General features: G+C 66.4%; 54 protein-coding genes (1 of these 54 only partly in view). 19 read left to right on the forward strand and 35 right to left on the reverse strand.

Features of this window, described 5'->3' with window-relative positions; all coding sequences use genetic code 11:
• Together DOM67_RS17845 and pgm are read right to left on the reverse strand one after the other, a co-directional pair.
• Window positions 1–1099 (reverse strand): cache domain-containing protein (locus DOM67_RS17845; RefSeq protein WP_198651859.1); only part of this gene is annotated, 1099 nt, incomplete at its 3' end.
• 188 nt (window positions 1100–1287) lie between these two features.
• Window positions 1288–2952: a phosphoglucomutase (alpha-D-glucose-1,6-bisphosphate-dependent) gene (gene pgm, locus DOM67_RS17850; protein WP_110678429.1), complete on the reverse strand. Its 1665-nt coding sequence runs from the start codon at window positions 2950–2952 to the stop codon at window positions 1288–1290.
• 271 nt (window positions 2953–3223) lie between these two features.
• On the opposite strand from pgm, the gene DOM67_RS17855 reads away from it, so the two are divergent.
• The gene (locus DOM67_RS17855; protein WP_198651860.1) at window positions 3224–4564 is read left to right on the forward strand and encodes a diguanylate cyclase; all 1341 of its coding nucleotides are present in this window, start codon (window positions 3224–3226) and stop codon (window positions 4562–4564) included.
• A gap of 173 nt (window positions 4565–4737) precedes the next feature.
• Window positions 4738–5589 (forward strand): hypothetical protein, encoded by an 852-nt coding sequence (locus DOM67_RS17860; protein ID WP_110678433.1) that lies wholly within the window; start codon window positions 4738–4740, stop codon window positions 5587–5589.
• Window positions 5590–5872: 283 nt separating this feature from the next.
• Here DOM67_RS17860 and DOM67_RS17865 read toward each other — a convergent pair whose 3' ends face one another.
• The 4 genes from DOM67_RS17865 to DOM67_RS17880 form a co-directional block, all read right to left on the reverse strand.
• Window positions 5873–7102, reverse strand: coding sequence for an MFS transporter (locus tag DOM67_RS17865; protein ID WP_110678435.1), 1230 nt, complete (start codon window positions 7100–7102; stop codon window positions 5873–5875).
• Between the two features lie 227 nt (window positions 7103–7329).
• The gene (locus DOM67_RS17870; protein WP_110678437.1) at window positions 7330–7647 is read right to left on the reverse strand and encodes an antibiotic biosynthesis monooxygenase; all 318 of its coding nucleotides are present in this window, start codon (window positions 7645–7647) and stop codon (window positions 7330–7332) included.
• Window positions 7648–7706: 59 nt separating this feature from the next.
• The gene (locus DOM67_RS17875) at window positions 7707–8717 is read right to left on the reverse strand and encodes a helix-turn-helix domain-containing protein (RefSeq protein WP_232825318.1); all 1011 of its coding nucleotides are present in this window, start codon (window positions 8715–8717) and stop codon (window positions 7707–7709) included.
• Between the two features lie 5 nt (window positions 8718–8722).
• The gene (locus DOM67_RS17880; protein ID WP_110678439.1) at window positions 8723–9289 is read right to left on the reverse strand and encodes an isochorismatase family protein; all 567 of its coding nucleotides are present in this window, start codon (window positions 9287–9289) and stop codon (window positions 8723–8725) included.
• Window positions 9290–9576: 287 nt separating this feature from the next.
• Here DOM67_RS17880 and DOM67_RS17885 point away from each other — a divergent pair, with 287 nt between their 5' ends.
• The 3 genes from DOM67_RS17885 to DOM67_RS17895 all read left to right on the forward strand — a co-directional run bounded on the left by DOM67_RS17885 (window position 9577) and on the right by DOM67_RS17895 (window position 12116).
• Window positions 9577–9852 carry a hypothetical protein gene (locus DOM67_RS17885; protein ID WP_110678442.1) on the forward strand — a complete coding sequence of 92 codons (276 nt, stop codon included), beginning with the start codon at window positions 9577–9579 and terminating at the stop codon, window positions 9850–9852.
• Window positions 9853–10003: 151 nt separating this feature from the next.
• The gene (locus DOM67_RS17890; RefSeq protein ID WP_110678444.1) at window positions 10004–10465 is read left to right on the forward strand and encodes a YkvA family protein; all 462 of its coding nucleotides are present in this window, start codon (window positions 10004–10006) and stop codon (window positions 10463–10465) included.
• Between the two features lie 307 nt (window positions 10466–10772).
• Window positions 10773–12116 (forward strand): nucleobase:cation symporter-2 family protein, encoded by a 1344-nt coding sequence (locus tag DOM67_RS17895; RefSeq protein WP_110678446.1) that lies wholly within the window; start codon window positions 10773–10775, stop codon window positions 12114–12116.
• A 21-nt stretch (window positions 12117–12137) separates the two neighbouring features.
• Here the strand turns inward: DOM67_RS17895 and DOM67_RS17900 are convergent, their stop codons facing one another.
• Window positions 12138–13007: a sulfite exporter TauE/SafE family protein gene (locus DOM67_RS17900; protein ID WP_110678448.1), complete on the reverse strand. Its 870-nt coding sequence runs from the start codon at window positions 13005–13007 to the stop codon at window positions 12138–12140.
• Between the two features lie 200 nt (window positions 13008–13207).
• On the opposite strand from DOM67_RS17900, the gene DOM67_RS17905 reads away from it, so the two are divergent.
• Window positions 13208–13789 carry a gamma-glutamylcyclotransferase gene (locus DOM67_RS17905; protein WP_110678450.1) on the forward strand — a complete coding sequence of 194 codons (582 nt, stop codon included), beginning with the start codon at window positions 13208–13210 and terminating at the stop codon, window positions 13787–13789.
• A gap of 72 nt (window positions 13790–13861) precedes the next feature.
• On the opposite strand, the gene DOM67_RS17910 is transcribed toward DOM67_RS17905, so the two are convergent.
• The 3 genes from DOM67_RS17910 to DOM67_RS19860 form a co-directional block, all read right to left on the reverse strand.
• Window positions 13862–14185 carry a thioredoxin family protein gene (locus tag DOM67_RS17910; RefSeq protein WP_110678452.1) on the reverse strand — a complete coding sequence of 108 codons (324 nt, stop codon included), beginning with the start codon at window positions 14183–14185 and terminating at the stop codon, window positions 13862–13864.
• A gap of 4 nt (window positions 14186–14189) precedes the next feature.
• A complete protein-coding gene (locus DOM67_RS17915; protein WP_110678454.1) occupies window positions 14190–14726 on the reverse strand; it encodes a gamma carbonic anhydrase family protein in 537 nt (178 codons plus the stop codon).
• A gap of 116 nt (window positions 14727–14842) precedes the next feature.
• Window positions 14843–15016: a hypothetical protein gene (locus DOM67_RS19860; RefSeq protein ID WP_157958897.1), complete on the reverse strand. Its 174-nt coding sequence runs from the start codon at window positions 15014–15016 to the stop codon at window positions 14843–14845.
• 614 nt (window positions 15017–15630) lie between these two features.
• Here DOM67_RS19860 and mqo (DOM67_RS17920) point away from each other — a divergent pair.
• Window positions 15631–17307, forward strand: coding sequence for a malate dehydrogenase (quinone) (mqo, locus tag DOM67_RS17920; RefSeq protein ID WP_110678456.1), 1677 nt, complete (start codon window positions 15631–15633; stop codon window positions 17305–17307).
• Window positions 17308–17555: 248 nt separating this feature from the next.
• Window positions 17556–19154: a malate dehydrogenase (quinone) gene (gene mqo / locus DOM67_RS17925; protein WP_110678458.1), complete on the forward strand. Its 1599-nt coding sequence runs from the start codon at window positions 17556–17558 to the stop codon at window positions 19152–19154.
• A 108-nt stretch (window positions 19155–19262) separates the two neighbouring features.
• Here mqo (DOM67_RS17925) and ampC read toward each other — a convergent pair whose 3' ends face one another.
• Window positions 19263–20444, reverse strand: coding sequence for a class C beta-lactamase (gene ampC, locus DOM67_RS17930; protein ID WP_110678460.1), 1182 nt, complete (start codon window positions 20442–20444; stop codon window positions 19263–19265).
• Window positions 20445–20742: 298 nt separating this feature from the next.
• Between ampC and DOM67_RS17935 the strand changes: the two genes are divergently transcribed.
• Window positions 20743–21327, forward strand: a complete 585-nt coding sequence (locus DOM67_RS17935) for a hypothetical protein (protein ID WP_110678462.1) — start codon at window positions 20743–20745, stop codon at window positions 21325–21327.
• Window positions 21328–21383: 56 nt separating this feature from the next.
• Here the strand turns inward: DOM67_RS17935 and DOM67_RS17940 are convergent, their stop codons facing one another.
• The gene (locus DOM67_RS17940) at window positions 21384–21980 is read right to left on the reverse strand and encodes an NAD(P)H-dependent oxidoreductase (protein WP_110678464.1); all 597 of its coding nucleotides are present in this window, start codon (window positions 21978–21980) and stop codon (window positions 21384–21386) included.
• Window positions 21977–22429, reverse strand: a complete 453-nt coding sequence (locus tag DOM67_RS17945; RefSeq protein WP_110678466.1) for a GNAT family N-acetyltransferase — start codon at window positions 22427–22429, stop codon at window positions 21977–21979. Before DOM67_RS17945 ends, DOM67_RS17940 begins: the two co-directional genes overlap by 4 nt.
• 91 nt (window positions 22430–22520) lie before the next feature.
• Between DOM67_RS17945 and DOM67_RS17950 the strand changes: the two genes are divergently transcribed.
• Window positions 22521–23927 (forward strand): PLP-dependent aminotransferase family protein, encoded by a 1407-nt coding sequence (locus DOM67_RS17950; protein ID WP_110678468.1) that lies wholly within the window; start codon window positions 22521–22523, stop codon window positions 23925–23927.
• 137 nt (window positions 23928–24064) lie between these two features.
• Entirely contained in the window at window positions 24065–24541 is a 477-nt protein-coding gene (locus DOM67_RS17955) for a carboxymuconolactone decarboxylase family protein (RefSeq protein ID WP_110678470.1), read from the forward strand.
• A 30-nt stretch (window positions 24542–24571) separates the two neighbouring features.
• Here the strand turns inward: DOM67_RS17955 and DOM67_RS17960 are convergent, their stop codons facing one another.
• Window positions 24572–25144 (reverse strand): XRE family transcriptional regulator, encoded by a 573-nt coding sequence (locus DOM67_RS17960; protein WP_110678472.1) that lies wholly within the window; start codon window positions 25142–25144, stop codon window positions 24572–24574.
• A 97-nt stretch (window positions 25145–25241) separates the two neighbouring features.
• Here DOM67_RS17960 and rhtA point away from each other — a divergent pair, with 97 nt between their 5' ends.
• From rhtA to DOM67_RS17975, 3 genes are all read left to right on the forward strand, one after another.
• Entirely contained in the window at window positions 25242–26135 is an 894-nt protein-coding gene (gene rhtA, locus DOM67_RS17965; RefSeq protein ID WP_110678474.1) for a threonine/homoserine exporter RhtA, read from the forward strand.
• Window positions 26136–26235: 100 nt separating this feature from the next.
• A complete protein-coding gene (locus tag DOM67_RS17970) occupies window positions 26236–27054 on the forward strand; it encodes an AraC family transcriptional regulator (protein WP_110678476.1) in 819 nt (272 codons plus the stop codon).
• 183 nt (window positions 27055–27237) lie between these two features.
• On the forward strand, window positions 27238–27843 hold the full coding sequence (locus DOM67_RS17975; RefSeq protein WP_110678478.1) for a LysE family translocator: 606 nt from the start codon (window positions 27238–27240) through the stop codon (window positions 27841–27843).
• Window positions 27844–27921: 78 nt separating this feature from the next.
• Here DOM67_RS17975 and arfA read toward each other — a convergent pair whose 3' ends face one another.
• From arfA to DOM67_RS17990, 3 genes are all read right to left on the reverse strand, one after another.
• Window positions 27922–28074, reverse strand: coding sequence for an alternative ribosome rescue factor ArfA (gene arfA / locus DOM67_RS17980; protein ID WP_110678480.1), 153 nt, complete (start codon window positions 28072–28074; stop codon window positions 27922–27924).
• Between the two features lie 202 nt (window positions 28075–28276).
• Window positions 28277–28855, reverse strand: a complete 579-nt coding sequence (gene mntP, locus DOM67_RS17985) for a manganese efflux pump MntP (RefSeq protein WP_110678636.1) — start codon at window positions 28853–28855, stop codon at window positions 28277–28279.
• Window positions 28856–29359: 504 nt separating this feature from the next.
• Entirely contained in the window at window positions 29360–30007 is a 648-nt protein-coding gene (locus tag DOM67_RS17990) for a tellurite resistance TerB family protein (RefSeq protein ID WP_110678482.1), read from the reverse strand.
• A gap of 225 nt (window positions 30008–30232) precedes the next feature.
• On the opposite strand from DOM67_RS17990, the gene DOM67_RS17995 reads away from it, so the two are divergent.
• Window positions 30233–31459 (forward strand): methyl-accepting chemotaxis protein, encoded by a 1227-nt coding sequence (locus DOM67_RS17995; RefSeq protein WP_110678484.1) that lies wholly within the window; start codon window positions 30233–30235, stop codon window positions 31457–31459.
• A 21-nt stretch (window positions 31460–31480) separates the two neighbouring features.
• Here DOM67_RS17995 and DOM67_RS18000 read toward each other — a convergent pair whose 3' ends face one another.
• The 10 genes from DOM67_RS18000 to DOM67_RS18050 all read right to left on the reverse strand — a co-directional run bounded on the left by DOM67_RS18000 (window position 31481) and on the right by DOM67_RS18050 (window position 41151).
• The gene (locus tag DOM67_RS18000; RefSeq protein WP_110678486.1) at window positions 31481–32101 is read right to left on the reverse strand and encodes an NUDIX hydrolase; all 621 of its coding nucleotides are present in this window, start codon (window positions 32099–32101) and stop codon (window positions 31481–31483) included.
• A gap of 97 nt (window positions 32102–32198) precedes the next feature.
• On the reverse strand, window positions 32199–32993 hold the full coding sequence (locus DOM67_RS19865) for a hypothetical protein (protein ID WP_157958898.1): 795 nt from the start codon (window positions 32991–32993) through the stop codon (window positions 32199–32201).
• 160 nt (window positions 32994–33153) lie between these two features.
• On the reverse strand, window positions 33154–34134 hold the full coding sequence (gene nrdF, locus DOM67_RS18015) for a class 1b ribonucleoside-diphosphate reductase subunit beta (protein ID WP_110678638.1): 981 nt from the start codon (window positions 34132–34134) through the stop codon (window positions 33154–33156).
• Window positions 34135–34209: 75 nt separating this feature from the next.
• On the reverse strand, window positions 34210–36381 hold the full coding sequence (nrdE, locus tag DOM67_RS18020) for a class 1b ribonucleoside-diphosphate reductase subunit alpha (protein ID WP_232825312.1): 2172 nt from the start codon (window positions 36379–36381) through the stop codon (window positions 34210–34212).
• On the reverse strand, window positions 36363–36767 hold the full coding sequence (nrdI, locus tag DOM67_RS18025) for a class Ib ribonucleoside-diphosphate reductase assembly flavoprotein NrdI (protein WP_110678494.1): 405 nt from the start codon (window positions 36765–36767) through the stop codon (window positions 36363–36365). Before nrdI ends, nrdE begins: the two co-directional genes overlap by 19 nt.
• Before the next feature lie 178 nt (window positions 36768–36945).
• Window positions 36946–37170 carry a glutaredoxin-like protein NrdH gene (gene nrdH, locus DOM67_RS18030; RefSeq protein ID WP_035475161.1) on the reverse strand — a complete coding sequence of 75 codons (225 nt, stop codon included), beginning with the start codon at window positions 37168–37170 and terminating at the stop codon, window positions 36946–36948.
• 461 nt (window positions 37171–37631) lie between these two features.
• Entirely contained in the window at window positions 37632–38537 is a 906-nt protein-coding gene (gnd, locus tag DOM67_RS18035) for a phosphogluconate dehydrogenase (NAD(+)-dependent, decarboxylating) (RefSeq protein WP_110678496.1), read from the reverse strand.
• A gap of 126 nt (window positions 38538–38663) precedes the next feature.
• Window positions 38664–39878, reverse strand: a complete 1215-nt coding sequence (gene ubiM, locus DOM67_RS18040; RefSeq protein ID WP_110678498.1) for a 5-demethoxyubiquinol-8 5-hydroxylase UbiM — start codon at window positions 39876–39878, stop codon at window positions 38664–38666.
• 122 nt (window positions 39879–40000) lie between these two features.
• Window positions 40001–40189: a hypothetical protein gene (locus DOM67_RS18045; protein WP_110678500.1), complete on the reverse strand. Its 189-nt coding sequence runs from the start codon at window positions 40187–40189 to the stop codon at window positions 40001–40003.
• Between the two features lie 56 nt (window positions 40190–40245).
• A complete protein-coding gene (locus DOM67_RS18050) occupies window positions 40246–41151 on the reverse strand; it encodes a LysR substrate-binding domain-containing protein (RefSeq protein WP_110678502.1) in 906 nt (301 codons plus the stop codon).
• A 182-nt stretch (window positions 41152–41333) separates the two neighbouring features.
• On the opposite strand from DOM67_RS18050, the gene DOM67_RS18055 reads away from it, so the two are divergent.
• From DOM67_RS18055 to DOM67_RS18070, 4 genes are all read left to right on the forward strand, one after another.
• Entirely contained in the window at window positions 41334–42317 is a 984-nt protein-coding gene (locus DOM67_RS18055) for a TDT family transporter (protein ID WP_232825313.1), read from the forward strand.
• Window positions 42318–42429: 112 nt separating this feature from the next.
• The gene (locus DOM67_RS18060; RefSeq protein WP_110678504.1) at window positions 42430–44076 is read left to right on the forward strand and encodes a gamma-glutamyltransferase; all 1647 of its coding nucleotides are present in this window, start codon (window positions 42430–42432) and stop codon (window positions 44074–44076) included.
• A complete protein-coding gene (locus DOM67_RS18065; protein ID WP_110678506.1) occupies window positions 44073–45026 on the forward strand; it encodes a glyoxylate/hydroxypyruvate reductase A in 954 nt (317 codons plus the stop codon). The genes DOM67_RS18060 and DOM67_RS18065 overlap by 4 nt, the downstream gene beginning before the upstream one ends.
• A gap of 79 nt (window positions 45027–45105) precedes the next feature.
• Entirely contained in the window at window positions 45106–45963 is an 858-nt protein-coding gene (locus DOM67_RS18070) for an HAD-IIA family hydrolase (RefSeq protein ID WP_110678508.1), read from the forward strand.
• Between the two features lie 35 nt (window positions 45964–45998).
• Here the strand turns inward: DOM67_RS18070 and hemG are convergent, their stop codons facing one another.
• The 8 genes from hemG to DOM67_RS18110 form a co-directional block, all read right to left on the reverse strand.
• The gene (gene hemG / locus DOM67_RS18075) at window positions 45999–47423 is read right to left on the reverse strand and encodes a protoporphyrinogen oxidase (RefSeq protein ID WP_110678510.1); all 1425 of its coding nucleotides are present in this window, start codon (window positions 47421–47423) and stop codon (window positions 45999–46001) included.
• 157 nt (window positions 47424–47580) lie between these two features.
• The gene (locus DOM67_RS18080; RefSeq protein ID WP_198651861.1) at window positions 47581–48918 is read right to left on the reverse strand and encodes an aryl-sulfate sulfotransferase; all 1338 of its coding nucleotides are present in this window, start codon (window positions 48916–48918) and stop codon (window positions 47581–47583) included.
• Between the two features lie 184 nt (window positions 48919–49102).
• Window positions 49103–49735 carry an isochorismatase family cysteine hydrolase gene (locus DOM67_RS18085; RefSeq protein ID WP_110678515.1) on the reverse strand — a complete coding sequence of 211 codons (633 nt, stop codon included), beginning with the start codon at window positions 49733–49735 and terminating at the stop codon, window positions 49103–49105.
• Window positions 49736–49810: 75 nt separating this feature from the next.
• Complete coding sequence (locus tag DOM67_RS18090) at window positions 49811–51400, reverse strand: ABC-F family ATPase (RefSeq protein ID WP_110678517.1); 1590 nt, start codon at window positions 51398–51400, stop codon at window positions 49811–49813.
• A gap of 164 nt (window positions 51401–51564) precedes the next feature.
• Complete coding sequence (gene betC / locus DOM67_RS18095) at window positions 51565–53079, reverse strand: choline-sulfatase (RefSeq protein ID WP_110678519.1); 1515 nt, start codon at window positions 53077–53079, stop codon at window positions 51565–51567.
• A 154-nt stretch (window positions 53080–53233) separates the two neighbouring features.
• Window positions 53234–53707: a nuclear transport factor 2 family protein gene (locus tag DOM67_RS18100; RefSeq protein ID WP_110678521.1), complete on the reverse strand. Its 474-nt coding sequence runs from the start codon at window positions 53705–53707 to the stop codon at window positions 53234–53236.
• Between the two features lie 289 nt (window positions 53708–53996).
• Window positions 53997–55574, reverse strand: a complete 1578-nt coding sequence (locus tag DOM67_RS18105; RefSeq protein ID WP_110678522.1) for an aldehyde dehydrogenase (NADP(+)) — start codon at window positions 55572–55574, stop codon at window positions 53997–53999.
• A gap of 240 nt (window positions 55575–55814) precedes the next feature.
• Window positions 55815–55989 carry the 3' end of an enolase C-terminal domain-like protein gene (locus DOM67_RS18110; RefSeq protein WP_110678524.1) on the reverse strand. Its footprint extends 1193 nt past the window's final position, so the window shows 175 of its 1368 coding nt (coding positions 1194–1368); its start codon lies off the right edge, out of view; it ends in the stop codon at window positions 55815–55817.

Consider the following 55989-nt stretch of genomic DNA (forward strand, 5'->3'; position numbering starts at 1 on the left):
GACCGGCGCCCACCGTGAGCATCGCCAGGGTGTCCTGATGGCGCTGGCCGGCGAGCTGCTGCTGCAGGTCGTTGATGCCGGCCATGGCCACGCTCTGGGGCAGGCGGATCAACACGATCCAGGGCTTGCCATCGGCCGCGCCGACATGGAACGGCCACGCCATCTCGATCTGGCCGCCTTCCTGACGCAGCTCAGGCTGGCCCTGGCGCGCCTGTTCGAGCAGCGCATTGACGTCGGCATCGAACACCTCGCTGGCTTTCTTGCCCACGGCCTTGGGGTCGTCGGTGTAGGCGGTGATCCCGCCACGCGGGGCGATCAGCGTCCAGTCGCCGGCACCGTCGTAAAGCGCACGGCTGGCGTCGTTGAGCAGCCCCTGGATGAAGTCGACCGAGAGATCGACCCCGGCGCTGCCGCGGAACTCACCATCGACCAGGATCGGCACGTTGAACGAGGTCACCATCAGCGTCTTGCCGTTATAGTCGTAAGGCGCGGGGTCGATGATGCAGGGTTTGCGGGTCTCCTTGGGGCAGAGATAGTACTCGCCCTCGCGTACCCCGCTCGGCATCACCTTGGTGCTGTCCAGGGTATCGCCCAGTGGCAGCACCGCGATCTTGCCGTCGGCGGTGCGATACCACCACGGCATGAAACGCCCATCCTTGCCATAGCCGGCATCTTCGCGCCCCTGATAGTAGGCGTCACTGCCGAAGGCGTTGGGCTCCCAGCCGATGAAGGCGTCGAGCAGGTCGGGATTGTCGACCACCGTCTGGCGCACCAGGTTGGAGAGTTCGTCGCGGCCCAGCGAGAGCCGCCGCCGGCCCTGATCGTCGACCGCGCCCATCAGCGCATTGGTGTTGGCGAGGGAGTGCGCCAGGGTCAGGGCGTGATCGAGACGCGCCTGGATACGCTCGGCCTCGCGTCCGGCCACCGCGTTCAGGCGCTCGCGAATGCTGGCGGTCAGCAACTCGTCGGTACGCGCGTCCACCAGCGCCTGCGAACGCGTGTTGGCGTAGACGGTGTAACCCACCAACGCCGCGACCACAAAGACAATGCACGCCCCCACCAGCAGCGTGACCAGCGTACGTATGGATTTGAAGTGCATGGTAGATCCCTGTCAGCGGATGGCGCTGCCGGAGGTGCGGCAACGAAGCGGAACAGGGGAGATATCGCCCGGGAAAGGGGCAACTTTAGTCTCAGTGAAACGACTGTCGCCGAGGTGTCGCCCGGCGTCGCCAGTCAGTGATCGGCAGGTATGACAGGGCGGTGGCGACGCCACCGCCCCATGCGAGCTCAGCCCGCCAGCACGGCGTCGACCAGCGCCTTGGCCTCTTGCTGGATACGCTGGAGATGCGCTTCGCCTTCGAAGCTCTCGGCGTAGATCTTGTAGACGTCCTCGGTGCCCGAGGGGCGTGCGGCGAACCAGCCCGCCTCGGTGACCACCTTGAGCCCGCCGATGGCCGCCCCGTTGCCCGGCGCCTCGGTCAGCTTGCGGATGATCGGATGACCGGCCAGCGTATCGGCGGTGACCTGCTCCGGCGACAGCTTGCCCAGCTTGGCCTTCTGCTCGCGGTTGGCCGGGGCATCGACGCGTTCATAGACCGGCGCGCCGTAACGCTCGGTCAGGGCCCGGTAGCGCTCGCCCGGGTCCTTGCCGGTGACGGCGGTGATCTCGGCGGCGAGCAGGCCCAGGATGATGCCATCCTTGTCGGTCGACCACGGCTGACCGTCCAGGGTCAGGAAAGAGGCCCCCGCGGACTCCTCGCCGCCAAACCCGAGACTGCCCTCGATCAGGCCATCGACGAACCACTTGAAGCCCACCGGCACCTCGGTGACCTCTCGCCCCAGCCCCTCGGCCACGCGATCGATCATCGACGACGATACCAGCGTCTTGCCGATGGCGGCCTTGTCGCCCCAGTGCGGACGATGGGTGAACAGGTACTCGATGGCCACGGCAAGATAGTGATTGGGGTTCAAAAGCCCAGTGGAGCGGGCCACGATGCCGTGGCGGTCGTGATCGGTATCACAGGCGAAGGAGACGTCGAAGCGATCCTTGTTCTCGATCAGCCCGGCCATGGCATGGGGCGAAGAGCAGTCCATGCGGATCTTGCCGTCCCAATCCATGCGCATGAAGCGGAAGGTGGGATCGACCGTGGTCGACAGCACCTCCAGCGGCAGGTCGTACTTCTCGGCGATACGCGGCCAGTAGTGCACCCCGGCGCCGCCCAGCGGATCGACCCCGAAGGTGAGCCCGGAGTCACGAATCGCGGCCATGTCGATGACCTTGTCGAGACCGCCGACATAGCTCTCGATATAGTCGAAGCGCTGGGTGGTCGGCGCCGCCAGCGCCTCGGCGTAGCTCACCCGCTGGACCTGGCGCAGGCCGTCGGCGAGGTGCTCGTTGGCCCGCTCCTGAATCCACTTGGTGACCCCGGTATCGGCCGGGCCGCCGTTGGTGGGGTTGTACTTGAAGCCGCCATCCACCGGCGGATTGTGCGACGGGGTGATGACGATGCCGTCGGCCAGGCCGTGGTGGCGCCCCTGGTTGTAGTTCAGGATGGCGTTGGAGATCGCCGGTGTCGGCGTGTAGCCGGGCTCGAAGCCGGTCGCCTCGCAGCCGGCGTCGATACGCACTGCCACCCGGTTGGCGGCGAGCACCTCGAGCGCCGACACCAGCGCCGGCTCGGAGAGTGCGTGGGTGTCCATGCCGATGAACAGCGGCCCATCGATGCCCTGGGACTCGCGGTACTCGCAGATCGCCTGGGTCGTGGCCAGGATGTGCCACTCGTTGAAGCTCCGCTTGAGCGACGAGCCGCGGTGGCCGGAGGTGCCGAACGCGACCTGCTGGGCCGGGTCATGGGCATCGGGACGCTCGCTGTAGTAGCGCGAGACCAGCCGCGGCAGATTGGCGAGGCTGTGCGGGTCCGGCAGGCGTCCTGCCCGGGGGTCGATACTCATCGTCGGTTCCTTTCGATGGCCTGGAATAGGGTCTGACACGCACACGCCGGCCAGATTCCCTATAGCAGACCACTGTCACCAGTCGACAAGCAAGACTCCCCGCGGCTCAGACAACTCCTCTACACTGCTTACCTACCCTGACGAGGGGAGAGTACGCTTCCGTTCGGCTCGCGCGCATCGCGTGTGGGTCGTCACCGGGGGCGGGGGTCACGTCGCTGGCTGGCCCGATGCCGCTCGGACCATGGGCGTGCCGGCTTTTGCGAGGGGTTGCATGGTTTATGCCGATTTGCTGCTGGACGCGATTTGCGTCGTCAGCGCTGAGGGGCGCTTCGTGTCGGTGAGCGCGGCGTGTGAGCGAATCTTTGGCTATACGCCGGAGGAGCTGGTCGGCATGCGTATGCTCGATCTGGTGCACGAGGAGGATCGCGAGCGGACCCGCGCCGCCGCCGAGCGAGTGATGCGCGGCGGCATCGAAACCCATTTCGAGAACCGCTACCGCCGCAAGGACGGCGGGATCGCGCATATCATGTGGACGGCGCGCTGGTCGGCAGCCGATGGGGTACGCATCGGCGTGGCCCGGGACGTGACGGCGCTCAAGCAGGCCGAGCAGCGCCAGGCGGCGGTCTATGCGATCTCGGAAGCGGCGCACCTGTCGGCCGATCTGACGGATCTGGCGGCACGTATCCACGCCATCATCAACACGCTCATGCCGGCGGAGAATTTCACGGTCGCGCTGCATGACGTCGAGCGCGACGAGCTGAGCTATCTCTACCATGTCGATGAGCGCGCCGCCCCGGGGGCATCGCCCCCCATGAGCGCCGATACCCTGTGTGGCCAGGTCATCCGCCATGGTCGTGAGCTGTTGCTGCCGGCCCAGACCGAGGCGCTGACGGCAGGCGCAGCGCGTGAGCTGCTGAACAGGGACGCCGCGCACTCCTGGCTGGGCGTACCGCTCAAGAGCGCCGACCGCACCATCGGCGCGCTGGTGGTGAAAAGCTATGACAACAGACAGTCCTACGACGAAGACGATCGCGAACTGCTGCAGTTCGTTTCCATCCAGGTGGCCCAGGCGATCGTGCGCAAGCGCCTGTTCCAGCGCCTGGAGTACATGGCCCGCTACGACGGGCTCACCGGCCTGGCCAACCGCGAAGCCTTCCACGAACGGCTGCGTGCAGCGCTGGTGTCGCCCGGCCCCACCCCGAACCGCCTGGCGTTGCTCTATCTCGACCTGGACGGTTTCAAGCGCATCAACGATACACACGGCCACGCGCTGGGCGATACGTTGCTCGAACTCGCTGCCCGGCGCCTGTGCCACGCTGTCCGCGAATCCAGCCTCGTGGCCCGCCTGGGAGGGGACGAGTTCGCCGTACTTCTCCAGAATCTGCATGCGCCAGCAGAGGCCGACAGCGTGGCGGCGAATCTGCGCCACGCGCTGCGCCAGCCATTCGACGTCTCGGGCCAGCGTCTACAGGTGGGCGTGAGCATCGGTGTCGCGGTCTATCCGCGGGATGGCACCAGCGCCGAGGCGTTGCTGCGCCGGGCCGATCAGGCCATGTATGCCGAAAAGCGAGCGTCACGCACGGCGCCGGACACCGACATCGACGCCAGTTGATCGGCCCGCGCTCGGGCGCTATATGCCAGAGCCGTGCGCGCAGCGCTGACACAAGAACGTCTCCACCGACAGCATGTCTGCCGCAGGGACGATATAATTCGCTGCACCGCGATACCGGCCCCTAACACACTCAGCCCGCCAACCCATGACACATATGATTAGAAGGATTCCCTATGGACGGTGGTGTCAACGTTCAGAGCGAACGAGAGATCACGGCTAATGAGCTGACTTATACGAAGCAGGTATTGGTGCTCAAACGCATCGAGCTTCACGCCTATGTCCTGATCGGCGCCGTTTTCCTCGCCATGGCCGGGATGCTGATACCGGTGCTGTTGTTCGGAGTATCGCGCGCGAGCATCTTAACGGTGCTGCTATTAGGCGTACCGCTCGTGGGTCTTTGTTTTTACGTCGGCCGGGGGATCGGTAGGCAGGGGCATAAGAAAAAGGCCGTACTCGACGACAAGGTGTGTTCGCTCAAAGGTCCCGTTACTTACGTCACCCATCACGTGGGCAACGCCAAAGGGGAAGAGTTCTTCATCGGAGATATCACGCTTCGACTGCCACCCGCAACATCACTGGTCATCTTCGTCGCCAATGAGCAAAACGGATATCGGGAAACCGAGTTGGACGTCGTTTTTATCGAAACGAGCTCGAAGCAGACACCGGACAGTGAAAGCAGCGTTACAAAAAAAGAAGCGATCGTGCTGTATCTCGAGGACTACATCGATATTGATACCGCACTCACCCGGCATGGGCAGCACTACTTCATTCGGGAGTGCCTGAGCATATTCGGGGTGACCGTTTTTTGTCTAGCCATCGGATTTTTGGGCTTTTTATATGCCTTTCCCAAAGAACGATTGCTGGAAACGAACCCGCTGCTCCTGCTACTGGCAGCGCTCACCGACATCGCGATCGTCGCGCTTGGCTGTTACCTCATAAAAAAGCTCTACGTAACCGTACGTCAGTGCATAAACCCATACTACAAGCCAAGCACATATTGCGAACGGCTTAGCGGTAAGCGCTAGGGGTTGGAGGCGACGGTGCTGCGGCCGCTATTGCTTGAGCGCTTGGCCCGGCATCAAGAAAACGTGCCGCACTTTGATGAACGTTGCCAAGCTTAGGTGCCAACGGATGCTCCCTCCCGCACCGGCATTCGCGAGCTTGCCACACTTGGTTGGGTGACCCAGGAACAGTAGACAGACTGTATGACACGGGTGAAAAGCCTTGAACCCAGCGCTTCACCGAACCCGGAAGTGCCGGGACATCTCGAACTGTTCCCGGCTATACCGAGATACCGCAGCGCCAGGCTCAGTCACAGGCCGAGCCCTGCGCACTGCACTCTGCGGTGGCGGACACCGGCCGCGTCTTCACCCCGGCCACCACCAGCGCCGCGCCGGCCAGCAGCAGGGTGCCGGCGGTGGCGCAGACGGCCAGCACGCCGCCGATGCCGAAGACCACGCCCCCCACGGCAGCGCCCAGGGCGATCGCCAGCTGGATAGAGGCGACGATCAAGCCACCTCCGCTCTCGGCTTCGTCCGGCACGACACGGGTGATCCAGGTCGACCAGGCCACCGGCACGGCGCCGAAGGCGAAGCCCCACAGCGCGACCATGAGGGCATCGGTCCCCATCGAGAAGCCGCCCAGCGTTGCCAGCAACCAGCCCAGCGAGCCCATGGCCAGAGGCATCAGCAGCAACGTCAGACGCAGGCTGCGCTCGATCAGATACCCCGCGGCCAAGGTGCCGACGAAGTTGGCCACCCCGAACGCCAGAAGGGTCGATGAGAGCGCATTGATCCCCATGTGCGAGACGCCCTCGAGGAACGGGCGAACATAGGTAAAGAAGGCGAAATGGCCGCAGAACACCAGCAGGATGGCGACGATGCCGACCATCATGCCCGGTCGTTTCATCACGCTGACCAGCGTGCCGAGCGGGGTAGGACGCTCCGGCGTCATGCGCGGCAAGGTGACGTACTGGAAGATCAGCGTCGCTACCGAGATCGCCGTCGCTAGCAGAAAGACGTTACGCCAGCCGAACAGATCGCCGAGATAGCTGCCCAGCGCCGCAGCACTGATGGTGGCGATGGGGACACCGGCGAACAGCAGCGATAGCGCCCGCGGCACGTCGTGCTCCGACACCAGCCGCATGACGGTAGCAGCGGAGAGCGCCCAGAATCCGCCCAGCGCGATGCCCAGCAGAACCCGGCCGAGCAGCAGCCAGGCCAGGCCGGGGGCGAACGCCACGACCAGGTTGGCGGCGATCATCAGCAGCGAGAATGCCAGCAGCACGTGGCGGCGATCGAGTCGCTGGGTCACCGCGGTCACCAGCAGACCGGAGAGCAGCGCAACCACCGCCGTCACCGTGACGGCCTGCCCCGCCTGGCCTTCGCTGATCGCCAGCGATTCGGCCATCGGCGTGAGCAGACTGGCGGGCAGAAACTCGGCCATCACCAGGCTGAACACACCCAGGGTCAGAGCAATGACCGCGAACCAGCGTGAGGGCGGCGCCGGCCGAGCGGCAGTGGGCAAGGGAGTCGACATGACGGCAGTCTCCAGGCATGACAGTGCAGAACGGCCGCGGTGGTCGATGACAGGGAGCGCGACCGCCCGAGAGTGCCGATAAGACTAAAGTATTAAGCGAAGGGCCACTATCGACGAAAATCCACAATGCTTGATCAAAAGTCCAAGAATCGGCCCATCGGTCGTCAAGATCCGCCTTCGCCGCCCTCACCTCCCCCAATCAGCGCCACCCTACGTCGCCCACGCCCTCAGTGATCGAACCCATAGTCGCGCTCGACCCGAGCGATACGCGTGCGATAGGCCGCATACCAGCGCTCCCGCCCCAGGCGCTGGGCTTCGCGGTGGTCGATGTCGCGCTTCCAGGCGCGGATCGCCTCGAGGTCGGCCCAGTAGGAGACGGTGATCCCTATCTCCTCCCGCGCCGACTCGACGCCGAGAAAGCCGGGCTGGTCCTGAGCCAGTGTCAGCATCTTATTCGCCATGGCGGCGTAACCTGCGCTGTCGTCGCGCATCAGCGAGGTGAAGATGACCGCGTAGTAGGGCGGTTCGGGCGTATCGGCAAGCATGACGTGGGCATCTCCAGGTGACTCTCATCGTCGGTCGCCGGCAACATCGCCGGCACGCATCATCGAGACTTGTACTGGGTCGGATCATCGAGGTGACCCACAGCGCCGCCGTGTTGGTGCGAGCGGCGCCAGGCTGCGGGAGAGCCACGCTCGAAGCGCTGCCATACCCGTCGCAGCTGTCGATCATCGCCGAATCCACTGCACTCGGCGATACGCGCCAGACTCCAGTCGGTCTCGCACATCAGCTGGCGCGCCTGCTGCAGGCGCAGACGCGCCAGATAGTCGCCCAGCGAGAGCCCGGTCAGGGCGCTGAAGCGTCGCCGCAGCTGGCGCTCGCCGAGGGTGGCGAGGCGTGCCATCTCCGCCAGCGTCCAGGGCCGGGCGAGATCGGCGGCGAGCGCATCCTGCAGACGGTGGATGCGTGTCTCGACGTGATTGCGCCCCTCCAGCCAGATGCCGAGCTGGGGCTCCTGCCCGCTGCGCCGCCAGTAGATCACCAGCTCCCGCGCCACCTGCTGGGCCAGGCGCTGCCCCTGATTGAGCGCCAGCCAGTGCAGCATGGTGTCGATACCGGTGGAGATCCCGGCGCTGGTGAGATAGCGGTCATCCTCGACGAAGATGCAGTCGCCGCGCACCCGGGCCAGCGGCGCCAGCCGGCGCAATTCGTCGAGCAGGCTGTGATGCGTGGTACAGCGGCGGCCATCGAGCAGCCCCGTCGCCGCCAGTAACAGCGCCCCGGAGCAGACCGCCATCAGGGTTCGGCAAGCGGGCGCCTGCTGCCGCAGCCAGTCACCGGCGTGGTGCTGCAGTGCGCTGTCGATCCGCGCCCGATACTGCCCCGGCACCACCAGCAGATCGAGCGCCAGCGGCGCCTCGGGCAGCGCTTCGATGCCCGTCAGGGCCAGCGGCCCCAGCCACGGCAGCGACGCCTGCGGGCCGAAGAAGCGCAGCTCCAGCGGTGCGCCCAACTGCGTGGCGCTGAGCAGCACCTGCAGCGGCCCGGCCAGGTCCAGCGGCACCTGGCCCGGCAGCATCAGTACCCCGACCCGCTGCGTCGCGCCCGCCGGCACCGCTTTCAAGCGACCGCTCTGGCGCCACGCCAGTCTGCAGCCAGCGTCTCGACATCGACGATGCGCGCGAACCGCCCCTCGAGCACCAGCTCGGTACGCGCGCGAATCTCGTCGGCGCTCCAGGTACGCCCGGCGCGGGTCATGGGAAAGGTCAGCGTCGCCTCGCTGACGAAATCGATCGCGAAGCCCAGGTCCGAGCCGACCCGCGCCGTGGTTTCACAGCACTGCTCGGTACGGATGCCGCTGATCGCCAGGCGTTCGATGCGATTGAGCCGTAGCCAGCGCTCCAGCCCGGTATCGCTGAAGGCGTTGTGCGCGGTCTTGTGGAAGGTGACGGCGGCGTCATCGTCGAAGCCGGCCAGCGGACTAATCAGGCCACTCGCAGGGTCGAAGGGTGTGGCACTGTCCGGCGCCTGGTGGAAGATACGCACCAGCGGCACGCCGGTCTCGCGGGCGAGATCGAGCAGACGGCGCTGGGCCGGGCGCCAGACCTCGGCGAGCGTCTCGTCCCAGTAGTCACGGGCGGGGAAGGAGGCCTGAACATCGATCAGCAGCAGAGCGGTGGCGAGCATGAAGAACTCCTCGAACAGGATAGGGCCGAAGTGGCCGGAGGATTCAGACTAGCGCCGCGTCCGTGCCGGCCACGAGGGCATCTGTGCTCCGATAGCGGACATTTTCGGACTTCTCGGCCGCAGGCGCCATGGGTGGCCGATACGCGCCGCCGGATCAGCGCCGATGAGACGCGAGTTGTGCCCTGCCCGCCCGACTTCTACGTTGTGTAGCGCGGGCGGCATCGCGACGCCGCTCGGCACGAAGCCACACACGGAAGTCACGCATCAGTAAAGAAAGAGAGAGCGCTATGGAAATCACACTGCACAACGACGGCATGGATGGCGACGAATTCCATCAGCTCGTCGCCGGAGAAACCGGCGAGACGCTGCGCCACGCAGCGAAGAACCAACTGGGCAGCGACAACCTCTCGGAAAATCAGGTCAAGGCGATCAAGACCGAGGGCGGCGACGCCTACGAGCAGCTGATCCGCCGCATGACCGAGCACGCCCTGGCGGTGGTCAAACTGCCCCAGGACACCCCGATACGGCTGTCGGTGGACTTTGCCGGCGGCGTCAAGGGCTGAGGCCGCGCCCGACGCTTGCGAGCTAGGCGCGGGCGGGTGCTGTTGGCTAAACTCACGCGGCTACCCCCGGTCTCAGAGGGTGTTTACGAATTCGGCGAGCGCAGACATTGTGTAGACACCCTCTCAGCGTCCGCGACGAGGAAACCCAGCCATGCCCCGCCTGCCCCGCTTCACCCGTACGCCGCCGGCAGCCGAACCCTCCACGCCGGCGGCGACCCAGGACACGCCCCCGCCCGTGACCGCCGCTGACGCCGTGGTCATCGAGCATGCCGAGGCCTATAGCGACACACGCTTCTGGCGCAAGCTGGCCCGTTTCGGTAGCCGTGCGGGACGCGGCGTGGCGCTCAAGTCGCTGCAGCTCTACTTCGTGCTCAAGCGCCCCGACGTCCCGACCTGGGCCAAATCGACCATCATCGGCGCCCTGGGCTACTTCATCTCGCCGCTGGACGCGATTCCCGATGTCATCGCCGGCGTCGGCTTCACCGACGATGCCAGCGTGCTGGCAGCGGCACTGGTCGCGGTCTCGATCTATATCGACGAAGAGGTCGAGCGCCAGGCGGCCGCGGTGCTGGCGCGCTGGTGGCCCGAGCCGTCCGAGTCACCGCCGGCCTGAGGGCCTGCTGCCGCCGGCTCTGGTCCTGCTAAGCGCCTGTCACAACCGCTAGACGACGTGGGCTCATCCGGCCGTCGGACCGTGACGAGGGCGCAGTGAACCCCTCCCTGGGCGCTACCTTTGCCATCCCTGGCAAAGGACCCTCGCTTTGCCCTGCCCCCGGCGCCCATCGTCAGAGGTTTGGGAAATGGACTCTAAATCGAAAGTCTACATCGGCCGGCAAAACCGCTAGATTGGAGCCGTGACGCGTGATGTCGTTGCTGCCCCCATCACGCCAACACCAACAACAATGCCGTCGGAGACCACGATGACCCAGGACAGCACCGCCCCCGCGCCCAGCCCCCGTAGCGCATCCGACCCGCAGGCTGCCAATGCCGAGCGCCTGCGCGATGTCGACTACCTGCCGCCGCTGCGCAAGGCGATACCGCTGGGCATCCAGCACGTGCTCGCCATGTTCGTCGCCAATGCCACCGTGCCGCTGGTGATCGCGGGGGCCGCCGGGCTCTCGGGGGCCGATACGGTGTTCCTGGTGCAGATGGCGATGTTTGTCGCCGGGGTCGCCACCCTGGTGCAGACGCTGGGGCTGGGGCCGGTCGGCGCGCGCCTGCCGATCGTCATGGGCACCAGCTTCGGCTTCGTGCCGGTGATGATCCCCATCGCGACGACCCAGGGCCTGCCCGCGGTGTTCGGCGGCGCGCTGGTGGGCGGCCTGGCGATGGCCACGGTGGGGCTGTTCTATCGCCGCCTGAGCCTATTCTTTCCGCCGGTGGTCTCGGGCACTTTCGTGCTGTTGATCGGCTTGCTGCTGCTGCCGGTGGGCTTCTCCTACGTCGGCGGGGGCTTCGGCGCGGCGGACTTCGGCGCGCCCCACCACCTGCTGCTGGCGGCGCTGGTGTTCGTGATCACCGTCGCCTTCCATCAGTTCGGGCGCGGTTTTCTCTCCGAGGCGGCGGTGCTGATCGGCATTCTGGTCGGCTGCGTGGCGGCGGCCCCCCTGGGCCTGCTCGACTTCTCGAGGGTGGGAGAGGCGGCCTGGTTCCAGCTGCCGATCCCGCTGCAGATGGGGATCACCTTCGACCCGACGGCGATGCTGGCGATCGCGCTGATGGCGGTGGTGACCTGTGCCGAGTCGATCGGCGACATCTCGGGGACGGCGATCGGCGGTGCCGAGCGCGAGGCCACGCCGCGCGAACTCTCCGGCGGGGTGATGGCGGATGGTCTGGCCAGCACCTTCGCCTCGCTGTTCGGCGGCTTCCCGCAGATCAGCTTCAGCCAGAACGTCGGGCTGGTGGCCTTTACCGGCGTCGCCAGCCGCTTCGTGGTGGCGATCGGTGGCGCCTTCCTGATCGTCGCCGGGCTGGTGCCCAAGCTCGGCGCGGTGGTCTCGGCGATTCCCGCCGCGGTGCTCGGCGGCGCCGTGGTCATCATGTTCGGCATGATCGCCAGCGCCGGGGTCAAGATGCTTTCCCACGCCACCTTCGACAAGCGCAACATGCTGATCGTCGGGGTATCGCTGGCGGTGGCGATCGGGCTGCCGGCGCAGAGCGGACTCTACGCCGCGGCACCGGCGCAGGTCGGCGTGCTGATCGAGTCTGGCCTGATCCCCGGCGCGATCGCCTCCATCGTGCTCAACCTGGTACTGCCGCGCTGAGACTGGCCCTGGCGCCGGCCCTCAGGTGAGGGCCGCCACGGAGGCCCGATGACGTCGCACCGCCATCGCCACCAGCGTGATCCAGCCCAGCACCAGCAGGCTCAGCGTCAGCGTGGCGGGCTCGCCGCTCACGCCCAGCGAGCCGAGCAGCGTACGTGCATTGACCACCACGATGGCCCCGCCGACGATCACCGCCAGCAGCCGCGCCGGCAGCAGCCGCACGATCCACGCCGCCAGCGGCGCCGCGGCGAGGCCACTCAGGGCGAATACCGCCACCCACTGCCAGTTGATGTCATCGAGCCCCAGCGCCAGCACGAAACCGAGCGTGCCGGCCACGGTGACGAAGAATTCACTGGTATCCACCGAGCCCACCACCTTGCGCGCCTCGATGCCGCGGTGTGCCAGCAGCACCGGGGTGGAGATCGGCCCCCAGCCGCCGCCACCGACGCTGTCGAAGAAACCGGCGACCAGCGACAGCGGAATCAGCTTGGCACGGGAGACGCCCCGGCGCGGCTGCCGCGACGCCAGATCGAACAGATAGCGGGCAATGATGTAGAGCCCCAGCAGCAAAAGACCGAGCGAGATCACCGGCTTGATCGCATCGCCGGGCACGTTGCTGAGAAAGCAGGCGCCGACGAAGGCACCGACACCGCCCGGCAGCATCATGGTCTTGACCAGGCGACGGTCGACGTTGCCGAAGCGCCAATGCGCGGTACCCGAAGCCGCCGTGGTCGCCACCTCGGCCATGTGGATCGAGGCCGAGGCAACCGCCGGGGTGACGCCGAGCGCCAGCAGCATCGATGACGAGGTGAGCCCATACCCCATGCCGATTGCCCCATCCACCAGTTGGGCGATGAAACCGGCGATGCCGAAGATGATCAGACGCTGCATACCGTTCTCCCGGGAAATGGTCGCGCTCACGCCATGGTGGAGTCGATTCGGTCATGACGCTTATACTTGAAACGACATAAGAAACGCGATCAATATAACGGAGCTCTCATCAGGCGCGACAATCTCGATTTCCGATAAGCATATCGAGCTCGCCGCTATGACGACGATGTCACTTCCCACTCACCCGACGAGACGGCGCCATGTCCTTCGATACCACCGCGTACAACCGCCAGATGACGCATTTCGACGGCCACGACTCGGTCTGGCTGTTCGGCTACGGCTCACTGATCTGGAAGGCGGACTTCGACTATCTGGAGCGCCGCCCGGCCGCGATCCATGGTTGGTCGCGGCGCTTCTGGCAGGGTTCCCACGATCACCGCGGTACGCCCGAGGCGCCCGGACGTGTGGTGACCCTGGTCGAGCAAGCGGACGCGGTCTGCCACGGCATGGCCTACCGCATCGCGCCCCGGGTCTTCGAGCCACTGGATATCCGCGAGAAGAATGGCTATCTGCGCGTGGTGACCCGCATGGATTTCATGGACGACGCCACGCCGCCCATGGCGGAGGGCGTGGTCTATCTCGCCGGCGCCGATAACGCCGCCTATCTGGGCCCGGCGCCGGAGGCCGAGATTGCGCGTCAGATCGCGGCCTCACACGGCCCCAGCGGGCCCAACCGCGACTATCTGCTCAATCTCGCCCAGGCCCTGCGCGAGCTGGGCTGGGACGACGCCCATGTGTTTGCCCTGGAGCGCGAGCTGCGCACCCTCGACACGGCCGTGTGAGACAGGAGACACCTGATACATGGCGCCGCAGGGGGCGCCGGAGGAGAGCTCGGCGGCGAGCCGCCGCGGTACTCAGACGTCGGCGAGCTGCGCCAGGGCCTCGTGAAGGCTCTCGGCGGAGGCCGGTCGCACGCGTCGCGCGATCTCCTCGCCGTCGTGCAGAAAGATCAGCGTGGGCCATAGCTTGACCCCGAAGGCGCGTCCCAGTGGCCGGCCCTTGCCATCCTCGACCTTGAAATAGGGCGCCTCGAAGCTGGCGAAAGCTTCGGCGATCAGTGGCTGCGCCGCCTGGCACCAGGGGCACCAGGAGACGCCGAACTCGATCACTGCCGGTCCGCGCATGTCACGCAGCGCAGTCAGCTCAAGGGCCTGGGGCGTGTAGTCGATGGGCAGCATGAGCTCACTCCTCGTCGAGCGGCTGGAGCCCGTCGGCGAAGGCCTGCCAGCGCGCGACATAGTGGGCAGCGGAGGCCTCGAGTGCGGCCCGGGCGTCGGCATCCAGCGTGCGCACCGCCTTGGCCGGCGCGCCGACGATCAACGAGCCATCGGGGAATTGCTTGCCCTCGGTGACCAGAGCCCCCGCACCGACCAGGCAGTGCCTACCTATCTTGGCCCCATTGAGCACGGTGGCGCCCATGCCGATCAGCGTATGGTCGCCCAGCTCGCAGCCGTGGAGGATGGCGTGGTGGCCCACGGTGCAGCCCACACCGACGCGCAGCACGAAACCCGGGTCGGTATGCAGCATGCATCCCTCCTGGATATTGCTGCCGGCACCGATGACGATGCGCTCGTTGTCACCGCGCAGCACCGCGTTGAACCAGATACCCACGTCCTCCTCGAGTTCGACACGCCCGATGACATGGGCCCCGGGGGCGATCCAGTAGCGGTCGCTGGCGGGAAGCCGGGGACGGTGTTCACGGTAAGCGTATAGCGGCATGGCAGACTCCGTGGGCGGGACGAGAAGCGTGATCGTCGCGCGGATGCGCCAGCCAACGCCAGCCGACTTTAGACGGTGTCGTCAGCCTTCCACGGACGTTGCGTCGACAGCCGGACTCAGGCGAGATCGTCGTGGCGCTTGCCCTGACCGCCGACCGAGGCACTCAGATTGCTGCCGCCGTAAAGACTCTGATGCGGGCTGGCGTCGTTCTCGGCACTCAGCGAGAACGGCAGCAGCGCAGAGACGATGACGGCAGCGAGCATCGAAAAGAGACGATTGAACAGTTTCATGACCCCTCCTTTGGTGATGACACGGCGTGGTGACGAAACGACGTGATGACAAAACGGCTGCGACGTTTCGCCGCAACACCTAGTTAGCATGCTAAACAAAAACAGGGACGTCAAGCACGGAATGGTCGCGGCCAGGTCTTGTCGAGCGACTCCGTTGACCGTCAGTACACCAAGCGCCGCGATGAAATGGATGGATTTTCAACCGTCCTCGAGAGCGGCTCAATTTGTCGCATCTTAATTTTCTTTAGTTCGTTTAATTTCAAAACAGAGAAAACGGCTTTCAGAGCTGTTAAAAAATGGGGGGCAAGCCACTGATTAAAAACACACCACAAAAACCAATATTAAACTTATAAAATCATTGTGATCAGTGCGAGTGGTATCACGCGCCCTACGTCCATTTACCGTCATGATACCGCTTTCCAGAATCATGCCGCCCGGCTCTCGCCCGCGGCAGATCACGCCATCGCATCGCAGAACGCTTCAGAACGTGATGTCGGCAGCAACAGCACGACACTGTCGTGACTGCCCTTCGATCATTCCGGTCATTGTCTCATTGATACTTGAGGGAGCCGTGTGATCGCGATCGACTTCATTCAGGAATCAGGGATCATTCAATGAAACTATATCGCAGCATGGCAGCAGGAGTGGGCCTGTTGATGATCTCGTCGGCACTGATGGCCGACGACGAGACACCCGTCGACGTCGTTCTGATCGGTGGCGGTACGATGAGCGCAACGCTCGGCACCTATCTTCAAGAGCTGGAACCGAACTGGAATGTCGTCCTGTTCGAGCGCCTCGGTGAAGTCGCGGCCGAGAGCTCCAACGCCTGGAACAACTCCGGTTCCGGCCACTCGGCCTTCTGCGAGATGAATTACACGCCGCAACGCGAGGACGGCAGCATCGCCATCGACCGCGCCATCAAGGTCACCGAGGACTTCGAGGTCTCGCGCCAGTTCTGGGCGCATCAGGTCGACCAGGGCGTGCTGCACGACCCGGCGTCCTTCATCACCAGCATGCCGCACATGAGCCTGGTGTGGGGCGATGACCACGTGAACTTCCTGCGTGCCCGCTATGCCGCGATGCACCAGCATCCGTTCTACGAGCAGATGGAGTACACCGAAGATCGTGACACTATCCGCCAGTGGCTACCGCTGGTCATGGACGGCGCCGATGGGGATCAGCCAATGGCTGCGACCCGCATGTCGATCGGCACCGAGGTCAACTACGGCGAGATTACCCGCCAATTGATCCATTCGCTCAGCGACAACGACCACTTCGAGCTCTCGCTCGACAGCGAAGTGCGCGGCCTGGATCGCAATGATGACGGTACCTGGAAAGTCACCGTTGCCGATCTCGCCCATGGTGAGAAGGAACACAGCGTCAACGCCCGCTATGTGTTCATCGGTGCCGGCGGCGCCGCCTTGCCACTACTGCAGGCCTCCGGCATTCCCGAAGCCGAGCAGTACGCCGGCTTCCCGGTCGGCGGCCAGTTCCTCTACACCACCAACCCGGACGTGGTTGCCCAGCATCGGGCGAAAGCCTACGGCCTCGCCGCGGAAGGCTCGCCGCCGATGTCCGTGCCGCACATGGATGCCCGCCTGCTCGACGGCCAGCCGGCCATCTTCTTCGGGCCGTTCGCGACGTTCTCCAGCAAGTTCCTGAAAAACGGCTCCTGGACCGACCTGTTTGGCTCGATGACCCTCAGCAACACCTGGCCGATGATGGAAGTGGGCGTCGACAACTTCAATCTGGTCAAGTATCTCGTCGGCCAGGTCATACAGTCCGATACGGGTCGGATGGAGGCGCTGAAGCAGTTCTACCCGCAGGCAAACCCCGATGACTGGCAGCTGTGGACCGCCGGCCAGCGCGTGCAGATCATCAAGAACGACCCCGACAAGGGTGGCGTACTGCAGTTCGGCACCGAAGTGGTCGTGTCAGAAGATGGCACCCTGTCGGCACTGCTGGGCGCGTCGCCGGGCGCGTCTACCGCCCCGCCGATCATGCTGCGCCTGCTGAATCGGGTCTTCCCGCAGCAGGTCGAGAGCGCGGCTTGGCAGGACAAACTGCACGAGATCATCCCCTCTTACGGCCAGCGCCTGGCGGACAACCCGGCGCTGCTGCGCGACCTGCGCCGCCGCACGGCCAACTCACTGGAACTGGTCGGCGGCGGACCGGAGCCGACCACTTTCGAGCAGGTGGTAAAGGCAGAGCGCGAGGAGGGCGATGCGCCTTCCGAGGCAGCGATCGAACCGAGCGGCCCGGTCGCCGGCGAAGCCCGGACCGACACCTGAACCGCGACGCCATGGCGCAGGCCATGCACCCCGCTCCGCCCTCCGGCGCTGCGGGGTGTTTTCCCTAAAATCTGTAAAAAGCCTACCCCAATCACGCAAGGCATTGATTAACAATAAAAATCCCACCAGAAAGCGGCCTCTGAGCCGCGCCGGCTCTGTCATAGTCATGGCACTAACGCCGCGACCTCATTAGACTGTCGTCCTAGTCGCGTTCGCGCCTGTCCGTATCCATCAGACAGAGAACCTTCATGAAATTGCGTCACGGCATCACGCTCTGTTCCCTGCCGACCACCCAGGCAGGAGCGGCATCCGACGATACCCCCAACGTCGACGTGGTTCTCATCGGGGGCGGCACCATGAGTGCCACCTTGGGAACCCTGCTGCAGTCGCTGCAACCCGACTGGTCGATCCATCTGTTCGAGCGGCTGGATCGCGCCGCCGAAGAGAGTTCCAACGTCTGGAACAACGCCGGTACCGGCCACTCGGCCTTCGCCGAGATGAACTACACCTCGCCCCAGTCCGACGGCAGTGTCGACATTCAGCGCGCCATCGGCATCACCGAGCAGTTCGAAGTCTCGCGTCAGTACTGGGCCAGCCAGGTTCGCGACGGCGTGCTCTCCGAGCCGCGCTCGTTCATCAATACCGTGCCGCACCTGAGCTTCGTGTGGGGCAAGGATCGAGTCTCTTTCCTGAATGCACGCTTCGAGGCGATGCACCGCAACCCGCTCTACGCCGGCATGGAGTACGCCGAGGATCCGGCCAAGATCGCCGAGTGGATCCCGCTGGTGATGAGTGGGCGTGACGGTTCTGACCCGGTGGCGGCCACGCGCATGCCGATCGGCACCGAGGTCAACTATGGCGAGATCACCCGCCAGATGATGGACTCGCTGGCCAAGCGCGACAATTTCGAGCTGTCGCTCAACACCCAGGTGCGCGATCTCAAGCGCAACGCCGATGGCAGTTGGAAGGTGACTGTCGCCAACACCAGCGACGGCGGCAACGAACGCAGCGTCAATGCACGCTTCGTGTTCATCGGCGCCGGCGGTGCGGCGCTGCCGCTGCTGCAGAAGTCGGGCATTCCCGAAGCCAAGCAGTACGGCGGCTTCCCGGTGGGCGGGCAGTTCCTCTACACCACCAACCAGGAAGTGGTCGCCAAGCACGACGCCAAGGTCTATGGCCTGGCGCCGGCCGGTTCACCGCCGATGTCGGTACCGCACATCGACAAGCGCATCCTCGATGGCACCCCGGCGATCATGTTCGGCCCCTTCGCCACCTTCTCGAGCAAGTTCCTCAAGAACGGCTCCTGGACCGATCTGATGCGCTCGATCACCGCCAGCAACCTGTGGCCGATGACCAAGGTCGGGCTGGATAACCTGGATCTGGTACGCTATCTGATCAGCCAGCTGCGCATGTCCGAAGAGGATCAGTTCGAAGAGCTCAAGGGCTACTACCCCGAAGCCAAGCGTGCGGACTGGAAGCTGTGGACCGCCGGCCAGCGGGTGCAGACGATCAAGGACGTCGAGGGCAAGGGCGGCACACTGCAGTTCGGCACCGAGCTGGTGAGCGGCGCCGAGGGCACCATCGCCGCCCTGCTGGGCGCCTCCCCGGGGGCGTCGACGGCGCCATCGATCATGCTGCGCCTGATCGAGGAGGTGTTCCCCGAGCAGGTCAAGAGCGAGGCGTGGCAGACCAGGCTGCGCGAGCTGGTGCCCTCCTACGGGCAGCCCCTCGCCTCCAATCCGACGCTGCTGAGCGAGGTCCGCGCGATGTCGCGGGAGCTGCTCGAACTCGATGAGCCCGACCTGGGGCAGGCGGCCATCGACGCCCCCTCCCCGCGTCAGCACTAGACGTCAGCACTCAGCACCAGGACGCACTCCTCGTCGCCCTGCCAAGCGCCCGCCGACCTCCGGCGGGCGCTTGGCGTTTCAGGCCCGGTGCAGAAGCCGGGATCACCCTCAGGGCGTCGCCGCCGCGTCCGGCTCGATCGCCCCCAGCCCCGCGAGAATGCGGTAGGCGGTCTCCACCCGCGCCGCATTGGGGTAGTTGCGGTTGGCCAGCATCACCAGCCCCACCTGCCGGTCGGGCAGCATCACCACGTAGCCGCCGAAGCCATTGGTCGATCCGGTCTTGTTGATCCACACCTTGGCCGCCCCCGCAGCGGTATCGCTCGACGGGGCGACCGGCTTGACCGTCTGCGGCTCGAGAATCATGCCATAGCCGTTGCCCGCCACCAGGGTGTCGAGGCTGACCGGGCGTGGATACTGCTCCCAGACCAGATCCTGGGTCATGTCGCCAACCTGGTAGTAGGGCCGGTGGGTGGCATCGATCGCCTGTTGAAGCGTGTCATCGAGCGTGAGCAGACCCAGATTGGCCTGGACCAGCCGCGCCAGATCGGTGGCGGTGGTCTTGATGCCGTAGGCTTCGTCCTCGAGCACGCCGGGCGAGACCCGCGCGGGCTCGCCCGACTTGTCCTCGCCCATGGCGTAGTGCCCCTGCTCGGTGGTGGGCACGTCGTACCAGGTGTGGTCGAGCCGCAGCGGTTCGAGCAGCTGTTCGCGAACTGCGGGCACGAAGTCGCTGCCGAGAATGGCAGCCGCCTCCAGCCCCAGCAGCCCGATGCCCAGATTGGAGTAGCGCCGGCTCTCTCCCACCGGCGCGCTCGGCTGAAACTGGCGGTACCAGGCCATCAGCGCATCCTGGTCGTTGACCGTCTCGGGCACGAACAGCGGCAGCCCGCCGGCGGTGTGGGTCCCCAGATTGATCGCATCGACGTCGTCGAAGGTACTGCCCTCGAGCACCGGCAGGTAGTGGCTCACCGGCGCATCCAGGTCGAGCTGCCCGTGGGCGGCGGCGAGGGTGGCCAGGGTGGCGGTGAACGTCTTGCTCAGCGAGCCGATCTCGAACAGGGTGTCGCCGTCGACCGGGGTGCTGTCGTCACGATCGGCGACGCCGTAGTTCAGGATCTGCACGCCCTGCGGCCGCACCACCGCCACCGCCATGCCGGCAATCTGCTCCTGCTGCATCAGCGCCTCGACCAGCGGGTCGACCACACCGCGGGTCGCGGCCGCGTCCGTCTCCTGGGCCACCGCCACCTGCGTACTCAGCGCCAGCGCCACCCCCAGCCACCATGCTTTCATCGTCCTCTCCTCGGATCCAAGTTACTCATCGGCGACCTGACGACCGCCTGCGCGCCGGCTGCCGCTATCATGCGCGAAAACGCATATTGGGTAATACCGGCGCTGCGTAACCATTCGTCAACCGCCTGGCCGGCCTTGTGTTGACGCAGATCAGGGGCGAGGTCGGCGCCGCGGAGAGAGCCCATCATGCGCTCACCCTCAAGACGACTGCGGGGGCGTCATTACCCATCGGCTGGCCACTCGCGGTAGAGTTCGGGCGTGGTCACTGTGGGTACCCATCGCTGTTTCAGGAGGCAACATGGCGTTCAGCCGAAAAAAGGGACATCGAGTCGGGACCGTTGCGGTCGGCCTGTTGGCGCTACTGGCCGGTTGCTCGGGTTCCTATTCAGACGTGGACGCCGCCAGCGGCCAGGCGTCATCGACCCACCAGGCGACGACTCAGGAACCGGCGCACCAGACCACCGTCGAGCGGCCGTCGGACACTGGCGGCGCCACCCGTGGCGGGGACGGTTCCCAGATCACCCTCGACGCGCTGACAGCGTCGGATATCGACGAGACCAATCTCTCGGGCGAGCTGGGCTGCCAGTTCTCGACGGCGCAAGCTTCGCCGCTGCTGGTCGCGAAGGGGAATGTCGACTCCTCTTCGGCGGCCCAGGGCGTGGTCAAGGTAGCCGGCTACGTGGAACGGGTCTGGGCACCAGATGGCTTCGACGGCACGACCGACAACCCGACCTTTCAGGGCAAGGGCAAGACCCTCCGCATCGACGTGACGGGAGCATCCCGGGAGGGCGGCGAGTCGCCCTCCCGGCCGGCGACCCTGACCTACGACCGGGCCGATGGCGCTCAGCGCACGTTCGAAGGCGAGTGGCAGTGCGGTCCGTGAGCCTCGACGGCGCCAGCGAGCTTTCGTGATGATGGGCTTCTCGACGGCGTTGGCCGTCATCGGTACCCGGTGTCGTCTACCGCAGCGGCCGCCTCTGCGATCATCGCCTCCGGCGCGTCGCGGCGGCTGACCAGCCCTTCCAGATACACGAATTGCGGCGCGCGAATGCCTAGCGTATTCAGTACGGCCTCGAGATGCGGGGTGAGATAATTGGGCTGCAACGACACTCCGGCACGGTGAAAGCCGCCGGAACTGACGATGACGAGCGTCGCCCGGTCCGCCAGCAGGCCCACCTTGCCCTGGGGGGACGCAGCAAAGGTTCGATGAATGCGCAGCACGTAATCGACCCAGAGCTTCAGTGCCGCGGGCATGCCGAAGTTATGCATGGGGGTGGCGATAATCAGCCGGTCGGTGGATTCGAGCTCTTCGATCAGGCGCTCGGATAACTCAAGCGTCGCGTTCGCGCGCGGCAAGGGATCGCGCAGCGTCAGCGCCCGGGCGTAGTCCACCGTCAGCGGCGCCAGCGGCTCGGCAGCGAGATCCCTTACCAGCAGGTCACCGCCCTGCTGCGCCGCGATCTTCCGCGCCAGACGACTCCCCAGGGCCTCGTCGCGGTGCGGGCTGGCGGTCACGAGCAACGTTCGCCGGGTCATGATCCCGCCTCCTCGACACTCAAGGCCTCCACGAAGTGCAGGCCCCGGGAGAGCAGTCCTTGTCGGAAGTAGAAGCGCTGCGCCAGTGCCATGCCCAGCCCGGTGTCCAGCACCAGATGGCGACACCCCGCCGCTCTCGCCTCCCCGCGCACCGCCGCCAGCAGCCGCGCGCCCAAACCGTGGCGGCGGCCTGCTGCGCCGACGACGAGATCGTCGACGTAGACGAAGCGGCCATAGAGCAGGTTTTCGGTCAGACGGTAGCCCGCCAGTCCGACGACCCGGCGCTCCTCCCACGCCGCCAATAGCCGATATCCCAACACCCTCTGCCGCATGATCTGATCGACGAAGTCCCGCGATCCCTGGAGATGCGGGCGAAGCTCTCGCATGACATCGAAGCAGCGCAGACACGCCTGCTCCGTTGTCACCTGTGATAGTCGAACCGTCGTCATCGGACATCCTCCTTGTGCAGAGGCGTCAGGTTAGAATCGTGCAGACCCACTTGGCAGCGCCAAGACGTCTTCGATCTTCTAGGACATCGACATGTCCAATCCCCGACTTCGGCTCGACCGCGCACAAAACGTACCGATCTACCGACAGCTCTATCAGCGCCTGCGCGAAGCGATGACAGACGGGCGCCTGCCAGCCGGCAAACGGGTGCCTTCGGTACGCAGCCTGGCCAGTGAGCTGAACCTGTCACGCGGCACGGTCGAGCTGGCGTATCAGCTGCTCGTCAGCGAAGGGTATCTGTTGCCGCGAGGCCCGGCGGGCACGATCGTTTCGCCCCACCTGCCCGACGCCACGGGTCCGGCCCCGATACCGGATACGATGGCCGGGCAGGCGCCGGAGTCTGATCTCGAACCGCCGCTCCCGTTCCAACTGGGGCTTCCGGCGCTGGACGCCTTCCCCCACAAGTTGTGGGCGCGCCTGACCCAGCGCCGACTCAGGGCCCAGTCCAGCGCCGAACTGAATTACCCCCCGCCGACGGGCCACCCGGCACTGAAGCGCGCCCTGGTGAGCTACCTCGGGGTGTCGCGGGGCATCGCCTGCCAGCCCGAACAGATCTTCATCACCGACAGCTATCGAGACACGCTTGGCCTGATCTGTCGGGCCCTGCTGACACCCGGTGACAGGGGATGGTTCGAAGAGCCGGGCTATGTGATGGCGCGGGAACGACTGCAGGGCGAAGGGATGCAGCTGACGCCGGTGAGCGTCGACGCCGAAGGCTTGAATGTCGAAACGGGGTGTTCACGTGCCGCCCAAGCCCGCTTCGCCGTCGTCACGCCCACGCATCAGAGCCCCACCGGGGTGACGTTGACACTGGCCCGCCGCCGGGCGTTGCTGGCGTGGGCGAAGCGGGAAGCAGCCTGGATCATCGAGGATGACTACGACAGTGAGTACCGCTATCGCGGCCATCCCGAAGCGGCGCTGAAGAGTCTCGATGGTGACGAGCGCGTGCTCTACACCGGCACGTTCAGCAAGGTCCTGTTTCCCGCCATCAAGCTGGCCTACCTGGTGGTTCCCAGTGCTCAGGTCGCGACCTTCCGGCGCGCGATGCAGCGTCTGGGGCATGGCGCCCCGACGTTGAGTCAGGCAGTCGTGACGGATTTCATCGAAGAGGGCCATTTCGCCCGCCATCTCAAGCGTATGCGGGCGCTCTACCAGGTGCGCCGTGAACATCTTCGCCAGGCGCTCGAACATCATCTGGGCGACCGGATTCACCTCGATCTACAGGCCGGCGGGATGCATCTGCTGGTCCGTCTTCCCGATGGCGCCGACGACGTGTCCCTTGCGAACCGGGCCGCCAGCGCCGGGCTGGGCGGGCATGCGCTGTCCGCTTGGCACCTGAGCTCGGCACGCCACTCCGGGCTGTTGCTGAGCTTCACCAACGTCATCGATGCCGCCCATGCCGATGCCCTGGCAGCTCAGCTGGCCGAACTCATGGTGTGACGCGGCTCGGGGCCTCTTGCCATGGCCTAGAAATCGTCGCAGATCTTGGCCCTGTCCGACCGCCCACCGGCATCCCATCCTGTCCCGGCATCTGATTCTTCCCTTCCCACGACCCACTGCCCAGACAGGTGAACGACATGCAAGCCCGCGTGAATTACTACCAGACCTCTCCCCAGGCTGCGCAGAAGTACCTCGATTTCAACATGGCACTGGCGCAGATCGACGTGATCCAGGAGCTCAAGCATCTGGTGATGCTGCGCGCCTCCCAGCTCAACGGCTGTGCCTTCTGCGTCGACATGCATGCCAAGGAGGCGACGATCGACGGCGAGCGCGAACTCCGTCTCCACCACCTGACCGTGTGGCGAGAATCGGCACTGTTCAGCCCGCGCGAACGGGCCGCCCTGGCCTGGACGGAAACCTTGACCCGGCTGCCCGAGCATGGGGTCGATGACAACACCTACGACGACATGCGCCGCCACTTCTCCGCAGCGGAGCTCTCGGATCTGACCTTTCTGATCGTCGCCATCAACGGCTGGAATCGTCTCAGCATCGCCTTCCAGGCCGTTCCTGGCTCCGCCGACGAGGCCTTCGGGCTGGACAAGGCGGGACTGTGAGCGGCGCAGGGTATCGCGTGCGCTGCACGGTCAATGGACCACGTTGCGAATGAAGCGCAGCGTACCGGCCCCATCGTTGCGATAGCGATAGGGCTGGTCACTCGGATAGACATGGAAGTCGCCGGCCGGGATGACGATGTCACCCGCTGCCAGTTCGAGCGTCAGCGTGCCCTCGATCACCACCAGCATCTCGTGCCAGCCGTTATCGTCGGCCGCCGATGCGTAGACATCCCCCGGTGCGAGCGACCAGGACCACAGCTCGACCTCCTGACGGGCCGGCTTGCTCGCCAGTAGCCGCGCCCGGCTCTCCGACGAGCGGCCGACCCAGGCCACCTCGTCGATACGCGCGGAGTCTTCGCTGTCAGGCGGCTGGACCAGGGCATAGAACAGCACGCCCAGCGCTTCGGCCAGGCGGTCCAGCGTGCCCAGACTGACGTTGACGTCACCCTTCTCGATATTGACCAGCATGCGCCGACTGACCCCGGCCCGCTCGGCCAGTGCCTGCTGACTCAGGGAGACCGCCTGGCGCAGGCGCCGGACATTGGCAGCCACGTGCACCAGCACGTCGGGGCGCTCGTTAGAGTTGTGCAATATATTGCCCATCCGTACAATCGCGACTCTCGTCCCACACCGCTCACCGTCGAGGCGCTGCGCGGCCAGGTTTGGCGAGCCATCATGCCCGAGCCCCCCTGGAGGTGTCATGTCCGTCGCCACCCATCCCTTCGTCCAGCGCGCCTGGCCGGTCGCCATGCTGGTGGTGGCGATGTGTTCGATACAGAGCGGTGCGGCGGTGGCCAAGACGCTGTTTCCCCAGATCGGCGCCACCGGTACCACCTCGATCCGCCTGATCCTGGCCGCCGGCCTGCTGCTGCTGGTGATGCAGCCCTGGCGACGGCGCATCAGCCGCCGGGCGTGGAAGTCGACGCTGATCTACGGCGTCTCGCTGGGCATCATGAACCTGATGTTCTACCAGGCGCTGGCGCGCATTCCGCTGGGGATCGCGGTGGCGCTGGAGTTCACCGGCCCGCTGGCGGTGGCGATGCTCTCCTCGCGCCGCTGGCTGGATCTGGTGTGGGTGGCATTCGCGGTCAGCGGCCTGATCCTGCTGCTCCTGCTGGGTGACGACCACAGCGGCCCGGTCGATCCGGTCGGTGCGGCCTTCGCCCTGGGTGCCGGGGTGTGCTGGGCGCTGTATATCCTGTTCGGGCAGAAGGCCGGCGCGATCAATGGCGCCCAGAGTGCGACCCTGGGCATCACCATCGCCGCCGTGGTGATCGCCCCGATCGGGCTGATCGAGGTCGGCCCGGCGATCTTCGCCCCCGAGATCCTGCCGTTCGCGCTGGCGGTGGCGGTGCTCTCCACCGCCCTCCCCTACACCCTGGAGATGATCGCCCTGCCACGCCTGCCGACCCAGACCTTCGGCACCCTGATGAGCCTGGAACCGGCGGTGGGCGCGCTCTCCGGTCTGCTGTTCCTGAGCCAGCAGTTGAGCGTGCTGCAGTGGCTGGCGATCGCGCTGGTGATCGTCGCCTCGATCGGAACCACACTCACCGCCCGCGCCAAGGAGCCGTTCGAAGCGCCGCTGCCCGACTGAACGTGGCGCCAGCACGCCACCGCCGTGCACGAATCTTCCAGACGCGGTGGGGTGGGCGTGGCAGACTGAAGCCGCGTCCACGTCATCCAGGAGGATGAGCATGTCTTCGACCGGGTGGATCGATCTGCAGCGCCACGCTAGCGGTATCGAGACCCTGCGCGCCCACTTCGAGGGCCACGCCTACGATCCCCACTGGCACGACAGCTACCTGGTCGGCTTCACCGAACAGGGCGTGCAGCAGTTCCACTGCCGGCGACGGCGCCACGACAGCACCCCGGGGCGGTTGTTTTTCGTCGAGCCCGGCGAGCTCCACGACGGTCACGCGCCGGCCGCGGGCGGGTTCACCTACGCCATGCTCTATCTCGACCCGGCCTGGCTGCAGCGTGAGCTGCGCCAGTTCGGCGATGCCCCGGTCAGCAGCGGAGAACCCGGCTTCCGGCGCACCCTGGCCGACGACCCGGAGCTGGCGCGCCAGGTGGCTGCGGCCTTCAGCGCTCTGCGCATGCCCGGCTGGCAGCTGGCCAAGGAGACGCATCTCGACGCCGTGCTGCGCGGCATGCTGCCCCACCTGGGCTGGCACGAGCGCGCCCTGGGCGACCCACGCCTGCCGCGCACCGCGCGTCTGGCCCGCGACTATCTGCACGCCCACTGCGAGCAGGATATCGGCCTGGAGACGCTCGCCGCCCACTGCGGCGTCGATCGTTTCCGTCTCAGCCGCGCTTTCAAGGCCGCCTTCGGGCTGGCGCCGCACGCCTACCTGGTACAGCTGCGACTCGCCCATGCGCGCCGCTGCCTGGCCGTGGGCGATGCCCCAGCCGAGGTCGCGGCACGCTTCGGCTTCGCCGATCAGAGCCATCTGGGGCGCTGGTTCCGGCGCGCCTACGGCCTCACCCCTGCGGACTACTGTCGCCGCCGCTGAGCGGCCTTGAGTCGATCCACTCCTGTCGACCCGATTCCATCGATCCGACCCCGTAGACCCAAACCGGCCGATCCCGTCACCTCGACCCGATCCCACCGGCCTGCCGGCTCTGCTCAGATCTTCCAGACGCGTCAGCCGCGCCAGGCGATAGTCGGGGCTCTCGCTGTCCCATGGAGCCACCCCATGCCGAACTGGTTACCCTTCGCGCTGTTCGCCATCGTCGCCTCGATCACCCCGGGGCCGACCAATCTGCTGATTCTGCACCAGGGGCTGCATCACGGCTTCCGGCGCACCCTGCCGGCGGTCATCGGTGCCAGCCTGGCCGCCGCCACCCTCGTGCTGCTGGTGGGGCTGGGCCTGGGCCAGCTGCTGATCAGCCGGCCCTACGCAAGCCTGGCCCTGAGCTGGCTGGGCGTCGTCTGGCTGAGCTGGCTGGCATGGCGTCTCTACCACGCCCCGGCACCCTCGACGGAGCGCGCTGAGGGTATGCGAGCGCCGAACTTCGGCGCCAGGCAGGCGGCCATACTGCAGCTGATCAACCCCAAGACCTGGCTGATGGCACTGGCAGTGGTGGGCGTGTTCGCCCCGCATCATGTCACCCCGGTCGCGATCGCGGGCCTGGCGGCGATCTTCGCCACCCTGGCCATGCCCTGCCTGGCAGCCTGGGGGGCGATGGGAGACGGCGCCGCGCGACTGCTGCGCTCTCCGGCGCAGTGGCGGCTATTCAACCGCGCGCTGGCGCTGGTTTTGCTGCTGGTGGCGTGGTGGAGCGTGCTGATGCCGGGCTGAGGCGGTACTCGGAGAGAAGATGACGAGAGGACAAGCAGCCTGCGGGGTGACAGGAAAGCGCCATGGCGAAACGGCCTCTCAGGCCGCTTGGCGATGGCGCCCCCCTTGGGCACCACGGCCCTTGCGTGAATAGCTGCCCTTGCCCTTCTTGGGGGTCTGCTGCTGCTGGCGAAACTGCGGTGTGCGTAACGCGGCCTTGAGCGCGTTGTCGCGGATCGGCTGACGAGCCATGGAAGCTCCTTGAGGTTCAGGGTGGCTAATCGAAATGCGTGATCAAGATGGAGAAAGCAGCGTGGTAATTCAAGCCTGGTGGTTCGAGCCTGCCGGCACCCGATCTCCTGAGAAGCGCACCAACGGCAGGCGCCAAATGCCAACGGCCACCGAGGGTGGCCGTTGACGTCTACCTTGCCGTGCGGGCGGGGCCCGCTATCGCTCAGGCACCGGCGAGATGCTGATAGAGCACCATGCAGCCGATCACGATCATCACCAGACCACCGCCGATCTCGGCGCGCTTGCCGATCAGCGAGCCGATGGCGCGGCCGAGCATGATCCCGATGGTGACCATCAGCGTGGTGGCCAGGCCGATCGCCATCGCCGCGACCAGAATATTGATATCAGCGAAGGCCAGTGTGACGCCGACCGCCATGGCATCGATGCTGGTGGCCAGGGCGGTGGCTGCCACCAGCCAGAACGAACGCCGTGCCGGGACATCCGCGTCTTCCTGAGCCCGCGGGTCGTCGGGCTTGAGTCCGGCCCAGATCATGTGCGAACCGAGACCGGCCAGCAGCACGAAAGCGATCCAGTGATCCCACTCGGAGACGAAATGGGTCGCCGCCAGACCGATGGCCCAACCGATGACCGGGGTGATCGCCTCGATGGTGCCGAAGATCACGCCGATGCGCAGCGCCTCGGGAAATCGCGTGCGCTTGAGCGAGGCGCCCTTGCCGATCGACGCGGCAAAGGCGTCGGTCGACATCGCGAAGGCGAGCAAGACAAGAGATGCGGGATTCATGGCGTCGTCCAGCCGGTAGTTGAACCACGACACCCACCAGGCCCGACTCTGCGCCGCGGGTGTCAATGGTCTCGCCAACCGAGATCGGTGTACGTGCCACGGCCAGGGCCGAGTGTGTTGACACGCACGCCGCTGGACCAAGATCTGCACGCCAGCGACCGGCTACTCCCCAAAGAGACTCAGACTATAGCCATCACCCCGAGCACTTTCAATAAATGATTGAATTTAAAGGGAAAAATACACCACGGTTAATTCGTGTCGTCGGCGTTAATCAAGTTCACCCAAGTTGAACTTTGAACATGGGGTTGCGCAACCGCCTCAGCAGCAAGCCGTCAGTACCGTGGCGATCCAGCCGCGCAGCCGTTCCGAGGCGATCTCGCCACGCGAATAGCGCAAGTGACAGGCCAACGTCGCCATGCGCGTATCCCTCAATACCGTCATCGAAGGCGCCGGCTCTCCCCGCCCCGCCTGAGGGCGCCCCACCCGCCCACGACCGCACACGGCTCAGACCGCGTGCACCTCTCGTTCGAGGGCCTGGCGCATCTCGCTATCCAGTGACAGCGCCTGCGCCAGCTGGTCGAGCCACGCCTTCTCCATCGGGTTCTGGTCGTCGATGATCGCCACGCTGGCAAGGTAGAGCTCGCGGGCCGCCTGGGGCGAGTCGGCATCGCGCGCGATCGCCTCGGCATCCAGCGGCGCCGACATCTCGCGCTCGACCCAGGCGTGCAGTTCATCATCCGCCCCCAGGGCATCGATCTGCTCGCCCAGGGCGGCGCGCTCGACGGCGTCGATATGGCCATCGGCGCGCGCCGCCGCGATCATCGCTCGCAGAATCGACAGGCTGCGGGTCTCCTGGCGCTCGCCGGAGAGCTGCTCCAGCGGTTGGTCGGTGGCGGTCGTCGCCTCGGCGGGCGCCGACTTCTGCTCCTGATGCGCCTGCCAGGCTTTCCAGGCCAGGGCGCCCAGGCCGGCCAGCGCGCCGTACTTGATCGCCTTGCCGCCCAGGCTGCGCCCGCGCTTGCTGCCCACCAGCAGGCCCGACGCGCCGCCGCCGAGCAGCGACTTGACGTCGATGCCGTTGCCGCCGGCCTTCTGGCGCTGACCGCTACCCGCCTGCTGCATGAGCTGGGAAAGGATCCGTTGTGCGTTCATCTGCTGTACTCCGCTGCCTGTCGAGAAGAAGTGAGGCCGCCAGCGTGGCCCCCAGCCACGGCGCCGGCCAGGTGTGCCAGTTTGCCGCAGCGACGGGTACTCAAGGCGCTGGCGCAAGCGCCGATAAAGCGTATTCGGCGCCCACGCGAATCGGCGCCGTTCCGGCCGACACCTGCGTGGTGACGCCCGGCACTCGGATACTAAGGGAAGGCAGGTGAACCAAGCATGAAACGTCTCGCAGACATGACCGTGAAGACCAGCTGGCTGCTGGTACTGTTGGCATTCACACTCCTGGTGCTGGGGGTCGCGGGGTTGGCCGCCTACGCCGTCAACACCGATGTCTCGCCGGCCCTGATCAACGCCGGCATTGCCGCCGCGGTGGTGGCGACCCTGGTTCTGGTGGCGATCGTGCTGTGGGGCGTGACGGTCAACGTGATTCGTCCGCTGGAGCGCCTGGTGGCGCACTGCGAGAAGCTCGCCACCGGCGATCTGTCAGTGCCGGTGGAGCGCCGCGGCAACAATGAGATCGGGCGGCTGTTCGCGGCCATGGCGCAGACCCAGAGCCATCTCTCGAGCACCGTCGGCAACGTCCGCAACGCCTGCGACAACGTGCTCGACGGCGCCAGCGGCATCGCCCAGGGCAACACCGACCTCTCCTCGCGCACCGAGCAGCAGGCGGCATCGCTGGAAGAGACCGCTGCCAGCATGGAGCAGCTGACCTCGACCGTGCGCCAGAACGCCGACAACGCGGTCCAGGCGAGCCAGCTGGCGAGCGAGGCCACCGATGTGGCGAATCGCGGTGGCGAGGTGGTCGGCGGCGTGGTGAGCACGATGCACGCGATCAGCGAGAACTCGCGCCAGGCGGTGACGCTGCTCGACGCCATCGACTCGGTGGCGTTCCAGACCAATATCCTCGCCCTCAACGCCTCGGTGGAGGCGGCCCGCGCCGGCGAGCAGGGCCGCGGTTTCGCCGTGGTCGCCAACGAGGTGCAGACACTGGCCAGGCGCTCCGCCGATGCGGCCAAGGCGATCCGCGACCTGATCCAGCGCTCCGCCGAGCGGGTCGAGAGCGGTGCCGCTCTGGCCGACAAGGCCGGCACGACGATGCAGGACATCGTCAACTCGATCACCCGGGTCAGCGAGATCATGCACGAGATCGCGGCGGCCTCGGAGGAGCAGAACCACGGCATCACCCAGGTCAACCAGGCAGTGACCCAGATGGACCAGGTCACCCAGCAGAACGCCGCGCTGGTGCAGCAGGCCGCCAACGCCGCGCGGGCGCTGGAAGAAGAAGCCAACGAGCTGCAGTCGGTGGTCGCGGTGTTCCGCCTCGATGCCAGCGCCGTGGCCAGCCCGCAGGCCGCGCCGCTGCCGGCGGCGAGCGCCAAACCTGCAAGCGCCCAGCCGGCCCGGCGCCGCGAGGCGGAGACCGCCGAGTGGGAAGCGTTCTAGACGCCTCGTCGGCTGAATTCGCTAGTCGATGATCGTGGGCCGCTGCGGCTGGGCATGAAAAGCGAAGGCATCCTCGATGTCGCGGGCGATCGCCCGCGGCGTCGAGAGCGGCGGCAGCGCGTCGGGCGCGAAGTAGGCGGCATCCAGCACTTCGTGCCCGGGGTCCAGCGCGGCGGCGTCGAGCCGCTCGCAGAGGAAGAACAGCTTGTAGAAGTCGAGCACATCCGGCGGATAGGCGTGCCGCGCCTTGTGGCGGATGGCATAGAGCCGCTTGACGCGCACCCGTATCCCGGCCTCCTCCCACACCTCCTTGCAGGTATTGTCCGCGGCCGACACGCCCACCTCGGCATAGCCACCGGGCAGGGTCCAGCGGCCATCCGAACGCTCCTGTACCAGCAGAATGCGACCTTTCTCGATGACCGCCGCGCGCACGTCGATCTTGGGCGTGACATGGCCCTCACGCGGACCCAGCGCCGTGGCGATACGCTCGGGGGTAGCGTCGCCCAGCGCCGCCATCATCTCGCGCGAGAGCGCAGATAACTCCTCGTAACGTTCCCGGTCGAAGGTGTCGCGGCAGTAATGCAGCCCGGTATCGGCGAGCGCGGAAATACGCTTGGCCCAGCTCAGCCATTGATCTTCCATGGGGGTCCATCCTGCGGCGAGTGAAGGTCCCAGACTAGCAAGTGCACTTGTGGCACGCACAAAAAAGCCCTTCCTGAGAAGGGCCTGGTGGTGCGACTCAGGGCGCTGGCGGCGCGTCAGGCGCTGGCGGTGCCGAGGGCGTGCCGGGTGCAGGAGGCGCCGGCGGCGCCTCGGGGGCCGGCGGCTGCCCGGCGCGGGGCGGCCGCGGCGGCTGGGTCAGCGCCTCGAAGGCGGTGACCTGGTCCGGGCTCAGCACCTGGGCCAGGGCGCTGTGGCGCTGCTCGATCAGGCGTCTGAAGCGCTCGCCGCGCGGATCGCCAGCCTCGGCGTCAGGCGCGGCATCGGGCCGCTTGAGCTGGTGCAGGCCATCGAAGAAGGTACGCTGGGCGTTGAGCACTTCCGCACGCTGCTGCGGGGCGAGCTGCCAGGTCGCGAACAGCGGCGTGAAGCGCGCCTTCAGGTCGGCGTCCAGGGCCGCCGGATCGTGACCGCGGCGCGGCCCCGGGTGGCGTGGCATCGCCGCTTGCCGTTCCAGCATCATATAGGCGCGCAGCTGCGCCGGATCCAGCACCTTGGCGAGCTGCTGGCGCTGCTGATCGAGCAGCGCATCGAGCGCGGCACGGCGCTGCTCAGGAGCCGCCTGGGAGCCATCGCCGCGCAGCTTGTGCAGGCCATCACGGAAATCGATATCCGCCCGGGTCAGCGCGGCCTGCTGCTGCTGATCGAGCGACCAGCTGGCGACCACGGCATCCTTCAACGCAGTGGCGTGCGTCGGCTTGGCGCTATGGGGGGCCGGCGGCTGCGGCTGCTCGGGGGGGGTAGCCAGCGCCAGTGGTGACAGTGCGGTGAGGGTAACGGCGAGCGCGAACAGTGACTTGGACCTTGCTTGCATGACGACACGACTCCAGTGGCGCACCGGGATACGGTGCACCCTCACTATCGCCGCACTTCATGCACACAGTGTGCAGCGAGCATGGAAGCTCGACCCCAGACGCGCCAAACCGCCCAGGTGGGGCGGTTTGGCATGAGTCGACCGGAGAGGTTGCCGAGCTTCAGAACGCCCAGTCCTCGTCTTCCGTACTGACCGTCTTGCCGATCACGTAGGAGGAGCCGGAACCGGAGAAGAAGTCGTGGTTCTCATCGGAACCCGGCGAGAGCGCGGCGAGGATCGCCGGGCTGACGTCGGTGACGCTGGCCGGGAAGAGCGCTTCGAAGCCCAGGTTCATCAACGCCTTGTTGGCGTTGTAGTGAAGGAACTTCTTGACGTCTTCGGTCAGGCCGACATCGTCGTAGAGCGCCTCGGTGTATCTCACCTCGTTGTCGTAGAGCTCGTGGAGCAGCTCATAGGCGTAGATCTTGATCTCTTCCTGGCGCTCCGCCGGCAGCTGGGCGAGCTGGCGCTGGAACTTGTAGCCGATGTAGTAGCCGTGGATCGCCTCGTCACGAATGATCAGACGGATCAGGTCGGCGGTGTTGGTCAGCTTGGCGCGGCTGGACCAGTACATCGGCAGGTAGAAGCCGGAGTAGAACAAAAACGACTCGAGGAAGGTGCTGGCGACCTTGCGCATCAGCGGGTCTTCGGCGCGGTAGCGCTCGAGGATCAGCTCCGCCTTCTTCTGCAGGAAGGGGTTCTCCTCGCTCCAGCGGTAGGCGTCGTCGACGTCGCGGGTGGCACAAAGCGTCGAGAAGATCGAGCTGTAGGAGCGCGCGTGGACCGACTCCATGAAGCTGATGTTGGTGATCACCGCCTCTTCGTGGGGGGTCACCGCATCCTCGATCAGCGTCGGTGCGCCGACCGTCCCCTGGATGGTGTCGAGCAGGGTGAGACCGGTGAAGACACGAATGGTCAGCTGCTGCTCTTGCTCGGTCAGGGTGTTCCAGGACGGGATGTCGTTGGAGAGCGGAATCTTCTCCGGCAGCCAGAAGTTGCCGGTCAGACGGTTCCAGACCTCCAGGTCCTTGTCGTCCTGAAGGCGGTTCCAGTTGATCGCATCGACCCGGCTCAGATGGCGGGCTGCAGAGGTCGCGGGCATATCCATGAGCATGTTCTCGTTCGGTTGACGCCGGCGCGAGCGCCGGCGCGTTCCAACAAATTCAGACAGTCGGGCTTAGAGCGTGCAGGAGACGCAACCTTCGACTTCCGTCCCTTCCAGCGCGGCCTGGCGCAGACGAATGTAGTAGATCGTCTTGATGCCTTTGCGCCAGGCGTAGATCTGCGCCTTGTTGACGTCACGCGTGGTCGCGGTGTCGCGGAAGAAGAGCGTCAGCGACAGGCCCTGGTCGACGTGCTGGGTCGCCTCGGCGTAGGTGTCGATGATCTTCTCCGGGCCGAGCTCGTAGGCGTCCTGGTAGTAGGCCTGGTTGTCGTCGGTCAGGTAGGGCGCCGGGTAGTAGACGCGGCCCAGCTTGCCCTCCTTGCGGATCTCGACCTTGGCCGTGACCGGGTGGATGCTCGACGTCGAGTTGTTGATGTAGGAGATCGAACCGGTGGGCGGGATCGCCTGCAGGTTACGGTTGAACAGCCCGTGGGCCATCACCGATGCCTTCAACTCGCGCCAGTCGTCCTGGGTCGGGACGTGGATGCCGCTCTTCTCGAACAGCCCGCGCACCTTCTCGGTCTTGGGTTCCCACGCCTGCTCGGTGTACTTGTCGAAGTACTCGCCGCTGGCATAGGTCGACTGCTCGAAACCGGCGAAGCGCGTGCCACGCTCGATGGCGATGCGGTTGGAGGCACGAATGGCGTGGAACGCCACGGTGTAGAAGTAGATGTTGGTGAAATCCAACCCCTCTTCGCTACCGTAGAAGATACGCTCGCGGGCCAGGTAGCCGTGCAGGTTCATCTGCCCCAGGCCGATCGCGTGGGACTTGGCGTTGCCTTCGGCGATCGACGGCACCGAGGAGATATGGCTCATCTCGGAGACTGCCGTCAGGCCGCGGATCGCGGTCTCCACGGTGGCACCGAAGTCCGGCGAGTCCATGGTCTTGGCGATGTTGAGCGAGCCCAGGTTGCAGGAGATGTCCTCGCCGATCTGACGATAACCGAGGTCGTCGTCGTACTCGGTCGGGGTGTTGACCTGCAGGATCTCCGAGCACAGGTTGGACATGTTGATCCGGCCGTGGATCGGATTGGCGCGATTGACCGTGTCCTCGAACATCAGATACGGGTAGCCGGATTCGAACTGCAGCTCGGCGATGGTCTGGAACAGCTCGCGGGCGTTGATCTTCTTCTTGTGGATACGGCCGTCGTCGACCATCTCGTCGTACTTCTCGGTGATGCTGATGTCACCGAAGGGCACGCCGTAGATGCGCTCCACGTCATAGGGCGAGAACAGGTACATGTCCTCGTTGCGCTTGGCCAGCTCGAAGGTGATGTCCGGCATCACGATACCCAACGAGAGCGTCTTGATGCGGATCTTCTCGTCGGCGTTCTCGCGCTTGGTGTCGAGGAAACGCAGAATGTCCGGGTGGTGGGCGTTGAGATAGACCGCCCCGGCACCCTGACGCGCGCCCAGCTGATTGGCGTAGGAGAAGGCGTCTTCGAGCATCTTCATGATCGGAATGATGCCTGAGGACTGGTTCTCGATGCGCTTGATCGGCGCCCCCGCCTCGCGAATGTTGGAGAGCGAGAACGCCACCCCGCCGCCGCGCTTGGAGAGCTGCAGCGCCGAGTTGATGGAGCGCCCGATGGACTCCATGTTGTCCTCGATGCGCAGCAGGAAGCAGGAGACCAGCTCGCCGCGCTGACGCTTGCCGCAGTTGAGGAAGGTCGGGGTAGCCGGCTGGAAACGCCCGTGGATGATCTCTTCTACCAGCTGGCGCGCCAGGGTCTCGTCACCGCGTGCCAGCGACAGTGCGACCATGCACACGCGATCCTCGAAGCGCTCGAGATAGCGCTTGCCGTCGAAGGTCTTGAGCGTGTAGCTGGTGTAGTACTTGAAAGCGCCCAGGAAGCTCTGGAAGCGGAACTTGACCGCATAGGCCTGATCGAACAGCGCCGTGACGAAGGCGAAGTCGTACTGGTCGAGCACTTCCTGCTCGTAGTAGCCCTCTTCCACCAGATAGTCGAGCTTCTCCTTCAGCGAGTGGAAGAACACGGTGTTCTGGTTCACGTGCTGAAGGAAATATTGACGCGCGGCCTCGCGGTCCTTGTCGAGCTGCAGACGCCCTTCGGCGTCATACAGGTTCAACATGGCGTTGAGCGCATGGTAGTCGAGCGTCTTGGCATTGTGATCGGCGGGCGATCGCGCTGCCGTCTCTTTTTCTAGGCTGAGCGTTTCCAAAATTCATTCACCCCTGCAAGGACGCGACGGACATCCTCATCGGTGCCCATCAGCTCGAAACGGTAGAGATACGGTACCTGGCACTTCTGCGCGATCACCCGGCCAGCCAGACCGAATGCCGCCCCGAAGTTGGCGTTGCCACCGGCGATGACCCCGCGGATCAGCGACCGGTTGTGCTCATCGTTGAGAAAGCGGATCACCTGCGGCGGTACCGCCGTGCGTGGCTCGCCATCGCCGTAGGTGGGCACGATGAGAATATAAGGTGCTACGACGCGCAGCGGCGGATCATCGCGGTTCAGCGGGATCCGGCTGGCCGGCAGGCCGAGCTTTTCCACGAAGCGTCGCGTGTTGCCTGATTTGGTCGAGAAGTAGACCAGCTCAGCCATGACGACTCCCCTGCGCTTCTGCGCGATTCAGGTCGTGTCGGGTTCGACTGCGGCCTGGAGACTCTCTGCGAGCGCGGGGCGATGCCATGCGGCGGCCGCTCTGCCGCGCTCTCCAGACCGGACCGGCGCGCCTGGCGCGGTCCGTGCCATCCGGGGCGGGCGCCCCGGGAACAACGAATCAGGCGACCAGCGTGCTGATCTTGTCCGGGCGGAAACCGGCCCAATGATCATCACCTGCCACCACGACCGGCACCTGACGGTAACCGAGATCCTGCACACGCTGCATGGCAGCGGCGTCCTGGGTCAGGTCGACCACGGTATAGTCGATCCCTTGTTTGTCCAGCGCGCGATAAGTGGCGTTGCACTGGACGCAAGCGGGTTTGCTATAGATCGTGATGCTCATGATAATCATTACCATCCGTGATAGGAAATAGCGCCCATCGCTGGCCGATGGTGCGGGCCTTGGCGGCGTCTGGACGCCCGTTGCGTGGTGTCCGCCGCCTCTGGAAAAACACTATATATGGTAGCCTGGCGTTTTTCCAAGCATAGATGTGGTTTTTTTCTGTGTATTCCCTGTGGATATTTTCGACCCCTTCGGGAGGGCCCACCGTTGTGCGCCTCACGCCTTGTCAAGGGCCGAAAATTTCTCCCGCGGAGGTGGAAAGCCCTCGAGAACGGCAGAAAAGGGCCTCCGAAAACGTCGAACGCGCCGTTCGACTGGTAGCGAACAGCGCGTTCGGGATACTACATCTGGTAGCGCACTCTCTGGTCGATCCTAGCCGATAGACGCTATCCAATAGACACTATCCAATAGCCCCTGTCTGACAAGCCCGCCCCGGAGAGAGCCGGGGTATTAGACGGAGCCTAGTCCGACTTGATCGCGTGACCGCCAAATTCATTGCGCATCGCGGCGAGCAGCTTGTCACCGAAGGAGTTCTCCTCCCGCGAGCGCAGGCGCTCGAGCAGGGAGAGGGTAATGACCGGCGCGCTGACGTCAAGCTCGAGCGCTTCGGCCACGGTCCAGCGTCCTTCGCCGGAGTCCGAGACGTAGGGCGCGATGCCCTCGAGGGAAGGGTTCTTGTCCAGCGCATCGGCGGTCAGGTCGAGCAGCCATGAACGCACCACACTGCCGTAGCGCCAGATCTCGGCGACCTGGTGCAGGTCGACGCCGAACTCCGCTTTCTTGCTCATGATCGCGAAGCCTTCGGCGTAGGCCTGCATCAGGCCATACTCGATACCGTTGTGGACCATCTTGGTGAAGTGGCCGGCACCGGCAGGACCGACATGCCCCCAGCCCTTGTCCGCCGCCGGCGCCAGGGTCTCGAACAGCGGCGTGAGCGAGTCGACCACGTCGTCCTCGCCGCCGATCATCATGCTGTAGCCCTCGGCGAGCCCCCAGACCCCGCCGCTGGTACCCACATCGACGAAGTGCAGGCCCCGCTCGCCGGCGCGCTCGGCCCGCCGCAGGCTGTCCTGGTAGCGCGAGTTGCCGCCATCGATGACCACATCGTCCGCCGCCAGCAGCGGTTCGAGTTCGGCGAGCAGCTTGTCGACGAGATCCCCCGCCGGCACCATCAGCCACACGATCCGCGGCGACGGCAGCGCCTCGATCGCCGCTGCCAGCGATTCAGCCGGCTCGATGCCCTTGTCCGCCGCCTTGGCGCGCGCCTCCGGGCTCGGATCGGAACCGACCACCCGATGTCCGCCGCGTACCAGCCGTTCGGCCATATTGGCGCCCATGCGCCCCAGCCCCACCATTGCGAGTTCCATGTGACATCCTCCTTCGAGGGTTCGAGCCGCGCCACCGACCTATCGATATCCATGCACTGGGGCACGACGATGAGATGTTTCAGAGCCTAGCGGAAAATCCTCCTGCCGGTGGCGATCACCCGCCTACTAGCCTGCAGAGCGCATCAGATGGCCGGCGATCAGCCGCCGCACCGGCCAGGCGGCTTCACCGGCGCGCAGTATGGCCTTGCGCAGCAGCCGTGCTGGCGGACGTTCATCGGTGTAGAGGCCGACGATCGCCAAGGTGGCGGCGAACAGCGGCCCGGTCGCCAGACGCTGTTCGCGCTGGTAGCGCGCCAGCAGCCGGGGCGCGCCGATATCCTGCCCCGCCTCGCGGGCATCGCCGATCAGCCCGGCGAGACGGCGCACGCCCTCGAGGCCGAGGTTGAAGCCGTGGGCAGTGACCGGATGCATCCCCACCGCGGCATCGCCGAGCAGTGCCTGGCGCGGCCCCACGAAACGCTCGGCGTAGACACTGACCAACGGGTAGCGACGCGCCTCGGCGGCCTGGGTCATCGTCCCCAGACGCCCCTCGAGACGGCGAGTGATTTCGGTTTCGAACTCAGCCTGGGGCAGCGTCATCAGCGCATCCATCTGCGCCGGCGGCAGGGTCAGCACCACCGACGAGCAGTGGCTGTCCACCGGCAGCAGCGCCAGGGTCTGGCCATGGCCGAACCACTCCCAGGCGGTGAAGTCGTGGGGCTGTGCATGGTGCATGCGGCATACCAGCATGTGCTGGCCGTGCTGATAGGTATGCGCGGGGATGCCCATCGCCCGGCGCGTGGTCGAGAAGCGGCTGTCCGCCGCCACCAGCAGCGCGGCCTCGAGGGTCTCGCCCCCGGCCAGGCGAATCTCGACCCGGGTGTCGTCGGCGCTGGGGGCAAAGGCTTCGACCTCGCTCTCGGTGCGCCACAGCACCTCGGCCCGGGCCTCGGATGCTGCGCTGAGCGCGGCGTGGGCCGCACCACGAATCACCCGATTGGGCACCAGACAGCCGAGCTCGGCGTCCTGCCCCGCACGCGGCGCTATCTGCATGGCGAACAGCGACTGGCCGTCGAAGACCTTGGCGGCACGCATCGTCGCGCGCTCCTCATGGGGTATCCGCGGCCACACGTCGAGCGCCTCGAGGGTCTCCTGCGAGGCTCGCGTCAGCGCGATCTCGCGGCCGTCGCTGGGCGGTGCTTCGAGACTGGCGCGCGGCTGCCGATCGATCAGCAGCGCGCTGACGCCGCGCCGCGACAGCGCGTTGGCGAAGCACAGGCCGATCGGTCCGGCGCCGACGATCGCGACGTCGACCCGCGTACTGGGGTTGGATCGTTCCATCTCTAGCGCTCCCTACCGTGATGGGGCGTCAAGATAACCAAAAATGGGCCGCGGGTAATCCCGCGGCCGGGCGCGCAGGCGCGACGGAAGCGCGCACCCGACGCCTTGCCACACGGCGAGCGTCAGTACTTGTCGTCGTGAATCCGGGTATGGCCCTGCTTGTCCTTGAACACCTTCTCCTCGAACTCGACCTCGAGGTGCGCATCGCCCTTCTGCTTGAGACGGTGATATTCGAGCCCGCTGAAACTCAGCTCCAGACTGTCGTCGTAGGCGTCGAGCAGACGTTTGAATTCACCCACGGTGATGATCATGACCTCTCCTTTGGCGGTACCCGTGACCGGCGTCCCTATCCGGCCCTCTCATCAGACTAGACCAAGTCATCGCCCTCGGGGTTCCCCTCTGCCCGACAGAAGGCCACGAAACGCTCGAGCAGCGGGCTGCGATACTTGTCGCGATGCAGCACCAGGCTGAACTCGCGGGTCATCTCGAGGCCCACGTCGAGTTCGACCAGACGCCCGTCGCGCAGCGCATGGCGCGCCTCCAGCCGCGACAGGCAGGTCAGCCCCAGGCCCGCCGCGGCGGCATTGATGATCGCCTCGGCGGAGTTGATCTCCAGCCCCGGACGCCACGCCGGCAGCCTCGGGGCGATATAGCGCATGAACTGCTCGCGGGTACCCGAGCCCGGCTCGCGCAGCAGCCACGCCTCCCCCGCCAGGGCCTCGATCTCGAGTGGCCCCGCCGCCGCCAGCGGATGGTCGGCGGCGGCGGTCACCACCAGCCGATCCCGGCGCCAGGGGGTGACGTCGAAGCGCGCATCGGCGACGCGCCCCTCGATCATGCCGATATCCAGCTCGAACGCCTCCAGGGCCGTGCAGATCGCGGCGCTGTTGGCGATGGTGAGCTGCTGCTGATGATGGCCGGTGGCATCGCGGAAGTCGCGCAGCAGGCGTGGCAGCAACTGGTGGCCGATGGTGTAGCTGGCCCCGATGTGCAGCTGGCCCCCCAGCGTGGTGGCGTCATCGAACAGCTGCTCGAGGGTGGCACTACGCGCCAGCAGCTCATCCGCCAGCGGCAGCAACCGACGCCCCTGGTCGTTGAGATAGAGCCGATTGCGGTGGCGGTCGAACAGGGTCCGCCCGCACTGCTTCTCCAGCTCGGCCAGGGCGATACTCAGCGCCGGCTTGCTCAGAGAGAGGCGTTCGGCCGCCGCGGTCAGGGTGCGCTCCCGGGTCACGCTGACGAAGACCTGGAGCTGGCGCAGGGTGATGGCCATGGGATACCTCTTCATCGCGGTGAATGTCTCGGGAGCCGTGTCTGGGTGATCGCGTCTACAGAGCAGGGCAGACAACTTCGTTAATTATAATAAAACGCCTGGTGAAGAAAGTTAAAATATATCGATAGCACGAAAAGCCATAAGATGGGCAGCATTCGATCATCCTCACCGTCGAGGTTCCCATGGCGACACGCCTGATGACCCTGCACCAGCGCCTGCAGCACGCCCCCACCCCCATGGCCGGCCTGGCCCTTGGCATCTCGAGTCTAGGCTGGGCGTGGGAGAGCTTCGCCCCGCTGGGCGGCGTGGCACAGGCGAGCGGCGCGCTGATCGCCGCCGTGCTGCTGGCACTGCTCAGTGCCAAGTTCGTGCTCCACCCACGGCTGCTGTGGGCGGACCTGGCGCACCCGGTGGTGGGCAGTGTGGTACCCACCTTCGCCATGGCGACCATGGTGGTATCGAAGACCGCGGGCACCTGGCTCGCACCAAACCTGGGCGTGGCCCTGTGGCTGGTCGCGGTGGCCCTGCACCTGCTGTTCCTGGTCGCCTTCGTGGTGCATCGGGTGCGCGACTTCGAGCTGCACCACATGGTGCCGGCGTGGTTCGTGCCGCCGGTGGGGATCATCGTCGCCGACGTCGCCTTCCCCGGCGTGGCCGCGCTGCATCCGCTCGCCCTGGGCCTGCTCTCCCTGGGCATGGGCCTCTATGCGGTGCTGCTGCCGGTGATGATCTACCGGCTGATCTTCGCCGCCGAGATCCCCGATCCGGCCAAGCCCACCATCGCGATCATGGCAGCCCCCGCCAGCCTTTCGCTGGCCGGCTACCTGAGCGTGGTCGCCAGCCCCTCGCCGCTGCTGGTGGCGCTGCTCGGCGGCATCGCGGTGCTGATGACGCTGATCATCTACCTGGCCTTCATCAGGCTGCTGCGCCTGCCCTACAGCCCCGGCTACGCCGCCTTCACCTTTCCCATGGTGATCGGCGCCACGGCACTGGTGAAGACCGCGGCCTGGATGCAGCAGGCCGGCTTCCATCACCACGACATCGCCATCGTCCATGGTCTGGCCACACTGGAGATCGTCGTCGCCAGCGTGATCGTCGGCTATGTGGCGCTGCGCTATCTCGGCTTCTATCTGGGTAGCTGGCGCTTGGCCGCGGGCGCCGCCTGAGGCCTGGTATGAAAACTGCCTGCGCCCGGCCAGGTATCGCTCCTGCGGGGTGATCTTTTCGCCACAGGCCGTATGATCGCAGAGAGACCCGACTGCGCGAGGCCGCCCGGCAATGCTCCTCCCCAGCCCCCATGCCGATAGCGACAACTGGACCCTGACCACCCCGGCGGTGCGCTCGCCGCGGGGTGCGGTGGCCGCCCAGCACCGGCTCGCCGCCCGCGCCGGGGCGGCTCAGCTCGATGCCGGCGGCAACGCCGTCGATGCCATCGTCGCCACCGCTTACGCCCTCAACGCCGTCGAGCCGTGGATGTGCGGGCTGGGCGGCTCGGGCTTCATGGTGATCTGGCTGGCCCGGGAGCAGCGCGCCGTGGCGCTCGATTTCCAGGGCACGCTGGCTGAGGCCATCCGTCTCGCCGACTATCCGGTCGACCCCAGCCGGCCGAAGACTCCGATGGGCTTTCCCGGGGTGGTCGACGACGCCAACATCGCAGGCTATCGCTCGATCACCGTGCCCGGCGCCGTGGCCGGGCTCGACCAGGCGCTTACGCGCTTCGGCTCGCGCCCCCGCGCCGAGGTCATGGCACCGGCCATCGCGCTGGCCGAACGCGGCCTTCAGGTCGACTGGTTCACCACCCTGCAGATCGCACTCTGTGCCCGCACTCTGTCCCGCGACCCGACCTCGGCGGCGATCTATCTGCCCGACGGGCATCCGGCCGCGCCCGAGAGCCGCCTGCGCATACCGCAGCTGGCCGACACGCTCACCGAGATCGCCGCCGGCGGCGCCGATACCTTCTATCGCGGAGAACTGGCAACGAAGATCGTCGCCGACCTCCAGGCCGGCGGCTCACGCCTCTCGCGAGACGATCTGGCAGGCTACACGGTGCGCGAATATACGCCGATGATGGCCACGCACCGGGGCTATACCCTCTATACCCCCGGGGAGGCCTCGGGCGGGCTGCGCCAGCGCGAGATGCTGGCCCACGCCGAGACCGCGATGCCGGTGCCGCCCGCACGGCCGACCCCGGCGACCTGGGTGGCCTACGCCGAGGCGCTGGAGGCGTGCTGGCGCCAGCACAAGATTCGCACCGGCGTGCTGGCGCCGAGCGCCGGGCATCGCGATCACAGCGACGGCGAGAACGGCGCCTGCACCTCGTCGATGTCCGCGGTGGATGCCGAGGGCAACATGGTCGCGCTCACCTATACCCTGCTCAACCGCTTCGGCTCCGGGGTCACGCTGCCCCAGACCGGCATGCTGATGAACGACAGCGTCAGCTACTTCGACCCGCGCCCCGGCTATCCGACGACCATGGCCGGCGGCAAGCGCATCAACTCGTCGAACATGTGCCCCACGGTGGCGGTGAAGGACGGAGAGGCGCGCTTCTCGGTGGGCGCTTCCGGTGGCAACCTGATCATGCCCGCGGTGACCCAGGTCGCGGCGCTGATGATGGACTTCGGCATGAGCCTGGAAGAAGCCGTGCATCACCCGCGCCTCGACGCCAGCCATCGCGGTTCGATACGCGTCGACCCGCGCCTGGACGCGGCGACGCTGGCCGCGCTGGAGTCACGCTTTGCGCTGGAGATCGCCCAGCAGCGGGTCTTTCCCAAACTCTACGCCTGCGTCTCGGGGGTGGCGCGCGATCCGGCTTCGGGCGAGTGTGTCGGCCTCAGCGACCCCACCCAGCCGATCGGCGGCGGCGCCACGCCGGCGCCGTTCCAGCTCGACCCGCTCGCCGACACCCCGCCGGAGGTACGCCCATGAGCGCATCGCCGGAACGCGCCACGATCGTCGTCTCGCTTCCCGATGCAGCCAAGATCGCCTGGTGGATCGACCAGCTCGCGCCACTGCTGCCCGGCTGGACGCTGCGCCCGGCAGACGATCCCGGCGACCCGGAGGCGGTCCGCTATGCCGTGGTCTGGCGACCCGCCGACGGCACCTTCACGCCCTTTCCCCATCTCAAGGCGATCGTCTCGCTGGGCGCGGGCATCGATCACGTCCTGGCCGACCGCGAGCTGCCGCCGGGGGTGCCGATCATCCGCACCGTGGGGGCGGACCTGACCCAGCGCATGCGCGAGTACGTGGCGCTGCACGTGCTGCGCCACCACCGTCAGATGCCACTGATCGCCGCCAACCAGCGCCAGCAGCGCTGGGCGCAGCAGGTGGTGCCGCCGGCCACCCGGCGCCGTGTCGGCGTCATGGGCCTCGGCAATCTCGGCGCCAGCGCCGCCGCCACCCTGGTCGGGCTCGGTTTCGAGACGCTGGGCTGGGCACGCACGCCGCGCCCGCTGGAGGGCGTGGAGGTCCACGCCGGCCCGGCGGGGCTGGCCTCCTTCCTGGCGCGCTGTGAGATCCTGGTGTGTCTGCTGCCGCTGACGCCCGCCACCGAGAACATCCTCGACGCCGCGCTGTTCGCCAGGCTGCCCCGCGGCGCCAGCCTGATCAACGCCGGGCGTGGCCCGCATCTGGTCGAGGAAGACCTGCTCGCTGCGCTCGCCAGCGGCCAGTTGCGCCACGCCACCCTCGATGTCTTCCGCCAGGAGCCGCTACCCCAGGCGCATCCGTTCTGGCACCACCCGGACATCACCGTGACGCCCCACGTCGCTTCGCTGATCGACCCGGAGAGCGGCAGCCGCATCGTCGCCGCCAATATCCAGCACTTCGAGACCCACGGCGAGGTCGCCGATCTCGCCGATGCCGCACGCGGCTACTGAAAGGCGTTCGAGTTGCTAAACTGCCTGTACACAAGATCATCATCGACACTCTATCCACAGCCGCACGCCGAGGGGTTTCATGGCCGACAACCGCAGCTCCGACACAGCGTCGTCCGCCAAGGGCGCGTCCGGGAAACAGAGCAAGAGCCAGGGCGAGAACACCGCCAGCCGGCGTAACATCAAGTCCTGGCTGACCGACATGGATGGCGTTCTGGTCCATGAGAACAAGGCGATCCCCGGTGCCGCCGAGCTGATCAATCAGTGGCGCGAGCGCGAGATTCCCTTCCTGGTATTGACCAACAACTCCATCTACACGCCGCGCGACCTCAGCGCCCGGCTGCAGCACAGCGGCATCGAGGTGCCGGAGGAGCGCATCTGGACCTCGGCGCTGGCCACCGCGGCCTTCCTGCGCGATCAGGCCCCGGGCAGCTCGGCCTTCGTCGTCGGCGAGGCGGGCCTGCTCACCGCGATCCACGAAGCCGGCTTCATCATGACCGACACCAAGCCCGACTACGTGGTGCTCGGCGAGACCCGCTCCTACTCCTTCGAGGCGATCACCAAGGCGATCCGCCTGATCCGGGATGGCGCGCGCTTCATCTGCACCAACCCGGACGCCACCGGTCCCAGTGCCGAAGGCGTGCTGCCGGCGACCGGCGCCGTGGCCGCGCTGATCACCGAGGCGACCGGGCGCAAGCCGTACATCGTCGGCAAGCCCAATCCGATGATGTTCCGCTCGGCGCTCAACAAGCTCGGGGTGCACTCGGATGGCACCGGCATGATCGGCGACCGCATGGACACCGATATCGTCGCCGGCATCGAGGCAGGCATGCACACCGTGCTGGTGCTCAGCGGTATCGCCGACAAATCGGAGATCGAAAGCTACCCGTTCCGGCCCAAGGAGATCCTCGCCTCGGTGGCCGAGCTGGTGGACAAGTAGCGGCCGACAAGTCACGCCCGCCCCGGGCTCGCCGCTCAACGAGTGGCGAGCTTCTCGCCCATCAGCCGGCCATTCTCCAGGCAGTCGCCCACGGCGATACCGCCACGCCAGTTGCCGCCCAGGTGCAGCCCGGGGTGACGTGCCAGTGCGGCGTCGAGCCGTGCCAGCCGTTCGCCATGGCCGAGTTCGTACTGCGGGATTGCCTGCGGCCAGCGCACCACCCGCCGCCATACCGGCTCACCGCGGATACCCAGGATATCGCTCAGGTCGGCCTGCACGCGCTGACTGAGGGTGTCATCGTCGCCCGCCGCGGCCTCGGGGTCCTGGCGGCCGCCGATGAAGACGTTGAGCAGCTTGTGCCCGCAGGGGGCGCGGCCGGGAAAGAGCGTGGAGGGGAACAGCGCGCCCAGCGTCTGGCGCCCTTCGGCCCGCGGGATGAGCACGCCGAAGCCATCCAGCGGATGGTCGATATCGGCATCGCGAAAGCCGAGCGCCACGGCGTTGACCGGCGGATAGGCGATCGCCGAAAGCGGCTCGGCCAGCGCCGGATCGAGCGCCTCGAGCCAGCTCGCCGCCAGCGGCGCCGGCACCGCCAGCAGTAATTGCCGCCCACGCCATTCCCGTCCATCGCGGGCCGTCGCCACCCAACCCTCGCCATCGCGACGCACGCCGACGATCTCGCACTCGGTCTCGAGGGTGGCACTCGGCCTTGCCGTGATGCACTCGGCCAGACGCTCGGCCAGACGCGCAAGACCCTCGGGGAAGTTGACCAGCTGGCCGCGCCAGTCGGCCGGCACGGGCGAGGGCTCGCGCCGGCTCTGGCGCAGGCGCTTGAGACCACCGAGGATCAGCGAGCGGTGCTCGCGCTCGATCGCGGCCAGGCGCGGCATCGCCGCCTGCACCGAGAGCTTGGCCGGATCCCCGGCATAGACCCCGGAGACGAAGGGATCGACCATGCGCTGGAGCACGCGCCGGCCAAGACGTCGCTCGACGAACGCCGCCAGTGACTCCTCCGCCTGGCGCCCACGCGGCAGCAACGGCTCACGCAGCAGGCGTGCCCAGCCACGCCAACCGATGATCGGGCTGGTCAGCGCCTCGACCGGTGTCATCGGCAGGGCCACCGGCTTGCCGTCGAGCACCACATAGCGCTTGTTGGCAATACGGTTGGCCGGCTGCGCCTCACCCAGGAGATCGAGCTCATCGAGCAGGGCGTAGAGCGGCGGCTTCATGATCACGGTATTGGGGCCGTGTTCGATCTGCCACTCGCCGTCGCGCTCGCTGGCGATGTTGCCGCCGACGCGCGCGCCGGCTTCGAGCAGCGTCACCCGTCGGTCCTGCTTGGCCAGAGCCCAGGCAGCGGCGAGGCCAGTGGCCCCGGCACCGACGATCAGGGTGTCGGAGGGCGCTTCATGTGGGTCGGCAGGCGTGTCGGCCGGGAGGTCTGGAGCATGGCTGGTCATGGGAGCTCGCGCGGGAGAGTGTCATGAGAAGTTTACGCAGACATCGTTCGCCCCGCATCCAGCCGGCGTGCGGCGTCTTGCCGCCACGCCGGCCGGCAGGAACGCTCACCCGCCGGACTCATTCACTGGGCCCACTCGCAGGGCCCAGTCGCAGGGCTTACTGGTCTGGCACGCCCGGATGACAGCCGGGCGCCGCGACATACAGGTCGCAGTCCGGCATCACCGCGTTCTCCGTGTGCGGCGTGCCCTTCGGCGCCCAGTCATAATCCACCAACTGCGCACGGTAGACCTGGTTGGTGACGTAATCGTCGCCCGGCATCGACTTGCCGAAGAACGGACTCACGTACTCCCACACGATCTCGCCTGCCGGCGTGACCTGGAACAGGCGGCCATCCTGGCCCTCGTCGATCAGCGTATTGCCGTTGGGCAGACGCCGCGCGCTCGAGATGAACGAGCTGTAGAAGGTGTAGGGCGAGCGCCCCGACATGCTGCCGGTGTACTGCCACACGATCTTGCCGCTGCTCGGATTCACCTCGATCACGCGGGAGGAGGAGAAGAACCCCTGCTTCGATGGCGGGAAGCCGGCATTGCCCTGATTGTCGAAGATCAGCAGATTGCCGGCCCCCGGCAGACCCTCGGGGATGAGGTGGACATCGTGGGCCCCCACGGTCTGATCCACGGGGCGGCCAAGCTTGCCATTGAGCGAGAGCGCCGGCAGGTCGGGGCCGAGACGCCAGACGATCTCGCCGCTCTGACGGTCGACGATCAACGTGATGTTGGCGTTGCGCGAATTGACCAGGATATTGTCCGGCGCGAAGCGCTTGTCACCGGCGTCGTACCAGCGATTGGGCCCTAGCGGTACGGCGGTGTTCAGATGCAGGAAGTCGGGGTCCCCGGAATCCTTGAGCGCGCGCAGGCCGGCATCGGAAAAGCCCATCTCGTCGAGATGATCGCCGGCCTTCCATGCCCACACCACCTGGCCCTGTTGGTCGACCTCCTCGATGGCGTTATCGATGATCGGATAATCGAAACCGTTGAGCTCGCGTGTCTCGGCGGTCATCACCAGGTTGTTGCCGTTGGGCAGCCGGCGCATGTCATGATGCTGGTAGACCGGATGCTGCTGGCTGCCCCACTGCCACACCACGTCGCCGTCCCAATCCACCTCGGCCACGGAGGCGTTGGTGAGACCGTTGCCGGGGCTGGCGTGCTCGGGGAGCTTGTCGACCCGTGCCGACTGCACCAGCAGATGCCCTTGCTCGCCGCCGGCCTGCTCGGCGGAAAGCGGGATCGGCGGGAAGCTCTCATAGTCCCAACGGTGCACTTCGTTGCCGTTCATATCGATCAGGTGGGTCTTGCGATCGCCGCCGGGGAACAGCACGAAGCCGTTGTAGGCCCGCTTGGGATCGTAGTAGGTCGTGCCGGTGGGAAAACTGCTGGGCAAGGCCAGCACCGTGGTCGCCGAGGCCATCAGCCAGGCACCCATCACTACCGACACGGCTTTGCTCCGTGACACCATCGCTCGTCGCTCCTTCGTCGAGTCTCGCCCTGTGCGGGCCTAGCCGGCATGACAGCCTGCCGGCGCACCTTGTCTGGCCGGTGAGCACAGCGATGCGTCATCACCGGCTTTCAGATAGACCCGCGCGACGCGGTTTTTATCCCCGCCCGGGGACGTTTAATGCCTAGGCGGTTGCCGGCAGCCGTGCGGTGAACTCGGCGATCGTCATCGGCTTGGAGAACATCGGGTAGTCGTAGCGGATCGCGGCATCGTGCTCGGCCTCGCTGGTCGCGGCGACACCGTCGGTCAGTGTCAGCACCTCGAAGCCCTTCTCGTAGCCCGAGCGCATGGTGGATTCGACGCAGCAATTGGTCAGGAATCCGGCCAGGACGAGGGTCTCGATTCCCTTGCTGCGCAGAATGAAATCGAGATTGGTCGAGGCAAAGGTATCCAGCCCGCGCTTGCCCTCGATGACGATGTCACCGACCTGCGGCGTCAGCGCCTCGCAGATCTCCGCACCCCACTCGCCCTTGACGAAGGCCTTGCCCTCGACGACACCCGCAAGGATGCCGTAGGGCTGGGCGGTGATCTCGCCATAGCCGGGCGCGAAGTGGATCGGCGCGTGCATCACACTGACCCCCGCCGCGCGTGCCGTGGCAACGAGCCGCTGGGTTCTGGTCAGCATGTCGTCACGCGCCATGACGGCTTTGACGGCCTCATGGAGTACGCCACCTGGGGTGGTGAAGTCGTTCTGGAATTCGATCAGCAGCAGGGCGGTCTTGAGCGGATCGACGCGCGGAGAGAGGGCAGAGGTCATGGCGGAAGGCTCCTGGCCGGGAATGGACTCGCTGTGGTTCAGCGTAGCCCACCCCCGGCCACGGAGCGGTGGTGTCTAGCCGTAGACACCCTGGCTGCGCAGATAGTCATCATAATCGCCGCTGAAATCGACGATGCCATCCTCTTTCATTTCGATGATGCGGGTCGCCAGCGAGCCGACGAACTCGCGGTCGTGGCTGACGAAGATCAGCGTGCCGGGATAGTTCGCCAGCGCCAGGTTGAGCGCCTCGATCGACTCCATGTCGAGGTGGTTGGTGGGCTCATCCATCACCAGCACGTTGGGCTTTAACAGGGTCAGCTTGCCGAACAGCATGCGCCCCTGCTCGCCGCCGGAGATCACCTTCACCGACTTGCCGATATCGTCGTTGGAGAACAGCATGCGGCCCAGCGCGCCGCGCACGGTCTGCTCGCCTTCGGTGGTCCACTGGCGCATCCACTCGAACAGCGTCTCGCCGCCCTCGAAGTCGGCGGCGTGATCCTGGGCGAAGTAGCCGAGTTCCGCGGCGTCAGTCCACTTCACCTCACCGGCGTCCGGCGCCATCGTCCCCACCAGGCAGTTGAGCAGCGTGGTCTTGCCGATACCGTTGGGGCCGATGATCGCGACCCGCTCGCCGGCCTCGATCTGCAGCCCGAAACGCTCGAACAGCACGTTGTCGCCCCACGCCTTGGTCAGCTTCTCGACGTTGAGCGCGTGGCGATGGATCTTCTTGTTCTGGTCGAAGCGGATGAACGGGCTGACCCGCGAGGAGGGCTTGACCTCCTCGAGCTGGATCTTGTCGATCTTGCGCTGGCGCGAGGTCGCCTGCTTGGCCTTGGAGGCGTTGGCCGAGAAGCGGCTGACGAACTGCTGCAGCTCGGCGATCTCGGCCTTCTTCTTGGCATTCTCGGCGTGCAGGCGCTCACGTGCCTGGGTCGCCGCGGTCATGTACTCGTCGTAGTTGCCGGGGAACAGCCGCAGCTCGCCGTAGTCCAGGTCCGCCATGTGGGTGCAGACACTGTTCAGGAAGTGGCGATCGTGGGAGATGATGATCATGGTCGAGCTGCGCGCGCGCAGGATCCCCTCGAGCCAACGGATGGTGTTGATATCCAGGTGGTTGGTGGGCTCGTCGAGCAGCAGCACGTCAGGATCGGAGAACAGCGCCTGGGCCAGCAGCACGCGCAGCTTCCAGCCCGGAGCGACCACGCTCATCGGCTGGGTGTGCTGTTCCAGCGGAATGCCCAGCCCCAGCAGCAGCTCGCCGGCGCGGGCCTCGGCGGTGTAGCCGTCGAGTTCGGCGAAGCGCACCTCGAGATCGGCCACCTGCATGCCATCTTCCTCGGACATCTCACTCTGGCCGTAGATGCGCTCACGCTCGGCGCTGACCTGCCACAGCTCCTGGTTGCCCATGATCACGGTGTCGATCACCCGCTCGTTCTCGAACGCGAACTGATCCTGGCGCAGCTTGCCCAGCCGCGTGGTGGCATCTTTCATGACCTGGCCGGCGCTCGGCTCCAGATCGCCGCCCAGAATCTTCATGAAGGTCGACTTCCCGCAGCCGTTGGCGCCGATCAGACCGTAGCGATTGCCCTGGCCGAACTTGACGGAGACGTTTTCGAACAGCGGCTTGGCGCCGAACTGCATGGTGATGTTGGCGGTAGAGAGCAAAGGTAGGTACTCGCGGCGACGGCATGAATGGAGCGCCCGGGCAGATGCGGCCGGCGCGGGCGCATTGTACGCGCCCGCCGCCGCGGCGATCCACCATCAGCCGATGACACCTGACAGGCACGCCACCCGCCCAGGCGGCAGCGACGCTGCCGTCGCGCCTGCGCTCACTCACCCCGCGGGTAACGCTGCGCCTCCTCGAGCACGTTGAGATCCATGTGGTTGCGCATGTAGCGCTGGGAGGCATCCTGCAGCGGCTGATGATCCCACGGGTAGTAGTGGCCGTTGCGCAGCGCCTCGTAGACCACCAGGCGCTGGGCCTGGCTCTCGCGGACTTCGGCATCGAAGCGCTGCATGTCCCAGCGCGCGCGCATCTGGGCTTGAAACGCCGCCAGCGTCTCGGCGTGCGCCGGGTCAGTGGCCAGGTTGTGGCACTCGCGGGGGTCCGCCTCGAGATCGAACAGCTGCGGCGGATCGAGCTCGCAGTGATTGAACTTCCAGCGTCCCTGGCGAATCGTCACCAGTGGCGCCTCGCTGCCCTCGGCGGCGTACTCCATATAGACCGGCGCCTCGCGGCTCCCGCCCCGGGCCAGCGGCAGCAGCGACTCACCGTCGGTCCAGGGGGCCACCTCGGAGAGGTCGATACCGACCAGATCGGCCAGGGTGGCGTTGATATCGATGGTCGAGACCGGGGTGTCGACGCTGGCCGGCGCCAGCCCCGGCGCGGCGATCATCAGCGGTACCCGGGAGGAGCCGTCGAACGGGCTCATTTTGAACCACAGCCCCTTCTCGCCCAGCATGTCGCCGTGATCGGAGCAGACCACGATGATGGTGTCGTCCGCCATGCGGGTTCGCTCGAGCACGTCGAGAATGCCGCCGATCTTGTCGTCGATGTAGGAGATATTGGCGAAGTAGCCGCGCCGCGCCCGACGCACGTGCTCGGGCTGGATATCGAATTTCTCGTAGTCGTTGGCAATGAACACGCGCTGGGAGTGCGGGTCGAGATCCTCGAAGGCCAGCGCCCCCTCGGCCGGTTCGAGCTGTTCGCACGCCTCGTACAGATCCCAGTACTGGCGCCGCGCCACATAGGGGTCGTGGGGGTGGGTGAAGCTCACGCACAGCGCCCAGGGCCGTGAATCCTGGCCCCGCGAAAGGTCGAACAGCTTCTGCTCGGCGTGGAAGGCGACCTCGTCGTCGTACTCCATCTGGTTGGAGATCTCCGCCACGCCGGCACCGGTCACGGACCCCAGGTTGTGATACCACCAGTCGATGCGCTCACCCGGCTTGCGGTAATCCGGCGTCCAGCCGAAATCCGCCGGATAGACGTCGGTGGTCAAGCGCGTCTCGAAGCCGTGGAGCTGATCCGGGCCGACGAAGTGCATCTTGCCGGAGAGACAGGTGGAGTAGCCGGCGCGGCGCAGATGATGGGCCCAGGTCGGCACGGCGGAGCGAAACTCCGCGGCGTTGTCATAGACCCCGGTGCGCGACGGCAGCTGGCCGGACATGAAGGCGGCGCGACCCGGCGCGCACAGATAGCTGGGGGTATAGGCACGGTTGAAGTTGACCGCGCGTTTGGCGAGCGCCTTGAGATTCGGCGCATGCAGGAAGTCGGCCGGCCCGTTCTCGAACAGGGTGCCGTTCAGCTGATCCGCCATCAGCACCAGAATATTGGGTCGTGTCATGGGTCCCCCGGCAGCGTTGCGTGGTCGTCGCACCAGCGACGGCAGTGGAGTCCCAGCATGCGCGGCGGCGGTGAGCCCGCGCAAACGATGGATTCGAGGCCTTAGCCCCAGCCAGGCTGGGGCTCGCTCGCGTGCGCCAACGAGCAGACAGGGCTCACAGCCCGAGGCTGGAAAGCCCCGGGTGGTCGTCGGGCCGCCGGCCCAGCGGCCAGTGGAACAGGCGCTCGTCCTCACGGATCGGCAGGTCGTTGAGACAGGCGTGACGCTCGGCCATCAGCCCATGGGCGTCGAAGCGCCAGTTCTCGTTGCCGTAGGAGCGGAACCAGTTGCCGGCGTCATCGTGCCACTCGTAGGCGTAGCGCACCGCAATACGCTCGCCCTCGAAGGCCCACAGCTCCTTGATCAGGCGATAGTCCAGCTCACGGGCCCACTTGCGCGCGAGAAAGGCGCGCACCTCGGCACGTCCGTGGATGAACTCGACCCGATTGCGCCAGCGCGTGTCGGCGGTATAGGCCAGCGCGACCTTGTCCGGGTCACGGCTGTTCCAGCCATCTTCGGCCAGGCGCACCTTGAGGATCGCGCTCTCGCGATCGAACGGGGGCAATGGGGGACGTGATTCTGGGTTCATGCGGTACTCCTCGACGCTACGCTTTGTCTGAAAAATGCCTGCGCTCGCCGGTTTTCAGACAGAGCTCAGGCGGTGTACGAAAACGGCCTGCACGCGGCGCCGCGACAGGGCCGGGTACGCGTGGGGGAATGCGTTACTCAGGCAGCAGTCTGCCACGCGCACGCTGAGGCATCGCCCGCGGCAAGCGACCGATCACCGGCCAGGGACGACCCGAGCGCCCATCAAAAAGCCGCCCCCGGAGAGGAGGCGGCTCGATCGGTCATGGCCCGGTTGGCGTCGGGGCCGGCGCTCAGCCTTCGCGCTTGCCGTCGACCAGGCGCTTGAGCGCCAGCGGGTTGTTCTGCTTGATCGCCTCCGGCAGCAGCGCATCGGGCAGGTTCTGATAGCAGACCGGGCGCAGGAAGCGATGGATGGCAGCGGTGCCCACGGAGGTGGTGCGCGAATCCGAGGTCGCCGGGAAGGGGCCGCCGTGGACCATGGCGTCACACACCTCGACCCCGGTGGGCCAGCCGTTGACCAGGATGCGACCCGCCTTGCGCTCCAGCGTCGGCAGCAGCTCGCGCGCGGCATCGAGATCGGCGTCGTCCATCTGCAAGGTGATCGTCAACTGGCCTTCCAGATGCTCGGTGACCTGCTTGAGCTCGGCGGCATCGGCGCACTCCACCACCAGCGAGGTAGAGCCGAACACCTCGGCCTGCAGCGCCTCGTCGCCGAGGAAGTCCTGGGCCGCGGTCACGAACAGACCGGTCTGGCACTGGTTGGGGCCGTCGCCCTTGTCGCCACGCGCGATTTCACGCGCCTTGCCGCTGCCGGCGAGACCTTTGACCCCACTTTCGTAGGCTTCGAAGATCCCCGGGGTCAGCATGGTCTGACTGCCGCTGGCCTTGACCGCCTCACCGGCCGCCGCCACGAAGGCGTCGAGCGCCGGCCCCTTGACCGCGATCACCAGACCGGGGTTGGTGCAGAACTGACCCGCGCCCATGTTGAGCGATGCGACGAACGCCTCGCCCATCTCCTTGCCGCGCGCTTCCAGCGCCGCGGGCAGCGGGAACACCGGATTGATCGAGCTCATCTCGGCGTAGAACGGGATCGGCTCGGGGCGCGACTGCGCCGCCTTCCACAGCGCCAGACCGCCGCTGCGCGACCCGGTGAAACCGGCGGCCTTGACGCGCGGGTCGGTGACCAGCGCCTGCCCCACTTCGCGGCCGGAGCCGAACAGCAGCGAGAACACACCCTCCGGCAGGCCGCACTGCTTCACCGCAGCCTGGATCGCACGGCCGACCAGCTCGCTGGTGCCGGGGTGGGCGGAGTGCGCCTTGACGATCACCGGACAGCCGGCGGCCAGCGCCGAGGCGGTATCGCCGCCTGCCACCGAGAAGGCGAGCGGGAAGTTGCTGGCGCCGAACACCACCACCGGACCGAGACCGATCTGGCGCTGGCGCAGGTCGACGCGCGGCATCGGCTGGCGCTCGGGCAGTGCCGGGTCGACGCGCACGTCGAGCCACTCGCCGTCACGCACCACACGGGCGAACAGACGCAGCTGGCCGCAGGTACGCCCGCGCTCGCCCTGAATACGCGCCTGGGGCAGACCGGATTCGGCCACCGCGCGCTCGATCAGGGTGTCGCCCAGCGCTTCGATCTGCTCGGCGATGGTTTCCAGAAACTTGGCGCGGGCCTCCAGCGAGGTTTCGCGGTAGGGGTCGAAGGCCGCCCAGGCCAGCTCGCAGGCACGCTCGACCTCCGCCTGGGTACCCCCCGCGTAGGCCGGCTCGAGACGCTCGTTGGTGGCCGGGTTGATCGCCTGGATGGCATCGCGGCTGCCTGTGACGGCCTGCTGGCCGATCAGCATGTCACCTGTCAGATTCATCTTGCCTCCTGAAGTGGGAATGGTCGTGCGTTGGCTGCCGGCCGCGGCCGGATCAGCTGCGCCAGGCCGCCTACGAAAACCGCCCTGATGACGGCTTTTTCGTACGCGCCCTGGCGTCGAGGATCGCAACGGAACCTCGAGAGCCTAGCAGCCTGGCCGCCGAGAGAGTGCCGCTTACGACTAAGGGCTAAGGACTAAAGACTAATCCTCGACCCCGGGTCCCGACGCGGTCGCCCTGGTTCAGCGCACCAGTGCCGGACGCTTGGGATCGAAGCGCCAGCCGTCGATCAGAGACTGCATCGCCATGGCGTCGTCGCGCCCCCCGGCCGGCAGTCGCCGGTAGTCGGCGTGGGCACGCTCGACCGCGGCCATGTCGAGTTCGATGCCCAGCCCCGGGGCGTCGGTGACCGTCACC

Origin of the sequence: Salinicola sp. RZ23, assembly GCF_003206675.1 — a bacterium.
GTDB classification, from domain to species: Bacteria; Pseudomonadota; Gammaproteobacteria; order Pseudomonadales; family Halomonadaceae; genus Salinicola; species Salinicola endophyticus.

What these genes read in the sequence shown, in the direction of transcription:
- DOM67_RS17910 (WP_110678452.1), bottom strand. Translation starts at nt 14,185, where the DNA reads ATGCTGCCCATCGACTACACGCCCCAGGCCCTTGAGCTGACTGCGCTG.
- DOM67_RS17950 (WP_110678468.1), top strand. Translation starts at nt 22,521, where the DNA reads ATGTCCAATCCCCGACTTCGGCTCGACCGCGCACAAAACGTACCGATC.
- DOM67_RS18055 (WP_232825313.1), top strand. Translation starts at nt 41,334, where the DNA reads ATGGCGACACGCCTGATGACCCTGCACCAGCGCCTGCAGCACGCCCCC.
- DOM67_RS17905 (WP_110678450.1), top strand. Translation starts at nt 13,208, where the DNA reads ATGTCCTTCGATACCACCGCGTACAACCGCCAGATGACGCATTTCGAC.
- DOM67_RS18070 (WP_110678508.1), top strand. Translation starts at nt 45,106, where the DNA reads ATGGCCGACAACCGCAGCTCCGACACAGCGTCGTCCGCCAAGGGCGCG.
- DOM67_RS17955 (WP_110678470.1), top strand. Translation starts at nt 24,065, where the DNA reads ATGCAAGCCCGCGTGAATTACTACCAGACCTCTCCCCAGGCTGCGCAG.
- DOM67_RS17990 (WP_110678482.1), bottom strand. Translation starts at nt 30,007, where the DNA reads ATGAACGCACAACGGATCCTTTCCCAGCTCATGCAGCAGGCGGGTAGC.
- DOM67_RS17970 (WP_110678476.1), top strand. Translation starts at nt 26,236, where the DNA reads ATGTCTTCGACCGGGTGGATCGATCTGCAGCGCCACGCTAGCGGTATC.
- DOM67_RS17945 (WP_110678466.1), bottom strand. Translation starts at nt 22,429, where the DNA reads ATGACGACGGTTCGACTATCACAGGTGACAACGGAGCAGGCGTGTCTG.
- DOM67_RS18050 (WP_110678502.1), bottom strand. Translation starts at nt 41,151, where the DNA reads ATGGCCATCACCCTGCGCCAGCTCCAGGTCTTCGTCAGCGTGACCCGG.
- DOM67_RS17960 (WP_110678472.1), bottom strand. Translation starts at nt 25,144, where the DNA reads ATGGGCAATATATTGCACAACTCTAACGAGCGCCCCGACGTGCTGGTG.
- hemG (WP_110678510.1), bottom strand. Translation starts at nt 47,423, where the DNA reads ATGACCAGCCATGCTCCAGACCTCCCGGCCGACACGCCTGCCGACCCA.
- DOM67_RS17880 (WP_110678439.1), bottom strand. Translation starts at nt 9,289, where the DNA reads ATGCTCGCCACCGCTCTGCTGCTGATCGATGTTCAGGCCTCCTTCCCC.
- DOM67_RS19860 (WP_157958897.1), bottom strand. Translation starts at nt 15,016, where the DNA reads ATGAAACTGTTCAATCGTCTCTTTTCGATGCTCGCTGCCGTCATCGTC.
- arfA (WP_110678480.1), bottom strand. Translation starts at nt 28,074, where the DNA reads ATGGCTCGTCAGCCGATCCGCGACAACGCGCTCAAGGCCGCGTTACGC.
- mqo (WP_110678458.1), top strand. Translation starts at nt 17,556, where the DNA reads ATGAAATTGCGTCACGGCATCACGCTCTGTTCCCTGCCGACCACCCAG.
- DOM67_RS17865 (WP_110678435.1), bottom strand. Translation starts at nt 7,102, where the DNA reads ATGTCGACTCCCTTGCCCACTGCCGCTCGGCCGGCGCCGCCCTCACGC.
- betC (WP_110678519.1), bottom strand. Translation starts at nt 53,079, where the DNA reads ATGACACGACCCAATATTCTGGTGCTGATGGCGGATCAGCTGAACGGC.
- ampC (WP_110678460.1), bottom strand. Translation starts at nt 20,444, where the DNA reads ATGAAAGCATGGTGGCTGGGGGTGGCGCTGGCGCTGAGTACGCAGGTG.
- rhtA (WP_110678474.1), top strand. Translation starts at nt 25,242, where the DNA reads ATGTCCGTCGCCACCCATCCCTTCGTCCAGCGCGCCTGGCCGGTCGCC.
- nrdF (WP_110678638.1), bottom strand. Translation starts at nt 34,134, where the DNA reads ATGCCCGCGACCTCTGCAGCCCGCCATCTGAGCCGGGTCGATGCGATC.
- DOM67_RS17870 (WP_110678437.1), bottom strand. Translation starts at nt 7,647, where the DNA reads ATGCTTGCCGATACGCCCGAACCGCCCTACTACGCGGTCATCTTCACC.
- DOM67_RS17900 (WP_110678448.1), bottom strand. Translation starts at nt 13,007, where the DNA reads ATGCAGCGTCTGATCATCTTCGGCATCGCCGGTTTCATCGCCCAACTG.
- DOM67_RS18000 (WP_110678486.1), bottom strand. Translation starts at nt 32,101, where the DNA reads ATGGAAGATCAATGGCTGAGCTGGGCCAAGCGTATTTCCGCGCTCGCC.
- DOM67_RS17935 (WP_110678462.1), top strand. Translation starts at nt 20,743, where the DNA reads ATGGCGTTCAGCCGAAAAAAGGGACATCGAGTCGGGACCGTTGCGGTC.
- DOM67_RS17855 (WP_198651860.1), top strand. Translation starts at nt 3,224, where the DNA reads ATGGTTTATGCCGATTTGCTGCTGGACGCGATTTGCGTCGTCAGCGCT.
- DOM67_RS17915 (WP_110678454.1), bottom strand. Translation starts at nt 14,726, where the DNA reads ATGCCGCTATACGCTTACCGTGAACACCGTCCCCGGCTTCCCGCCAGC.
- DOM67_RS19865 (WP_157958898.1), bottom strand. Translation starts at nt 32,993, where the DNA reads ATGCAAGCAAGGTCCAAGTCACTGTTCGCGCTCGCCGTTACCCTCACC.
- DOM67_RS17885 (WP_110678442.1), top strand. Translation starts at nt 9,577, where the DNA reads ATGGAAATCACACTGCACAACGACGGCATGGATGGCGACGAATTCCAT.
- DOM67_RS18060 (WP_110678504.1), top strand. Translation starts at nt 42,430, where the DNA reads ATGCTCCTCCCCAGCCCCCATGCCGATAGCGACAACTGGACCCTGACC.
- DOM67_RS18100 (WP_110678521.1), bottom strand. Translation starts at nt 53,707, where the DNA reads ATGAACCCAGAATCACGTCCCCCATTGCCCCCGTTCGATCGCGAGAGC.
- DOM67_RS17940 (WP_110678464.1), bottom strand. Translation starts at nt 21,980, where the DNA reads ATGACCCGGCGAACGTTGCTCGTGACCGCCAGCCCGCACCGCGACGAG.
- DOM67_RS17995 (WP_110678484.1), top strand. Translation starts at nt 30,233, where the DNA reads ATGAAACGTCTCGCAGACATGACCGTGAAGACCAGCTGGCTGCTGGTA.
- DOM67_RS17890 (WP_110678444.1), top strand. Translation starts at nt 10,004, where the DNA reads ATGCCCCGCCTGCCCCGCTTCACCCGTACGCCGCCGGCAGCCGAACCC.
- DOM67_RS18045 (WP_110678500.1), bottom strand. Translation starts at nt 40,189, where the DNA reads ATGATCATCACCGTGGGTGAATTCAAACGTCTGCTCGACGCCTACGAC.
- DOM67_RS17895 (WP_110678446.1), top strand. Translation starts at nt 10,773, where the DNA reads ATGACCCAGGACAGCACCGCCCCCGCGCCCAGCCCCCGTAGCGCATCC.
- mqo (WP_110678456.1), top strand. Translation starts at nt 15,631, where the DNA reads ATGAAACTATATCGCAGCATGGCAGCAGGAGTGGGCCTGTTGATGATC.
- pgm (WP_110678429.1), bottom strand. Translation starts at nt 2,952, where the DNA reads ATGAGTATCGACCCCCGGGCAGGACGCCTGCCGGACCCGCACAGCCTC.
- DOM67_RS17975 (WP_110678478.1), top strand. Translation starts at nt 27,238, where the DNA reads ATGCCGAACTGGTTACCCTTCGCGCTGTTCGCCATCGTCGCCTCGATC.
- gnd (WP_110678496.1), bottom strand. Translation starts at nt 38,537, where the DNA reads ATGGAACTCGCAATGGTGGGGCTGGGGCGCATGGGCGCCAATATGGCC.
- DOM67_RS18105 (WP_110678522.1), bottom strand. Translation starts at nt 55,574, where the DNA reads ATGAATCTGACAGGTGACATGCTGATCGGCCAGCAGGCCGTCACAGGC.
- ubiM (WP_110678498.1), bottom strand. Translation starts at nt 39,878, where the DNA reads ATGGAACGATCCAACCCCAGTACGCGGGTCGACGTCGCGATCGTCGGC.
- DOM67_RS18065 (WP_110678506.1), top strand. Translation starts at nt 44,073, where the DNA reads ATGAGCGCATCGCCGGAACGCGCCACGATCGTCGTCTCGCTTCCCGAT.
- DOM67_RS17860 (WP_110678433.1), top strand. Translation starts at nt 4,738, where the DNA reads ATGGACGGTGGTGTCAACGTTCAGAGCGAACGAGAGATCACGGCTAAT.
- mntP (WP_110678636.1), bottom strand. Translation starts at nt 28,855, where the DNA reads ATGAATCCCGCATCTCTTGTCTTGCTCGCCTTCGCGATGTCGACCGAC.
- DOM67_RS18085 (WP_110678515.1), bottom strand. Translation starts at nt 49,735, where the DNA reads ATGACCTCTGCCCTCTCTCCGCGCGTCGATCCGCTCAAGACCGCCCTG.
- nrdI (WP_110678494.1), bottom strand. Translation starts at nt 36,767, where the DNA reads ATGGCTGAGCTGGTCTACTTCTCGACCAAATCAGGCAACACGCGACGC.
- nrdH (WP_035475161.1), bottom strand. Translation starts at nt 37,170, where the DNA reads ATGAGCATCACGATCTATAGCAAACCCGCTTGCGTCCAGTGCAACGCC.